We start from the raw sequence: 57,671 nt of genomic DNA, 5'->3' as shown, positions 1-57,671 counted from the left end.
GAGGGCGACCACTTATGCACAGCTTTATAACACTATATATGGGTATTTTTTTTATGATTACCCCTATATGTGGGGTCTATTAGGCACCAAAGCGGTACCCAGTTTCTTGATCCAGAACAGGTTTTGGAAGGAGTGGGGCAGTTCACGACCAGCGCCAAAAGGCGCTCTTTTTGCTCACCCCAGACGGGATGCGGGCTCCCGCCCGGCAAGGGATAAAAAGAGAGGGGCACGCCTTCCGACAACAATTGACCGAGGCGCCAGAGAGCGGGAGAGCACATACTGGGGAACAGTCTGTCCCTTGCGGAAAACACACGTGACCAAGGTCTTGCTCCTGCTCTCCCTTCTCTCCCTCCCGCTGCTGGCCGCCGAGATCCTGGTGATCAGCAGCTATCACCAGAGCAACCAGTGGGATCAAAGCTACAGTGCCGGCCTCGAGCAACACCTCAAGCAGGCGCATCACCTCGGCTATCTCTATCTGGACACCAAGCGCCAGCCCGGCCAGACCCGTGACGAACTGCTCGCCAAGGGAATGGCCGCCTACCGGACCCACCAGCCGGCGCTGGTGATCCTGGGGGATGACAACGCCATCAACGCCCTCGCCCGACCCATCGCCGCCCGGGGAACGCCCGTGGTGTTTCTCGGGATGAACGAGAATCCGCGCCCCAAGGGGCTGGTCGGCCACCCCCTGATCACCGGCGTCCTGGAACGCCCTCTGCTCAAGCGCAGCATCAGCGAGATGAGTCAGTTGATGGGAGGGCTGGAGCGTGCCCTGGTGCTGTTTGACGAAAGCGAGGTGTCCCGCACCGCCGTCGCCCACGAGTTCAAGGGGCGAGGCGAGCTGACGATCGGTCAGACCCGGGTCAGCAGCCGCCAGTTCACCGACTACGGACGCTGGCAGGAGGCAGTGCTCGCCAGCCGGGAAAACGGCTATCAGGCGCTCTTCCTCGGCCTCTACCACACTCTCACCGACGCGCAGGGCCAGCATGTGAGCGAGCAACAGGTGCTGGCATGGACCAGCGCCAACAGCCCGGTGCCACTGTTCTGTTTCTGGGCCTTTGCGGTGGGCAGGGGAGCCGCCATCGGCGGTCTGGTGCTCGATGGCCACAGCCAGGGAGAGAGAGCCGCCGAACTGGCCAATGCCATCCTCTCGGGCACGGCGCCCGGCGCCCTCTCCCCCCGCGCCGCATCCCGCGGGGAATACCTGTTCAGCAAGAGCGAACTGGCACGCTGGCACCTGACGGCTCCCGATGCCTGGCAGGACAAGGTGAGCTACGTCGAGTGAGCCCACCAACGACAAACCCGGCCAGTGGGCCGGGTTTGTCTGCTCAAACGTGCATCCTCAGGGCTGAATGGCCGCCTGCAACTCGGCTTCGGTCCAGATGGTGATCCCCAGCTCCTGGGCCTTGGCGAGCTTGGAGCCTGCCGCCTCCCCCGCCACCAGCACATCGGTCTTGGCCGACACCGAGCCCGCCACCTTGGCCCCCAGGGCCTGCAGCGCCGCCTTGGCGTCGTTGCGGGACAAAGCGGTGAGGGTGCCGGTCAGCACGAAGGTCTTGCCGGCAAAAGGTTGATCGCTTGCCTCCTTCTTCTCGATGGCCGGCCAGTGGATCCCGGCGGCCAGCAGGGCGTCGAGCACCTCGATGTTGTGGGGCTGGCGCAGGAAGTAGTAGACGTGCTTGGCCACTATGTCTCCCACGTCGGCCACTTCCAGCAACTGCTCCACCGAGGCGGCGCGCAGGGCATCCAGAGTGAGGAAGTGGTTGGCGAGGTTCAAGGCGGTCGCCTCCCCTACTTCGCGGATCCCCAGGGCAAACAGGAAGCGGGGCAGGGTGGTGCTGCGGGCGGCATCGATGGCGGCCACCAGGTTGAGGGCCGATTTTTGCCCCATCCGCTCGAGACCGGCCAGCTGGATGGCGTTGAGGCTGAACAGGTCCGCCGGGGTCTTCACCAGCCCCTTGTCCACCAGTTGCTCCACTATCTTGTCGCCAAGGCCATCCACATCCATGGCGCGACGCGCCGCGAAGTGCTTGATGGCGGCCGCCCGCTGGGCCTCGCAGAAGAGACCGCCGGAACAGCGGGCCACGGCCTCCCCTTCCAGCCGCTCCACCGCCGAGCCGCACACCGGGCACTCGGTCGGGAAGAGGATCGCGCGGGCATCCGCCGGGCGCTGCGCCTCCACCACAGCCACGACCTGGGGGATCACGTCCCCGGCACGGCGCACGATCACGGTGTCGCCGATCATGACGCCAAGGCGCGCGATCTCGTCCGCATTATGCAAGGTGGCGTTGGACACGGTGACGCCGCCGACAAACACCGGCTTGAGCTTGGCCACCGGGGTGATGGCACCGGTGCGGCCCACCTGGAACTCAACATTCTCCAGCGCCGTCATCTCCTCTTCGGCCGGGAACTTGTGGGCAGTGGCCCAGCGCGGCGCGCGGGCCACGAAACCGAGCTCCCCTTGCAGGGCGATGTCATCCACCTTGTAGACCACGCCGTCGATCTCGTAGGGGAGATCCCCACGGCGCGCCAGAATGTCGTCGTGAAACGCCTGGCAGCCGGCGGCACCCTCTTTCAGCTTCACCTCGGGACTGAGCGGCAGACCCCAGGCCTTGAGCTGATTGAGGCGACCGAAGTGGGAATCCCCCAGCTCGTCGCCACCGACTCCCACGCCGTAGGCATAGAAGCTGAGGGGGCGGCTGGCGGTGATGCGTGAATCGAGCTGGCGCAGGCTGCCGGCAGCGGCGTTGCGCGGGTTGACGAACACCTTCTCCCCCGCCGCCAGCGCATCGCGGTTCATCGCCTCGAACCCCGCCTTGGGCATGAAGACCTCCCCACGCACCTCCAGCCGCGCAGGCCACCCCTGGCCGCGCAGGGTCAGGGGAATGGCCTTGATGGTGCGCACGTTCTCGGTGATCTCCTCCCCCGTGGTACCGTCCCCGCGAGTGGCGGCCTGTACCAGCTGGCCATCCACGTAGAGCAGGCTCACCGCCAGACCGTCGAGCTTGGGTTCGCAACAGAAGGTGAAAGTCACCTCCCGCTTGAGGCGATCACTCATGCGTTGCTCGAACGCCTGCAACTCCTCGCTGCTGAAGACGTTGTCCAGACTCAGCATGGGGATCTCGTGGCGTACCTGCTTGAAGGCGGTCAGCGGCTGGCCTCCCACCCGCACGCTCGGCGAGGCCGGGGTTTTCAGCTCGGGATGCTCGGCCTCCAGCGCGATCAGCTCGCGCATCAGGCGATCGTATTCAGCGTCCGGCACCGTGGGGTTGTCCAGCACATAGTACTGATGGCCGTACTCGGTCAGCAGCTCACACAGTTGACGGTGGCGGGAGAGGATATCGCTCATGAAAAAGTCTCGAAGTGTGATGGAACATTCAGTCTGGGGCAGAAACAAAAATGCGGCACCGGGGTACCGCACTTTTCATTGTTCAAGCCCCATGGCGCATCAGTCGCGGCTGGCCTCGTAGGCCGCCAGCTCGTGACGGTAGCGGGCGATGTCGTCGTCGCTGAGGGGACTGCGCGAGGCGTCGGTCAGCATGGCATCGAGATCGCTCGCCAGCTGATCCGCGGCCTGCAACATGTGCTCGAAGGCGAAGGCGGCATTGCTGCGAAGGGGCAGTTGCATGAAGAGGGACACACCCGGGGTGCTGAACTGCTCCATGCGATAGGGGTTGAAGGTACCCGGCTTGACCATGTTGATCATGGAGAAGAGCACTTCCCCCTTGCCGCCCAGATCTTCGTGACGGTGGAAGATGTCCATCTCGCCAAACTTGAAGCCCAGCGCCAGCAGGGAAGAGAGCAGGGTCGCCCCTTGCAGATCGTGGCCGGGACGGGCCATCAGGTTGATGACATAGACATCCTGCCAGATCTTCTCGACCGGGGCCGGAGCGGGTTCTGGCTCGGCTGCGTGAACAGGCTCTTCATAGGCTGGCTCGTCATCGTAAGCGGGCTCTTCATAAGCCGGCTGGGCGTAGCGGGGAGCCTGCTGGGCAACCGGTGCCGGCTCGCGTGCACCGAAGGTCGGCGCCTGGGCATAGGCCGGCTCCACCAGCGGCTCTTCGTCCAGCGGCTGCATCATGGGCTCGCGCTGCGGACGGGAACGGTGTACCGGCGTACGGCGGATCACCTGTGCAGGTTTGCGCACCGGCGCGGCAGGGGCCTCTTCAACAGGGGCGGCAACCGGCTCGTCATAGTCCTCTTCTTCCTCATACACAGGCTGAGGGGGGACAGGGCGAGCGGCAGGCTTGCGCACCACGGGAGGCGGCAGATCGGCGTCGTCATCTTCATCATCGAAGGCGGGAACGGGGGCGACACGGCGGGGTTCGGGCTGACGGGCCTCGTCGCTGCGTAGTTTGGGCTCGGCACGACGGCCACCGCTCACCACACGCACCTGACCGATGCCATCGCTGTCGAAGGCGTCGTTGTCACGCTCACGGGACTTGGACTCCATCCGACCCAGGGGTTTCTCCTTGATCGGTGCCTGACGATTCTTTCTGTTGCTCCACAACCCGTGAATGAGCAATGCCGCGATGGCAATACCGCCCAGGGCAACCAAGATGTAACGCAATTCCTGCATTAGCTGCTTCTCTTTCTAGTTTTGCTCAGCCAAAGCGACGGCTTCACCGATATCGACCGACACTATGCGCGAAACCCCGGGCTCTTGCATCGTGACGCCAACCAGCTGCTCGGCCATCTCCATGGAGACCTTATTATGACTGATGTAAACGAACTGTACTGTGCTCGACATCTCTTTGACAAGAGAACAGAAGCGACCGACGTTCACTTCATCGAGCGGTGCATCCACCTCATCCAGCAGACAAAATGGTGCTGGATTGAGTCTGAAGATGGCGAAAACCAGCGCAAGGGCGGTTAGCGCCTTCTCCCCCCCGGAAAGCAGGGCAATGGTAGCATTCTTCTTGCCCGGAGGTCTTGCCATGATGCTCACTCCGGCCTCCAAAAGATCATCCGAGGTCAGCTCAAGCCAGGCACTGCCCCCCCCGAACACTTTTGGGAACAGGGATTTTAAATCTTCATTGACCTTATCGAAAGTGTCGCGGAAGCGTATTTGTGTTTCTTTATCAATTCTTTTAATGGCTTGGCTCAAGGTATCGAGGGCCTGCTCCAGATCCTGGCACTGATTTTCCAGGTAGCTTGAACGGGTTTTCGCCTCCTCATACTCTTCCAGTGCCGCCAGGTTGATGGCGCCAAGCGCCTCCACCTGCGCCTCCAGCGTCTGGATCTCCTGGCGCAGCTTGCCGCGATCAGCGGCAATCAGCACCGCCTGATCGAGGTCCACCAGGCGCACGCCCAGCTCTTCGAACTGCTCGTGCAGTCCCTGCCTGCGCGTCAGGTTGCGCTCGCGCTCGAGCCGCAGGGTCGCCAGCTTCTCCTGAATTTTCACCAGCTGCTTGTGATCGGCGCTTCTGGCCTGCTCCAGCTCGGTCAGCTGACGATCCAGCTCCGCGAGCCGCTGGTGACAGGCCAGTTGCTGCGCCTCAAGATTGCGCTGTTCGACCAGCAGGGGCGACAGATCCTGACTCGGAGCGGCCCCTGGCTCCTTGAGTTCCGCCAGCTCCAGGCCGAGACGGGCCAGCTCCTGCTCGCGCAGCGTGATGAGCTGGCGCTGGTTCTGCTGCTCCAGTTGCAACCGCTGGCAGGCCGCCTGCTGCTGCTCCCGGCGAAGGCGCGCCTCTTCCAGCGCCCGCTCCGCCCCACTCACCTGCTCCTGGGCAAGCAGCAGCGCCTCGGCGAGTACCTCCCCCTGCTCCTGCAGCTCGCCAAGGGCCGCTTCATCCTGCTCAAGCCGCTCCCCGGCCGACGCGAGCCGCTGCGCCTCCTCAGCCTGCTCCTTGTCGAGCCGGGTTAGCTCTTCCCCCAGCTGGCCCAGGCGCTGCAAGCGCTCCTGACGCTGCCCCTCGCGCACACTCCAGGCTTCGCGCAGTTGCTGCCACCGCAGCTCCTGCTCGCGCAGGGTACGCTGAGCCAGCTCATGCGCTCCATGCTGCTGGGCCCGCGCTGCATCGGCGGCGGCAAGCTGCTCGTCGAGTCTGTGCAGCGCCTCCCGACCCGCGGCCAGCTCGGTGTGCAGCCGTTCACGCTCACCGAGCAACGCCAGCGTACCCAGGGCCATGCCCTCCCCCAGATCCGCCCAGTTGGGGCCGAACCAGTCGCCGGCGGGAGTGAGCAGCGACTCACCGGCAGAGAGGCTGTGCAGGCGGGACAGCGCCTCCTCCCTGCTCTCTGCCAGCCAGATGGCATTGAGGAAAGCCGGAATGTGCTCGCCCCCCAGTTGCGCCGCCAGGGTACCGGCCCTGGCTGGCTGGGCCGGGCCAATCCAGAGTCCGGGTTGCGCCAGGTTGCACTCGTCCGCCGGGATTGCGGTGAGCCAGCGGCCGAGCACCTTGTCCAGCCCCCGGGCCCACTCGGGGGGAACCTGCAACCGATCCGCCAGGGTCGCGCCCGCCATCTGCTCCCCCAGGATCTGATCCAGGGTGGCGAGGCGCGCCTCCAGCTCGCGCAGCAGGCCCTGCTGGCGACCCTGCTCTGCCTTGAGCTCTTCATGGCGCGACACACCGGCCTGCCACGCTGCATCGGCTTCCTCATGGCGGGCGCGGGAGAGCGAGAGTTCCGCCGCCAGGGCATCGAGGGCCGGTTGCAGGTTCTCCCCCTCCCCGCCAAGGGGCCCGGCCTGTTCGTCTTCCAGCTTGAGGCGGGCCAGCCGGGTCTTGGCCTGCAGCTCCTGCAGACCGTTCACCTCGGCGCGGGTCTGGTTGAGCCGCCCCTGCAACTGGCCCAGCTGCTGCTGCCACTGCTGCTGACGCTGGCGCGCCTGCTCGAGCCGATCGCCCGCTACCGCACGCACGCTCTGCTGGTCGGTAAGCAACTGCTCACACTGCTCGAGGCGGGCCGACGCCACCTCCCCCTGCAACGTGCTGTCGCTCAGCTGTTCCAGCTGGCCGGCCAGCTGGGCCTTGAGACCGTCGATACGCTCGCCGAGGGCCTGCCGCCTCGCCTGCCAGTCACGACCGAGTTCGTTCTGGTGCAATTGCTGCTGCTCGAGGCGGGCGATGGCTTGCCCGCCGAGAAAAATCTGCTGCTGGCGGCTCGCCTGCTCGGCCTGCGCCTCCTGGCGGGCCACCGACAGAGTGACGTGGCGTCCTTCGTCTGCGGTGCGCTTGGCATCGAGGGCCGCCAGCGCCTGTTCAGTCTGGGCCAGTTCGGTCTTGGCTTCGCCAAGACGCGTCTCCAGCGCCCACAGTTCCGAGCCGATCAGTTCGCTGCGGGCCGCGCGACTGCGACTCTTGAGCTGCTTGTAGCGCTCGGCGGTCTCGGCCTGGGCCTTGAGGTGCTCGAGGCGTGAGCCCAGTTCGCCACGGATATCGCCGAGGCGTTCCAGGTTCTCCTGGGTATGGCGGATGCGCTGCTCGGTCTCCCGGCGCCGCTCCTTGTAGCGGGAGACCCCGGCGGCCTCTTCCATGAACAGCTTGAGATCGGCGGGGCGGGACTCCACCAGCCGGCTGACGGTGCCCTGTTCGATGATGGCGTAACTGCGGGGCCCAAGGCCGGTGCCGAGGAAGAGGTCGGTCACATCCTTGCGGCGGCACTTCTGGCCGTTGATCTGGTAGTGATTGGAGCCGTCGCGCAGCACTTCGCGGCGCACCGAGATCTCGGTAAAGCGGCCAAACTCGCCGGGTACCCGGTTGTGGGGATTGTCGAACACCAGCTCCACCGAGGCGCGGCCATGGGCGCTGCGGTTGATGGAGCCGTTGAAGATGACGTCGGTCATGTTCTCGCCGCGCAGATGGCGGGCGGAGCTCTCCCCCAGCACCCAGCGCACGGCGTCGATGACGTTGGATTTGCCGCAGCCGTTGGGGCCCACCACGGCGGTCATGTCGGCGTTGAGTTCGATGCGGGTCGGCTCGACAAACGACTTGAAACCGGCGAGTTTGATCAATTTCAGACGCATGGCGGCCTATGTGGGTAACGAAATAAAGAGGAGGCGGGCAGGCGACTTTACCAAATCAAAGGCTTGTTTGTAATATGCTGGCACTTTCCCCATTCACTGATGGAGCTCACATGAGCCAATCACCCCACATGGTCAAAGATTCGGTCAGCGGTGCAGACTACTTCCTGCGCGGGTTCTCACTCATCCGCCAGCCCGGCATCCGCACCTTCGTGCTGATCCCCCTGCTGGTCAACTTCGTGCTCTTTGCCGGTGCCTTCTACGCCCTGTTGCTACAACTGGACGGCCTGTTCGCCTGGCTGCACCAGCAGATCCCGAGCTGGCTCTCCTGGCTTGATTACCTGCTCTGGCCCATCGCCCTCATCACCATCCTGGTGGTCTTCTCCTTCATCTTCAGCTCGGTGGCCAACTGGATAGCGGCCCCTTTCAACGGCCTGCTGGCAGAGAAGGTGGAACAGATCCTCACCGGTGAAGCCATGAATGACACCGGCATGCTGGATGTGGTGAAAGATGTGCCCCGTACCTTCGGCCGCGAATGGACCAAGCTGAAATACTATCTGCCCAAGGCCATCGGCTGCCTGATCCTCTTCCTGATACCGGTAGTGGGCCAGACCCTGGCACCCGTGCTCTGGTTCCTGCTCAGCGCCTGGATGATGGCGATCCAGTATGTCGATTATCCGTTCGACAACCACAAGATCGGCTTCATCACCATGCGCGACGCCCTCAAGCAACGTCGTGGAAAGTGCCTGAGCTTCGGCGCCCTGGTGACCCTTTTCTCCGCCATCCCGGTGGTGAATCTCTTCGTGATGCCGGTGGCCATCTGTGGCGCCACCGCCATGTGGGTGGACCAATACCGCAGCGAGCAACTTGGACGCTGAACCGCGTCATCATGATCAAAAGAGGGGGCGAAAGCCCCCTTTTCATTACTTAATCTAATGCATAACCAAGATAGCTTGTCGCCCCAGCGCAGGGTTGTTAGGATGCGGGGCTTTCTCGCACCCTGGGATATCTCATGTTACATGCACTCTTCTTGCTCGGCCTGGTGGCCGAAGGGATGACTGGCGCGCTGGCAGCGGGTCGGCGACGGATGGATCTGTTTGGCGTCGTGATCATCGCCTCGGCGACGGCCATCGGTGGCGGTACCATTCGGGATGTGCTGCTGGGCCACTATCCCCTGCTCTGGGTCGAGCACCCCGAATACGTGCTGCTGGTGGCGGGCGCCGCCATGGCCGGGGTCATCTCGGCCCCGCTGATGCGCTACCTTGGCAAGCTGTTCCTGGCGCTCGATGCCCTGGGGCTCGTGGTCTTCTCCATCTTCGGGGCTGCCCGGGCGCTCGAGATGGGCCACGGGGCCGGCATCGCCTGCATCATGGCCGTGGTGACCGGCGTGTTCGGGGGGGTGCTGCGGGACTTGCTGTGCCAGCGCATCCCGCTGGTGTTCAAGCGCGAGCTCTATGCCGCCGTCTCGCTGATCACCGCAGCGCTCTACTGCTTTGCGCTGCACCATGGGCTGCCCAACGACTGGGCCGCTTTCGGTGCCATCGGCATCGGCTTCGTGCTGCGGCTCCTGGCGGTACGCTTCAAGTGGGGACTGCCCACCTTCAACTATCAGTACGCCACCCATTGATCGCGCCAGTTCCTGGCCATATCGCACGGATAACGAGCATCAAAAAAGCGCCATACGGCGCTTTTTTGTTGGACATCGGCAAGAGAGGAAAGGGTCAGTTGATCCCTTCCGAGCTGAAAAAGGTCGCCTTGTCGGCGATGAAACGCACCTTGATGTTCTTGCCTTCCCCTCCCCAGACACAGCTCGTGGTGCCGAGAGCATCGTCGCAACGCTCGGCCTTGCCGAGGATGGCGCTCGCTTCGGCATAGCTCATCCCGACTTTCAGCTTGTCGTAGCTCTCGCGGTTGAGCTTGCCGCAACCAGTCAACAACAGGGCGATGAGCCCCCCGATCACAATCTGCTTCATCTTTCTCTCCTCTGGTTGGAGTCCAGAGCCTAGCAGCTTGGTCCCCCTCAATGCCAGCGGCAACAAGATACAATCGGAACTCAAGCTTTGAGAAGAACCCGACTTACCAGCTGCGAACGGGGCCCGTGTCCAGGTGCACGAAGTTGTCGGAAGGGTAATAACCCACACCGCCCACCTTGAGGTTCAGGGCGGCCTTGCGCAGGTGTGCCAGTTGCACGCCGGGGATGCGCACATCAACCGCCTGCCCCAGGGTGTGGTAGCTATGCTTGGCGACGCCGCGACTCTTGCGCCGCTTCTGCTGATTGGTGGCCGGGGAGCGATAACCCGAGATGAGCTGGATTTCGCCGTGGCGCCCCAGCTTGTGTTGCAGCAGAAAGAGCTGATCGAACAGCTTTCTGTCGATGTTGAACACTTCGTTGCGACGGTAATCACGGAAAATATGGTTGAGCTCCGCCAGCCCGTCGCTCAGATAGTGGCCATCTTCCCAATAACTGGCGCGTACCCGCTCGCCGGTATTGAGGTTGAAGAAACTCAGTTCCCGTCCCGAAGTGCTGCGGCTCGCCAGCGCAGGGAACGACAGCAGGCTGGTCCCCATCAGGCAACCCGCCCCCAGCAGCAGACGGCGTCGGCTTATCTCTTGTCCCAGCATCCGTTGTCCGTCCATCTCATGGTGAAGTCACACAGGTGAATGAATTTGATACAAGGGCCGAAACTACCTGCCAGAAAAAGCGCTGTCAAACCCCATTCACCCATGAAAAAGCCCGGCACGGGCCGGGCTTTTCACTCTGTGGCGAGGATCACAGCAAGCGGCTTTGATAGCTGACTCTGTCGAATCCGTAGATATCGTTGCGCAGTTGCTGACGTCCCTCTTCATCAATCCAGCTGCTCCAGTAGACGGTAAACACCGGGATAGGGTTGCTCAGGGGCAGCCACTTGGTCTGGGTCTCTTTCAGGATGCTGGCCACCTTGTCCGGCTGATAGCGGGAGTCCGCCAGCAGCAGCTCCGCCAGATCGTCGGCGTGTTCCACCCGGATGCAACCCGAGCTGAAGGCACGGGCCCCCTGCTCGAACAGCGCCTTGCGCGGGGTGGAATGGAGATAGATGGCATCGTTGTTGGGCAGATAGAACTTGTAGCGACCCAGGGCATTGTGATCCCCCGGCTTTTGCCGCAACCGGTAAGGGAAACCGGAGGCCAGCGCATGGTGCCAGCCATCTTCGCTGAACTGCACCGGATTGCCCTCGCCGTCGATCACCTCGAACTGTTCGCGATCCAGGTAGGCAGGATCGCGCCCGAGCTTGGGCAGAATGTCCTTGCTCAGGATGGAGCGCGGCACGTGCCAGGCCGGGTTCAGCACGATGGAGCGGATCTCGCTGGCGAGGATGGGGGTGGCCCGCTGCTCCTTGCCGACGATGACCCGACTGGTGAAGACCTCGCTGCCCGACTCCACCACGCTCAGGCGGTAGTCCGGAATGTTGACCAGCACATAGCGACCGGCAAGGTGATCCACCAGATCACGGCGCCACAGGTTGCGTACCAGCAGGCTGGCGCGCACCTCGGGGCCGGTATTGAGCCAGCTGCGGGTCTGACGGCCGATGATGCCGTCGGCGGTCAGACCGTGGCGGCGCTGGAACTGCTTGATGGCCTGTTCGGTCTCGGGATCGTAGAGGCTGTCCTGGTGAGTCGGGGCACTGTCCCCCAGTTCGTTCAGGATGGAGCGGATCTGGCCGAGCTCGGTCGAGCTCTCCCCGGCCCGCAGGGTCGGCATGGAGAGGGTGGGCCAGTGCTTGGCCATGGGCATGGCCAGCAGCTTGCGCACTTCTTCGCGCACGGCGTCGTATTCCGCCACCTGTGGCCTGAGTTGCCTGACCTGCTCCAGCAGATTGTCTCCCTGGGGGGCATGGGCCAGGGGGCGGTTCAGATCCAGCTTGAGGGTCTGCATCTGTTCGCGCGCGACCAGATCCATCCCTCGCCAGGCCTGCTGGAACCGGGCCAGCTTGCCAAAGGCCTCATCGTAGAGGGCACCGCGCCGATCCGCCGGGGTCTTTTGCAACTGCTGCCAGAGGCGGTAGAAATCCGGATGCAGCTGGGCCAACACCGCTTCCTGCAACTGCTGTTCAAGCTCATGACGAGCCTGCTCGGCCACCTCGTTCTGATACCAGTCATGCTGGATGCTGGGACTGGCCACTACCGCCTGTTCCGTGCTGGCATGAACCATGCTGGCTGGCCAGCAGCCCAGCCAGATGAGATTCGCCAATGCCAACCAATACTTCTTACCCATGCTTCTTACCACGCTTGCCTCAAATCGGTTCATTTCGGCCTGTCAGGCGCGACGGTCAGGACCCCATGATGCGTGAATGCCGACGACTTTGCTAGCGGACGGAGGTGTAACGACGCCAGATGAGTTCCTGCTCCCCGCTGTCGCCGACGGCCACTATCGCCTCGTTGAACCGCGCTACGAATTCCCCGGACAGGGTCTTCTTGCTCAACATGAAAAAGGTGGGCGTCTCATGGATCGCCATGGTGTGGGGGACGACCGCATCCGACAGCCCCTCTCTCTTCAGACCCCAGGGCGTGGCCAGACTATCCCCGAGAAAACCGTCTATCCGCCCAAGCAGCAGCTTGCGATAGTTTTGCACATCGTTGACCTCGCTCACCTGGTTGCGGTATCGCTGCAGAACCTTGGTGATTTCCGGGCCGTAATAGTAGTCCCTGGTCACACCGAGGCGATGCCCGTGGGCCAGCCAGCTCGCCAGATCCGACTCCTCACCGGTACCGGATTTGCGTACCCAGAGCGATGTCCGGCCCGGGTTGTAGGGGATGGAGAACCAGGCATAACGCGCCCTCTCATCAGCAAAATACGCCTCCATCACGATGTCCAGCCGACCCCGCTCAAGATCGTGCAACCCCCGCTTCCAGGGACGCTCCACATAGACCAGACGACACCCCAGCCGATTCGACACGGCATTGAGGTAGTCGACCGCAAATCCACGCAGTTCCCGACGTGCTCCCTCTTGCTGGTAATAGTGGTATGGGGGCCAGTCATCGAAACCGACGCGAAGGGGGGAGGAGCAGAACGATTGCGCCCACAACGGTTGGAGGGGCAGACAGCAGAGCACACACAGAGAGAAGAGTCTCATGGGTCATCCTTGACGACGGGACAGGCCATCTTAATTCTGCCCGGGTGAAATGGCGACAGATCCTGCCACAACAAAGCACAATATCAGCCGTTTGCCTGATGCGCCCCAGGTGGCGGCAGACAGGTTGGCGCCGAAAAAGCCACAATCAAGAAGAGGAAGCAAACGACCCCAAAGCCCCTTGGTAAGCAGGGTGATGGAGGGTTAATATATGAGCAAATATATTTTTGTGATCCACTATGCTTTTTTTGCAATTGGATTAGCATATGCGCGAAATCTGCCTATCAATCTGTCGGGCGTCGAGTGAGTAATATGACCTACAAAAAGTTCGGTTTTCTGGCTGCCATCCTGGCACTGAGCGGTTTCTACCTTTATACCCTCTATCTGGCCGCTCACCCCAACGTGAGCCTGGCTTACAAGCTCTATTACCTGGAAGGCAAGACCCGTTTCTGGGAGCACAACTCCAGCATGACCTACCAGCCCGGCAACGAACTCAACCTGACCAAGCCGAGCCGCTTCCTCTCAAGCGAAGGCTGGGCCAAGAAGCCCAGCGAGCAAGGCACCGAGCTGAGCGGTCAGGGCGGTCTCTATTTCGTGCTGCCCAAGCAGCAGGCCCAGCCGGAGCAGCTCACCATCCAGGCCAGGATCAACAGCCCCCAGGCTGGCGCCCTGCTCAAGGTGGCGCTGGGTCATGATTTCACCACCACGGTCAAGCTGGCCAAGGCGGGCATCAACGAGATCCGCCTCAGCCTGCCGGGCGACTCCCTGACCGCCGATCCCAAGCGTCCCAACTTCCTGGCGCTCTCCGCCCCGACACCGCTCAACGTCCAGTCCGTGCGACTGACCGTGGCTCAGTGAAGCGGAATGCCCCAAGCATCTGTTCCGTAAAATAATTCTTTCAATAAGGAAGTTCCCATGTCCCGTGCCGATTTTCGACTCTCTCTGGTCGTTCCCGTTTACAACGAGGAAGAGAGCATAGACGCCTTCATCAGCGCGATAGATACCGAACTGGCCCCGCTCAAAGACCAGCTTGAAATCGTGTTCGTCAACGATGGCAGCCGTGACCGCACCCGTGAGGTGGTCGAGCAGGCCATCGCCCGGGATCCCCGTGTGACCCTGGTCAACCTGGCCCGCAACTTCGGCAAGGAAGCGGCCATGACCGCCGGCCTGCACCAGGCCAAGGGCGACGCCATCGTCCCCATGGACGTGGACCTGCAGGATCCCCCCTCTCTCATTCTGGAGTTCGTCAAGCTGTGGCAGACCGGCGACTATGACACCGTCTACGGCATCCGGGTGGATCGCAGCGCCGATACCCCGATGAAACGCCTCACCGCCGGTGGCTTCTACCGCTTCTTCAACGCCCTCTCCACCAGCACCAAGCTGCCGGAGAACGCCGGTGACTTCCGCCTCATCGATCGCAAGGTGGTCGAGGCCATCAAGCAGTTGCCGGAGCGCAACCGCTTCATGAAGGGGCTGTTCGCCTGGGCCGGTTTTCGCGCCGTCGGCGTTCCCTACGAGCGCCCGGCCCGCCACGCCGGCGAAACCAAGTTCAACTACTGGAAGCTGTGGAACTTCGCCCTTGACGGCCTGATGAGCTTCTCCAGCTGGCCGCTGCGGGTGTGGAGCTACATCGGGGTCGGTGTCTCCTTCATCGCCTTCCTCTATATCCTCAAGATCATCACCCAGGTGCTCTTCTTCGGCATCGACGTGCCCGGTTACGCCTCCCTGATGTCGGTCATGCTGTTCCTCGGCGGCATCCAGCTGCTGTCGCTGGGCATCATCGGCGAGTACATCAGCCGCATGTTCGTCGAGGTGAAACAGCGCCCCGTCTACCTCATCGAAGGGGTCTACGGCCAGTACGCCAAGCAGGATGAAGAGCAGAAGCAGGAAGTGCCCACCACCAGCAAGAAGGGCGCTGGCAAGAAGGCCGCCGCGAAAGCCGCTGATGATCAGCAGGAGCAGGCGTCTCAATGATCTCCCGCGAGGAATTCTGGCGGCTGGTTCGCTTCGGTTTTGTCGGCGGGGGGGCCACCCTCGTCGATCTGGGTACCTCCATCGCCCTGTTTCATACCTGGCCGGCCATCTCCGAGCACCTGGTCACGACCCTGGCCTTTGCCGTGGCGTTCTGGTTCTCGTTCTTCGGCCATCGCTACATCACCTTCCAGAAACAAGGTGCCGCCAGCAAGTTCCTGCTGGTTGCCCTCTTCTCTCTGGCGGTGCGTAATCTCATCCTGAGCGGTTTGCTGTTTGCCGGTCTCTCCGGCCTGTTGCCGGTGGTGATCGCTACCCTGACCGTCACCGTGCTCACCTACGTTCTCTCCCGTATCTGGGTTTTTGCCTGATGAATGATATGACCAATACCGCCCCGTCAACCGGGGCTGCACTCCCCTATCGCCCGTCACTGCGCATCAGCGGCCGCGACTGGCTGATGATCGTCGCCGCCTTCGTACTGAGCCGGGTGGCGCTCTATGGCATGGGCTATTTCGGCGTCCAGCTCTATGGCGCCACCGACATCGGGCCGCTGCAAGCCTACTGCCAGTTCGACTGCGTCTGGTTCCAGCGCATCATCGAGAATGGCTACGACCTCTATCCACGCTGGCTGAGCAAGGGCAATGCGGCGAACTGGGCCTTCATGCCCCTCTATCCCATGCTGGCCGGCGGTCTCTCCAGCCTGTTTGACATGGAGAGCCTCATCGGTCTGATGCTGGTGGCCAACATCGCCTTCTTCATCAGCCTGCCCCTGATGCTGCTGGTGCTGCGCCAGCTCAAGCTGGGGGACGACACCGCCCGCTTCGGGGTCTGGCTGCTGGCCTTCTCCCCCTTCTCCGCCTATTTCGTCTCCGGCTATACCGAGCCCATGTTCATGGCCTTGATGCTGGGAATGTTCCTGTTCGCCTACCGCGAACAGTGGCTCATGGTCGCCTTCCTCGGCATCTTCATCTCCGCCACCCGCAACCTGGGGGTGATGATGGTGTTCCCGGTGCTGATCCTGGCCCTGCAGGCCTACGGCTGGCGCGAGTTCTTCCGCTTCACCGAGCGGGCCTTCAAGGTGGTGTTCACCCTATGGCTCATTCCCCTCGGCCTCTTCTCCTACATGGTCTATCTCTATCACCTCACCGGGGATGCCCTTGCCTTCAAGCACATCCAGGTGGCCTGGGGCCGCTATATGGACAGCCCCCTGGACTGGTGGCTGAGCGGCTTCGAGCTGGGGGGGCGCAAGGCCTATCTCTCCATCATGGTGATCTTCGGCTGGTGCCTGAATGGCTACCTGTTCAGCCAGAAACGCTGGGCCGAAGCGGCCCTGATGTTCATCTGCTGCACCATCCCCCTGATGACCGGCCTCAACGCCATGCCCCGCTACATGTTCGGCCTCTATCCGACCCTGCTGGCCATCGTGCTGCTGGCCCATCGCTGGCCTGCCATCCGCCCTGCGGTGCTCTGCATCAGCGGCATGGTTGCCTCCTTCATCGCGGTGGCCTTCGTCAACTTCAAGTTCTTCACCGTGTGACGCCACCCCGAATGCCTACAAGCCGGTCAACTGACCGGCTTTTTTCATGGCCGCGACACCCGGTTCACACTTTTCCATTCTTGAAAACGTAACCATTTGAACTGACGTCACAAATCGGTATTTTACCGGTCCAAGCCTGCCCCAGCGCACCCTAGAATGAGTGCCTCAACGGACCCTGCTCCTCACACTCTGCTCAAGGAATGGCTTATGCGTCTCTCTTCGCGCCCCGCTCTTCGCCCATCACCCCTGTGGCTGGCCGTGCTCGCCACACCGCTGTTCATCGGTCAGGCGATGGCCGCCCCCGAGGTCTATCTCCATGTGGATGGCAAACCGGTGGCCGAGGCGCTGACGCTGGACAAGGGCACCGTCACTCTGACCCACAGACTGGACAAGGGGAGCCACCAGATCCGCATCAGCGATGCGGGCAACAGCTGCGGCACCAGCTTCGGGCCAACCGAGGCCAGGCCCCTTCCCTTCGGCACCGCCCAGCCCATGGACAAGTGCAGCAAGGGGACAGACTTCAATCTGAGGGTGATGCTGGCGGGGGACTACGAGTTCACCTTCAACCCCGATACCCCCAGCCTCAAGGTGTTGCGGGCAACCAAAAAGAGCGAGTTCAAACGCCAGCCTCCGGAAGAGCCCTGCATCAGCTGGGATGGCGGCCCGGTCACGACATCACTCAAGGGCGTCTGGCCCGACGGCACCCGGTTGCGGGATGCCTACTCGGGACAGGAAGCCGTGGTCAAGGGCGGCAAGATCACCCTGACACCGAGCAAGGAGAGCGGCGGCCTGCTGCTGCTCGAGCCGGTCAAGGCCGCCAAGCCTGCTCCCTTCAGCTGGGATCAGGCGAGCGTCTATTTTCTGCTGACCGACCGCTTCCACAACGGCGATCCCGCCAATGATCACAGCTTCGGTCGTCAGAAGGATGGTCAGGACGAAGTGGCCACCTGGCATGGCGGTGACTTCAAGGGGCTGACCGAGAAGCTCGACTACATCAAGCAACTCGGCATCAACGCCATCTGGATCACCCCCATGGTGGAACAGGTCCACGGCTTCATCGGCGGTGGCGAACAGGGGAACTTCCCCTTCTACGCCTACCACGGCTACTGGGCGCTCGACTTCACCAAAATCGACCCCAACTACGGCGACGAAGAGAGCCTGAAAACCCTGGTGGACGAGGCCCACAAGCGCGGCATGCGGATCATCCTCGACGTGGTGATGAACCACGCAGGCTACGCCACCCTCGCCGACTTGCAGGATCTGGGGCTCACCGATCTCACCCAGAACACCGGCAAGCTGCCGAGTCGCTGGAACGAATGGCGCCCGAGCGGCGGCCTCAACTGGCATGGCTACAACCAGTTCATCGACTACCAGTCATCCCACTGGGACAAGTGGTGGGGCCCTGACTGGGTGCGGGCCGGCCTGCCCGGCTACCCGCAACCCGGCACCGACGACGTCACCGGCTCGGTGGCGGGACTGCCGGACTTCCTGACCGAATCCACCAGATCGGTGGGGCTGCCACCGCTGCTCGCTGCCAAAAAAGACACCAGGGCCAAGGCCCTGCCCAACGCCACCGTGAGCGATTACCTCATTGCCTGGCACACCGACTGGGTGCGCCGCTTCGGCATCGACGGCTTCCGTGCCGACACCGTCAAGCACCTGGAGCCCGCGGTCTGGGCCAGGCTCAAGCAGGCGGGCACCGACGCGCTCAAGGAGTGGAAGGCCGCCAACCCGGGCAAGGCCCTCGATGACCTTCCCTTCTACATGGTGGGCGAGGTGTGGGATCACGGGGTCGCCAAGGACTTCTGGTACCAGCACGGCTTCGATTCCCTGATCAACTTCGACTACCAACGTGAATTCGCCCTGCCCCAGGCCCAGTGCATGGCGGGGGCAGAACCCACCTATGCGAGCTACGCCAGCCGCATCAACCAGGATCCCGAGTTCAACGTGCTGAGCTACATCAGCTCCCACGACACCAAGCTCTTCTTCGGCGACTACCAGGACGTGGCGCTGCAACGGCGGGTGGCCAACAGCTTCATGCTGCTGCCGGGGGGCATCCAGATCTACTATGGCGACGAGTCCGGCCGGGGGCTGGCCAAGGATGGGGGCGTGTTCGATCAGAGCGTGCGCTCGGACATGAACTGGCAGGAGCTGGCGAGTGGCGAGAAGGCGGAGCTGGTCAAGCACTGGCAACGGCTCGGCCAGTTCCGTGCCGCCCACCCTGCCATCGCGGCGGGCAGCCACAAGAAGATTTCCGATGCCCCCTACGGCTTCGTGCGGGAGAAAGGAGAAGACAAAGTGGTCGTGGTCTTCGCGGGTCGGCAGAAATAGCGACCTGGCCTGAATAAAAAGGGGAGCCGATGGCTCCCTTTTTTGTCTTGCAGACGCCCGCATCAATCAGACTGGCGGGCCGCCTTTGGCCACTGCAACCTCGCCTTGAGCAGGGTTTCCTGCCACAGGGGCCAGGCCAGCAAGGCCTGCTGATAGGCGCCAGCCTGACCGGGCAGCGAAATGCCATAGCTTGCCAGTCGATAGGCCATCACCGCATAGAAGGCATCCAGAATGCTCGCCTCGTCGAAATAGAAGGGCCCCCGCGCCTGGGACCAGAGGGTCTGCAACCGGGCCAGCTCGTCGATGACCTCCACCGGCGGTTCACTCTGGGTGGGCGCCCCCAGGAAGAAGGGCAGCAGGGTGCGGATCTGGCGAAAACCGGCGTGCAGCTCGGCGCACAGGCTGCGGGCCAGGGCCCGTTCGGCCTTGTCCACCGGATAAAGGTGACGCTCCGGGCAGCACTCGTGGAGATATTCGGCGATGGCCAGAGAGTCGTGAATACGCAGCTCACCGTCGTCGAGCCAGGGCACCAGGCCGGCAGGGGCCGTGCGCTTGAGCCGTTGCAGCTCCTTGGCATCTTCCAGATCGAAGACCTGCTCCTGCCACTTGAGCCCGCTCATGGCCAGCACCAGCGCCGTTCTCATTGCCCAGGTGGAGCCCGTGCCCACCGTCAAAACCAGGGATCCCATCGATTGCCTCCTGCATGGGTTGTTTACTGGCCATCCCGCCGGCCCCGTGGCACGACATCCGATGACCACCTCACATTTGCGTACTGGCGGGTTTGACCCACTTGGGTAGCAGTGCTAGTTTGATTTTTCAAAACAATCGGTTAGCAACAATGTGAGCTATGGACAGCCAATTTACCATCGTCATCGCAGATGACCACCCCCTGTTTCGGGGCGCCCTCTATCAAGCGGTGCACATGGCCATCGACGACGCCAGATTGCTGGAGGCTGACTCCATCGACAGCCTGAGCCACCTGCTCGATGAACATCCCGACGTCGACCTGCTGCTGCTGGATCTCAAGATGCCGGGGGCCAACGGCTTCGAGGGGCTGGCCTATCTGCGCGGACATCACCCGGATCTCCCCATCGTCGTGGTCTCGGCCTCCGAGGATCCCGCCATCATCCAGCAGGTGCTGCGCCTGGGCGCGCTCGGCTTCATTCCCAAGTCCGTCCCCATGAAAGAGCTGGTCAGCGCCCTCAATACGGTGATCGGGGGGGACAACTGGGTGCCGGAAGGCATCTCCCTCCATCCCGAGCCCAGCGAAGGGCCCGATTTCGCCACCAAGCTGGCCAGCCTCACCCCCCAGCAATACAAGGTGCTCATCATGTTGCGGGATGGCAGCCTCAACAAACAGATCGCCTGGGAGCTCAACGTCTCCGAGGCGACCATCAAGGCCCATATCACCGCGATTTTCCGCAAACTCGGGGTCAAGAACCGCACCCAGGCGGTCATCGCCCTGCAGCAAATGGGCATCAAGGACGACTGAGCTCGTCCCCGGCTGGCTCGTAACAAGCCAGCCACACCCGCCTCCCAGAAGACTCTCTGGCCCCCCGCGGCAGCCGGAAACGGCCTCCCTGCACCATTTGCGGCTCGACAATTAGCACGGTCGTACTTTATGCTGCCAGCCCAGAGAAAGGAGAGCCGGATGAGCAAGGGACGTCTGACCCGCGACACCATTTTGCAGACTGCATTCGAGCAGGCGAGCCAGCAGGGGCTGGAGAGCCTCACCATAGGCTCCCTCGCAACGGCCTGCGAGATGTCAAAAAGCGGTCTGTTCGCCCACTTCCAGTCCCGCGACAACCTCCAAATCGCCGTGCTCACCCATTCCGCCGAGGTATTTCGGGAGCGGGTGATCCAGCCGGTGCGCCAACAGGGGTACGCCACCCAGCAGGAGAAACTGCTCGCCCTGTTGCAGGCCTGGCTGGCCTGGAACCAGAGTTTTGCCGGCCGCTGCATGTTCCTCGATGCCTGGACCTCCGCCCAGGAGGGTGAGGTCCAGCAGGCGGCACGCGAGCTGGTCCGTTTCTGGCTCGACTACCTGGCACGCCAGGTAGTGCAGGGGCAGGCCAGCGGGGAGTGGCGCAGCGATCTCGATCCCTGGCGCGCCGTCTATCGCCTCTATGGCCTCTATCTCGGGGATCAGGTGTTCCATGCCCTGGCGCTCAGCGAGGATCCGGCCCGCCACTTCTGGCCCGAGGTGGAACAATTGCTGACCAGCTGGCGCTGACCCGACGGGCTCTTCTTTTTAAAAACTCGCAAAAAAGCACGATCGTTCGCACACAAAAGACACAGGATGACCATGAGCAGCAAGATCTACTTCAACACACGCCGCTTCAGCCCAAGCAAGTTGCTGCTGGGCCTCGGCACCCGCCTGCATCACGTGCTCGCGCCCACCCACGCCAAGCGCACCGCCAGCAAGCTGCTGCTCACCCCGCAGCGGGCGACCCGGGGCGTCGCAGCCCCGGCTGGCCTGGTCGAGCAGGCCATCCACACCAGTGAAGGGACCCTGATGAGCTACCGGCTCGGGCAGGGACCGGTCTGGCTGTTGATGCACGGCTGGTCAGGCAGTGCCAGCCAGTTCTATCCGTTGATGAGCCACATCGCCGCCCAGGGCTATACGGCCCTCGCCTACGATCACCCCGCCCACGGCCGGAGCGAAGGGAACAGGGGTCACCTGCCCCGCTTCGTGCGCGCTTTCGACGAGATCCTCGAGCGGGTCGGCCCCGTCCAGGGCGTCATCACCCACAGCATGGGGGGCGCCGTCACCCTCAGCAGCCGTCACCCGGCAATCGATACGCTGCCGCTGCTGCTCATCTCCCCGGTGCTCGACTACGTGCCCCAGCTCTACGGCATGGTGGCGCGCTCCGGCTACTCCATCCGGCTGTTCGATGCGGTGGTCAAGGAGATAGAACACGAATACCAGCACCCGCTCAGCACGGTTGACCCCCTTGGCCGGCTCGCCCGGCGCAGCGGCGCCGCCCTCATCGTTCACGATGAGGAAGACCGCTTCGCCCCCCACCGGGACTCCCTGCGCGCGGCCCAGGATGGCCGCACCCGGCTGGTGAGCACCCGGGGGCTCGGCCATGGCCGTATTCTGGCAAGCCCTCCAGCCTTCGCCGCCTTCGATCAACTGAGCCAGACGCCCTTGGCAAACTGAAAATGAAACGGGCCGCAAAAATTGAGCGTGCGGCCCATTTTTATCCGGTATACAACGTCTTATAGTTGAATTGCGCGGTGGCAACCCGCCCTGGCGATCACGATAAGGCGCACCCTCATGGCCAGACCCAATACTGCTCTTCTGCTGACTGGTGGTGGTGCCCGCGCCGCCTATCAGGTCGGCGCACTCAAGGCGGTGGCCGAACTCTACCCCCGCAACATCGGCATCCCCTTCCCCATTTTGTGCGGCACCTCGGCGGGGGCTCTCAACATCACGGCGCTGGCGTGCTACGCCTCCTGTTTCCATCTGGGGGTGCGCAAGCTGGAGTGGGTCTGGCGACGATTCGAGACCCACCACATCTTCGACTTCCACCCTTGCCAACTGCTGTGGCGCACCCTCTATCAGGGCTCGGCCGGCCTCATCACCCCCCAGAGCAACCGAGCCTTTCACCTGTTTGACAACGCCCCCCTGCGCCGTCTGCTGGATCAGCTCATCGACTATCACCGCATCGATGACAACATTCTCTACGGCAGCCTGGAGGCCATCGCCATCACGGCCTCCGACTACGATGACGGCCTCTCCACCACCTTCTTCCAGGGGCGGGCCGAACATCAGCCCTGGGAGCGCGCCAGACGACGTGGCCTGCGTACCCTGCTCACCTCGGATCATCTGCTGGCCTCGTCGGCGCTGCCCTTTGTCTTTCCCGCCACCCCCATCGGCGATCGCGTCTACGGGGATGGCTCCATCCACCAGCTGAGCCCGCTCAGCCCCGCCATCCACCTGGGGGCGGAGCGGATCCTGCTGGTGACCCTGGACTCCCCTCACAGGGAGAACCCGACTCCCCGCCAGGGGCACCTGACCAGCTCCAACATCGCGAGCCATCTGCTCAACACCGTCTTCTCCGACACCCTCAATTCGGATCTGGAGCGGCTCGGGCGCATCAACCAGACCCTTTCCCTTATTCCGGCACGGGAGCGCAGTCGACTGAAACTGCGCCAGGTGGAGACCTGCGTGATCCGCCCCAGCCAGGATCTCGACCTCATCGCCCTCGAATACCTCCCACGGTTGCCGACCCAGCTGCGCCGTCTGCTGCGAGTGCTCGGGGTCAACGGCGAAGAGAGCAGCAGCCTGGCCAGCTTCCTGATGTTTGACCCCGGCTATTGCCAGCGGCTCATCAAGCTGGGATACCAGGACGCGCTGGATCACCGCCAGCGCATCGAGGCCTTCCTCGACCTGCCGGGCAGCGGGAGGCAGGAGCAGTTTCGCGAAGAGGCCTGAGGGGCCTTATCCCATGGCAAGGAGATCCTAGCGTCCCTCCAGCAGGCGTTGCTCCGCCTGTTCCATGGCCACGGCCGTGCCGAAGAGCACCAGGGTATCTCCCGCCGCCAGCACCAGCTCGCGCCTGGGATCCAGGCTGCGCTCCCCGCGATGAATCGCCTTGATGCGCACCTCTCCCAGGGCGAGATCCCGTACCCTGTGTCCCACCGCCCAGGCCTGGTCGTGCAGCAGCACGGGATGCAGCCGCTCGAGCAGTTGATCCGTCTCCAGATTGCCCGCACTCTTGCCGCCCCAGTAGAAACCGTGCAGAAAGCGATACTGGCTGCTGCGCTCGTGCTCCATGCGCCGGATCACCCGGCCGATGGGAATGTCGCAGTTGAGCAGCAGGTGGGAGACCAGCATCAGGGCTCCCTCCTGGGATTCGGGGATCACCTCGAAGGCGCCGGCCTGCTTGTAGTGTTCAAGGAAGCTGTCATCCCGGGTACGCACCAGCACCTTGATCTCCCCCGCCAGCTCCCGGATCAGCGTCAGCATGGCATCGACCCGCTTGCGATCGTCGAAGGTGATGATCACCAGCCGCGCCCGCAGCAGACCGGCCGCCAGCAGGATGTCGCGCCGACTGGCATCGCCGAACGCCACCTGCTCCCCCGCGAGCTTCGCCTCGCTCACCCGCTCGGGATCGAGATCCAGGGCCAGGAAGGGGATCTCTTCGAGCTTGAGAAAGCGGGCACAGGTTTGGCCGGTGCGTCCGAACCCGGCGATGATGACGTGCTGGTGTTTGCTCAGGCCCGACTGGGCCACCTCGGCGCGAGAGAGCAGGGCACTGTCGGTGAGGGAGTGGGCAAGTCCCAGCGCCCGCAACACCAGCCAGGGGGTGAGGGCGATGGAGATGACACCGATGCCGATGAGCAGAGAGACCAACTGGTGATCCAGCAAGCCGTGATGACTCGCCAGCGCCAGCAGCACAAAACCGAACTCCCCGACCTGGCTCAACATGATGCCGGCGGCCATGGCGTCGCGCTTGCGCTCCCCCATCAGGCGGCCCGCCAGCAATATGATCAGCGACTTGCACAGGATGAGCCCCGTCACACAGGCCAACACCTGCCACCAGGCGCCCGCCACCAGCGCCCAGTCCATGGTCATGCCGATGGTAATGAAGAAGAGCCCCATCAACACGTCGCGAAACGGCTTGATGTCCACTTCGAGCTGATGACGATAGTGGGACTCCCCCAGCATCATGCCCGCCAGAAAGGCACCGAGCGCCATGGAGAGCCCCATCCACTGGGTCAGGGAGGCCGCCAGCAATGCCACCAGCAGGGCACTCAGTACGAAGAGTTCATCTGAACGTGCGCGCGCCACCTCGAAAAACAGCATGGGCAGCAGCCACTTCCCCACCGCCAGCAGCACGGAGAGCGCAAACAACCCCTTGAGGGAGGCCCAGGCGACCTCCGCCAGCAGGGCGCTGCCCTGCACCTCGGGCTGGGCCAGGATGGGGATCATCACCAGCAGGGGCACCACGGCAAGATCCTGGAACAGCAGCACGCTCACCCCGAGCTGGGCTCGCCGGGTATGGAGCTGCTTGAGCTCGCCGAGCTGCTTGATCACCACGGCGGTGGAGGAGAGCGCCAGGGTGCCTGACACCACCAGCGCCTGGGCCAGGCTCAGCCCCCACCACCAGCCGAGCCCGAAAAACAGCAGTGAGGTGAGCAGCACCTGCAGGCTGCCGACCCCCAGCACCAGCTTGCGCATGGCGAGCAGACGCGGCAGGGAGAACTCGAGCCCGAGGGAGAACATCAGGAACACGATGCCAAGCTCCCCTATGGTCTGCATCATGGCCTGACCCGTGACGATGGCCACGCCATGGGGGCCGAGCAGCATGCCGGCAAACAGATAGGCAAGGATCACCGGCTGGCCGAGGCGCCGGAAAATGGCCACCAGCACAACGGCGAAGATCAGCAGGATCAACACATCGGCGTACACCCATCCCTCTCCTTCATCTGCCCGGCGCCCTCTTCCCTGACACAGCAAGCACAGCGCCCGCTCCCCATATGGCACGCCACTCGCTCAGCGGCAGGGATTTCCCCTCCCGTTTCATCCCGTTAAGCCTAGCCAGCCCCCTTGTTTTTCATCGGACATATTTTAGGCACAGGGCTTGCAAGAGCCTGCGCAATGAATGGAGAGGTGTAAGGGCTGTAACGTGGAAAACACATCGTCATTGAACGGCTTCGGACATGGCATAGAGCAGTGGGTACAGCAGATGGAGCGGCTTGCGCCGTTGACCGGGCAGGACCGCTATCAGCAGATAGAGCAGTTGCTGGGGCAACGGGATCTTGACGCCCTGCTGGCAATCTTTGCCGAGCGGGTGGCAAACATTGTCCGGATCCACTCGCTCCAGTTCGACTGTGGCCAGCCCCACCCCCTCATCTCGCACCCGCCCCAGGCCAGGCTGACCCTGCATGCCTATCGCTTCGAGCTGCGGGGACGACACGAGCAGTTGCTCGGCCAGTTGCACTACGAGCTGGAGCACCCTCTGAGCGACGGCCAGAGGCGGTTGCTTGAGCAATATCATCAGCTGTTCAGCCTCCCCCTGCCCCTCTATCTGCGGCTGGATCGGCTGGAGCAGCAGGTGCGGCTCGACCACCTGACCGGGCTTGGCAATCGCGCCTACTTCGACGAGGCCATTGGCCGGGCGGTGGAGCAACACAGCCGGGAACCCCACGGCCTAGTGCTGGTGCTGCTGGATCTCGACAGATTCAAGCAGGTCAATGACACCTGGGGCCACCCGGTGGGCGACCTGGTGCTAAGCCGCTTCGCCCAGTTGCTGCAGGGGTGCATTCGCGGGACGGATCAGGCGTTTCGCCTCGGCGGTGACGAGTTTGCCCTGCTGCTGCAACCCGCGGACCCTGAGGCCTGGCGCCCGGTCTGGCTGCGGTTGCAACATGTGCTCCACAGCCACAAGGAGCTCAGCGCCTTCTCGGTGGGGTGCAGCCTGGGAGCCGCCAGCTGGCAGTCGGGCATGGATGTGCAGCGCCTCTACGAGACGGCCGATACTCATCTTTACGCCCGCAAGAAAGCCGGGGGCTCCGGCCTGCCCGAATAGGGCATCACCCTTCCCCTCCCGGCCCCCTGTCACTCTGCGATGTCAATCCGCATCCGGGGTGACGGGGGGCCGCCACTCCCACGCCACCCCCTCTTCTGGCGCCAGAAATCCGTCGCAGACAAAGAGCCCGGCCACCAGTGCCACCTGTTCACCGTAGTAGAGGATGGGAATGCGCCCCCGCTGCCAGGAGGGCACCCCGTACTCTTGCAGCAGCTTCTTGAGCCGCCGGCTGCCCACCCGCCCCACCGGTTTCAGCATGACGCCGGGGGCGACCTGAAAACGCACCGAGAGCGGCTCGTCCCCCCTCGGTGTCCGCAACCCTTCGCCATCCGTTCTCCAGAGCCTGAACTGCCCGAGCCCGTCCGGCAGGGTGAGCGTCTCTTCCATCCGGATGGGCAGCACCTCCTCGCGGGGGGCGAGATCCGGCGCCACCAGGTACAGGCGCCCCTGATAGCGGCGGCACGCCAACCCTTGCAGGCTCAGCCTGGGGTTGGCGTCATCGCGCGCCAGCGCCACCTCCTGCCACAGCAGGCCCAGCAGCTCGCGGGAGGGCATCTCTCCCCCCTGGCGGCGGATCCAGTGGCGCAGCAGGTTGTTGCGCCGCACGGGGGAGAGGGAGAGGAGTCCGTCAATGCGCAGCCCTTCTCCCTCACCCACCGCCTGCCAGTCCGCCTCGGCCAGCTCGCTGATGAGCGCCTCCTGCTCGGCGCACAGGGCCATGGTGCGCGCCGTCGTCCGGGCCATGGCGGGCCAGCGGTCCTTGAGCAGGGGGATGATCTGCTGGCGCAGGAAGTTGCGGTCATAGCTCGGGTCCTCGTTGCTCTCATCCTCAACCCAGCCATAAGGAAGTGACTGCGCGGCTTCCGCCAGCTCGGCCCGGCTCATGTCGAGCAAGGGGCGCAACAGATGGCCTGCGGCAAAAGGCTGGCTCGCCACCATGCCCGCCAGCCCGCGCAGACCGGCACCCCGCTTGAGCGCCAGCAGCAGGGTCTCCAGCTGATCGTCCTGATGGTGAGCGGTGAGCAGCCACTCCCCCTCCCCCAGGTGGGCGGCGAGTCGCTCATAACGCGCCGCCCGCGCCTGGGCCTCCAGGCTCTCCCCGTTGCCTCGACAGAGCTGCACCCGCTCCACGATGAGGGGCACCGCCAGTTGCCGGCACACCCCTTCGCAGTGAGCCACCCAGTCGTCGGCATGTGGGCTCAGGCCGTGATGAACGTGCAGGGCGTTCAGGGCGAGGCCGTGGGCGCGGGCAAAACGGGCCGCCAGCACCAGCAAGACGGTGGAGTCGAGCCCGCCGCTGAAAGCCACCAGCAGACCGCAGGAACCTTCCGGCGCGGGCAGGGTCTGACAAAAACGAGAATAAATACGAGAAATCATAGGCTTCCCCAATACGACCAGGCCGATCTTAGCAGAGTCGGGCTTATCAAGCGCTAACCCGGCTGCTAGAGTGAATCGCTCCCTGCGTGGGCAAGGAAGCCATATAACCCGAATTGGAATAAAACCATAATGAACAACAAGAAACACATCCTGGCCACCCTCGTCGGGCTGGCCCTGCTGGCCGGTTGCAGTCAGGCACCGAACCAACCGGACAAACACTCCGGCCTTGCGCTGGCCAACATGGACACCAGCGTCAAGCCTGGTGACGACTTCTTCCGCTACGTGAACGGCCACTGGCTCGCCACGGCCAAGATCCCCGATGACAGGCCCGCCGACGGTGCCTTCTACCTGCTGCGGGACAAATCCCTGGCGGACGTGCGGGTGCTGGTAGAGGGACTGGATGGCAAGGCCGCCACCGGCACCCCTGCCCAGCAGATCCACGACCTCTACCAGAGCTATCTGGATCAGGCCGCCCGCAACGCCAAGGGCACCACGCCCCTGCTGCCGATGCTGAGCGAGATAGAGCAGATCAGCACGCCGCAGGATCTCGCCCGCGCCTTCGCCCAGAGCGCCCGCACCGGGGGCGGCTCCCCCTTCAGTTTCTGGATTGACGCCGACGCCAAGGCCCCTGACAGCTATGCCGTCTACCTCTACCAGGCCGGCCTCGGCCTGCCGGATCGGGACTACTACCTCAAGCGCGACCCCAGCAGCCAGGCGCTGCTGCACAAGTACGAGCAGCACATCGCCGCCATGCTGACCCGCTTCGGTGAGACGGATGCCCAGGCCAAAGCGAAACGCATCCTGGCCCTCGAGACCAGGCTCGCCCAGATCCAGTGGGACAACGTGGCCCTGCGAGACAGAGAGAAGAACTACAACAAGGGACCGGTGAGCGAGCTGGGGCGCCTCGCCCCCGCCATCGACTGGGACGCCTACCTGGCCCAGGCCGGCCTTGCGGGGCAGCAGAGCCTGGTCATCGGCCAGCCCACCTATCTCTCGGCCCTGAACGAGGTGATGCAGCAGACCCCGGTCGCTGACTGGCAGGCCTACCTCAAGTGGCAGCTCATCACCGATTACGCCCCCTACCTCGACAGCCAGACCGATGCCCAGAATTTTGCCTTCTTCGGCACCGCTCTTAGCGGCACGCCCAAGCAGCGCGCCCCCTGGGAGCGGGCCCTCGGGGTGCTGGACAACAATCTTGGGGAGGCGGTGGGCAAGCTCTATGTCGAGCGCTACTTCCCGCCAGCGGCCAAGGCCCGTATGGAGCAGCTGGTGGAGAACCTGCGCACCGCCTACGGCCAGAGCATCCAGGAGCTGGACTGGATGTCCCCGGCCACCAAGACCCAGGCCCTCGAGAAGCTCGCCAAGTTCAGACCCAAGATCGGCTACCCGGACAAGTGGAAGGACTACAGCGCCATCACCATTCGCCCCGACGATCTGGTGGGCAACCTGCAGCGGGCCCGCGCCTTCGAATACGCCGACAACCTGGCGCGCCTCGGCAAGCCGGTCGATCGGGACGAGTGGCACATGTCGCCCCAGACTGTGAACGCCTACTACAACCCGAGCAACAACGAGATCGTCTTCCCGGCCGCCATTTTGCAGCCCCCCTTCTTCGACATGACGGCGGACGATGCAGTCAACTACGGCGCCATCGGCGGGGTGATCGGCCACGAGATGGGCCACGGTTTTGATGATCAGGGGGCCAAATCCGACGGTGACGGCGTGATGCGCGACTGGTGGACGCCGGCGGATCTCAAGGAGTTTCGCTTCCGCACCAGCCGGCTGGTGGCCCAGTACAACCGCTTCGAGCCCATCAAGGGCCAGTACGTCAACGGCCAGTTTACCCTGGGGGAGAACATCGGCGATCTCGGCGGCCTCACCATCGCCCACAAGGCCTACCTGCTCTCCCTGGATGGCAAGGAGGCCCCGGTGCTGGACGGTTTTACCGGCGAGCAGCGCTTCTTCCTCGGCTGGGCCCAAGTGTGGAAGGGCATGTATCGCCCCGAGCTGATGCAGATGCTGCTCGCCTCGGATCCCCACTCGCCGCCGGAATACCGGGTCAACGGCGTGGTACCGAACATCCCCGCCTTCTACGAGGCATTCAAGATCCAGCCCGACGACAAGCTCTATCTGGACCCGGCCAAACGGGTCAAGATATGGTGATGACAACCCGGGCAGGGGGCGGCCGACCAGCGGCCCCCTGCCCGCTTCCGACGTGGCAGGGAAGCGTCCCCTGCCCGTCACAGACACACAAGCAGCAACAAGGGTCCTCTCCATGAAAGCCTTATTCCTTACTCTCGGCCTGCTCACCCTGCCCCTCGCCAGCCAGGCGGCGGACGGCTTCTTCAAACAGCTGACACTCCCCTCCGGCCAGGTGGTGACCGTCAGCGAAGGGCGCGGCGAGCCTGCCTCCACCGGCAGCTACGACGTGCGCTTCTACTCCGGTGCCAACCCCCAGTTTCCGCTGGATCAGTTCATCGACGGCAAGGTGCTGCCGCGCGATGGCAGCATCAAGGAGCTCAAGCTGCTGGATCTCAACGGCGACAAGCAGCCTGAAGTCATCGTCGTGGTGGAGAGCGCCGGCAGCGGCAGCTACCTGAGCGCCGACGCCCTCACCATCAATCCCCAGGAGGGGCTGGAGAGCTTCAACCACGTGGAGGGACTGGCCCCCAGTGACGATGTGATTGAGGCCCTCAAGACTCCCCGCGACTGACCCCCCACGCCCCGTATCACGGGGCGTTTTTTACCCCGCACCTCCCGATGCGGTGCCCACGGCCCCCACAGGGCGGATAGACGACTGTTTTTTTCTGTGCCTATAATCGCCGCACCGTGCCATCACGAAACACAAGGAGGTAAAAAATGGTTATCCAAGCGTGTCCGATGTTCTCGGCTCGCCTGTTCGGCACATTCAAGTGCTCTTGCCTGCATACCATCGCGCTGCGATAGCGGGTTCGAGCAAAGCCGACTCCCTTCCATACCGAGACCTTTCTCGACTCTGCCGTTGTCGCCAGCGCTCCTGATGACAGGGATTTCCCATCCCGCGATTTAAGAGAGCAAGAGCATGACAACCCTGATGAGTACCCATTCCCTGCAGATGAGTGCGGGGCACCTTCCCTTATTTGATCACCTCGAACTCGGCATTCGCGCAGGCGACCGACTCGGCCTGATTGGCGCCAACGGCTGCGGCAAGAGCACATTGCTCGCGCTGCTGGCGGGCGAGCGCACGCCCCAGGCCGGCCGGGTCGTGCAGGCCGCCGCCTGCCGCTGCGAGTTCGTGGCCCAGCAACTGCCCGCCGGGCTTTCCACCCTCAGCACCCGCGCCGTGCTGCTGGATGCACTGGGCAACGACCCCGCCGCCGAATGGCAGGTGGACAAGCTGCTGGCCGAACTGCAGCTGGAGGCCCAGGCCACATTGCCGGTCAGTGCACTGAGCGGTGGCCAGCACAGCCGGCTGCAGATAGGGCGCGCCCTGCTGCGTCAACCCAACCTGCTGCTGCTCGATGAGCCCAGCAACCACCTGGACTTGCCCGCCCTGCTCTGGCTCGAGCAGTTTCTGCTGGGCTGGCGCGGCGCCTTCGTGCTGGTTTCCCACGACGCTCGCCTGCTGGACAGCGTCACGGATCAGACCCTGATCCTGCGAGACGGCCAGTTGCACCGCTTCGCCCTGCCCTGCAGCCAGGCCAGGGCGGCGCTGGCTGCCGAGGATGAGCAGGCCCGCCTGCGCCGGGCGGACGAGCAAAAGGAGATAGACCGCCTGAGCGCCAGCAGCAAGCGCCTCGCCATCTGGGGGCGGGAGCATGACAACGAGAAGCTGGTGCGCCAGGCCAAGTCCATGGAAAAACGCATCGCCCGCCTGCAGGAGGAGCAGAGCCAGGTGGCGGCGCTGGCCCCCTGGCGGCTCGAGCTGCGCGGAGTGAGCCTGCCCGCCGACACCCTGCTGCGGCTGGAGGCCCTCGACGTATCGCCGGCACCGGCACTGCCGCCGCTGCTGCGTGCCGAGGGGCTCTGGCTGCGGGCGGGAGACAGGGTCGCCCTGCTCGGTGCCAACGGCACCGGCAAGTCCTCCCTGCTGCGCCAGTGCTGGCGCGAACTGGCCGCGCAGAGCCTGCAGGCGGGCTGGTACTGCCACCCCGGCGCGAGCATCGCCTATTACGATCAGTCCCTGCAGCAGCTGGCTGACGACGCCACCCTGAGCGACGCGCTGTACCCCCTGGCCCCTCTGCCTGAGGTGACGCGGCGACAGGCGCTGATCCGGGCGGGCTTCCCCTATGTCCGCCACGGCCAGCAGGTGCACACCCTGAGCGGGGGCGAGCGGGCACGGTTGCTGTTCCTCGCCCTGTCCCTCGGCAGCCACCACATGATCTGGCTCGACGAACCCACCAATCACCTGGATCTGGCGGGCAAGGAGGAGCTGGCCGACGCCATTGCCGCCTTCCCGGGGGGTGTGCTGCTGGTCTCCCACGACCGGGAGCTGATCGAGCGCAGTTGCAACCGCTTCTGGCTGATAAAGGACGGGCGCATCCAGGAGGCCCACTGTGCCGAACGGGCCTATGCCGAGCTGCTGGGCGATGCCCCCTTGCTGCAGGCGGGCAGCCCGGCTCAATCAGGTGACCCGCAGACTGCGGCCGCCACGGGGGATGACGAAGAGGCGCTGCTGGCGCGCTGGTATGAGCTCGATGCCCTGCTCGCCGCCGATTTGGCCCGCAAGCCCAGGCACCAGACCCCGCGCCTGCAGCAGCAATGGCGTGACGAGCTGGCGCGCCTGGCCGAGCGGCTCGGGTTTGCCTGACGCCAGCCCGGATCATCCATCTCTTGTTACGCAACACACGCGGCCAGCCACGGCTGGCCGCAAGGAGTCATCATGACATCAGCACCACCCCACATCAGGCTGGATCCCGTCACCGACACCGATCTGCCCCATATCTTCCGCGGCCTCTCCGATCCCCGGATCGTCGCCTACTACGGCGTCAGCTACGACAGCCTGGCGGCATGCCGGGCACAGATGAATTGGTATGCCGAGCTGACCCGCACCGGCCGTGGCGCCTGGCATCTCATTCGCGACCGACTCTCGGGCGAGCCGCAGGGGGCCATCGGCTACAACGATGCCGACCCGACTCACCGGTGTGCCGAGCTGGGCTACTGGCTCTATCCCGAACACTGGGGCAAGGGGGTGATGAGCGCGGCGCTGCAACTCTGGCTCCCGCTCACTTACCGCACCACCGACCTGCACCGGCTGCTGGCAGTGGTGGAGGAGCCCAACCGCCCCTCCGCCTGCCTGCTGGAGCGGGCCGGTTTTCACTACGAGGGCACGGCGCGGGAGTGCGAGCGCAAGGGGGATGGCTTCATCTCCCTGCGCCACTACGCCATCTTGCGCAGCGACCTGCCCGCCAGCCTGTGACCCGCAACAACAAGCCCCGCGCTGCGGGGCTTTTTTTCGGGAGTTACTTGATGGCGCAGACACCCTCATCGGACGCCGAGCGGCGGCGTCTGCGCCGCCACAGGGAGAAGCCGCCATACCCCAGGCTCAGCACAAGGGCATAGAGCACCTGGGTGGCGAGGGCCAGCAGCACCAGGGTGCAGAGCAGCACGCTGAGGCCCGCCAACCCCTTGCCGGTCCCCGACAGCAAGCGCCAGCCCGCCGCCATGCAGAGCAGATAGACCAGCACGAAGTTGCCGTTGGCGTAGCGGATCAGCGCATCAAGGGGCAGACGCAGCCAGAGGATCAGGGTGATGGAGACGAAACAGATGGCGAGCACCCAGGCAAGGGCATGCAGGGGAGCGCCCCGGGCCGAGAGGCGAGAGAGGGAGACCGGCAGTTTACCCTCCCGCGCCATGCTCCAGATAAGGCGCGCAAAACCTTGCAGGTAGATGTTGATGCTGGCGAAGCAGGAGAGATAGCCCAGCACCGCCACCAGCCACTTGGCGGTGGGGCCGAACAGCAGGGAGAGCAGGGCCGGAATGGCGATGGCATTGGTCGCCTCGTCCCCGTAGAGGTCATATTTGAGCACCACCAGCGAGTGCACCCAGTAGATGAGCCCCGCCAGCAGCACGCCCCCCAACAGGGCAAGGGGGTAGTCCCGCTCTGGCCGCTTGAACTCCTCCCCCATGTGAGCGAAGGCCTCGAGCCCCACGAAGCACCAGAACATCACCGCCAGCGCCGATCCCATGGCGGGCCACTCGCTCGCCGTTGGCAGAGGCTGGGCGGCATCGCGCCAGCTGAGATCCCCCTTGAACCAGATGAGCAGGGTGAGCCCCAGGATAGCCAGGGCAATGAGCAGTTGCAGATTGCCGGAGGAGCGCGCCCCCCGCAGCCCCAGCAGAAAGACCCCGAGCAGGGTGAGCAGCTGGATGCCCCAGAGGGTCCACTCCCCCATGTCGAACAGGGCGTGCCAGAAACCGGCGGCGATGGTGAGGGCGGCAGGCAGGCCCACCGGCAGCACCGCCAGAAACAGGAAAGCAGAGAAGCGCTCGGCGCCGTTGCCAAAGGCGAGGCCAATCAGATGGGGGGCGCCACCCGCGTGGGGATATCGCCGCCCAAGGCGGGCGAAGGTAAAGGCGATGGGCAGCACCAGAGCAATCAGCAGCAACCAGGCCCACAGCGACGCCCCTCCCGCCAGCGAGGCGGCGGTGGCTGGTACCACGAAGATCCCGGTACCGAGCAGGGAGGTGGCGAGCAGCCCCATCCCCTGCCAGAGCCCGAGATCCTTTTTCAACCCAGACATATCCTGTTGTCCCGTCTAGAAAAACATCCCGCCATGTTAGGCCGCCACCACCGCTTTGTTAAGCATTTGTGCCCATAAAAAAACCGCCCCGGGGGGCGGCTTTCTCACAGGGATGAACGCTGTCATCAGGCAATCAGCTTGTAGATGATGCCGGACATGGCGATGAGGCCGATGAGGGTGACGAAGCCGTTGCTGAGGTTGCCGGCATATTTGCGCATGGCCGGTACCTTGGCGATGGCGTACATCGGCATCAGGAAGAGCAGCATGGCGATGATGGGGCCGCCCAGATCTTCAATCATGCCGAGGATGCTCGGGTTGATGGTGGCCACGGCCCAGGTGGTCAGGATCATGAAGACCGCGGTCACCTTGTTCAGCTGCTTGACGTCGACGTTCTTGCCCTTCTCGCGCAGGGACTTGGCCATCAGGCCGTTCATGCCCTCTTGCGCACCCAGGTAGTGACCCAGGAAGGACTTGCTGATGGCAACCATGGCGATGAGCGGTGCCACGGTGGCGATCACCGGGTTGTCGAAGTGGTTGGCCAGGTAGGAGAGGATGGAGATGTTCTGCTCCTTGGCCGCCGCCAGGTCAGCCGGGGAGAGGCTCAGCACGCAGCTGAACACGAAGAACATTACCGTCATCACCATCATGACGTGGGCGCCCAGCAGGATGTTGCTGCACTTCTTCTCGGCGTTGGCGCCGTAGCGGCCTTTGTTGTCCACCGCGAAGGAGGAGATGATCGGGGAGTGGTTGAAGGAGAACACCATCACCGGGATGGCCAGCCACAGGGTCTTGATGAAGTCGCCATTGAAGGCCTCACCCAGCGCAGGGGCTTCGGTGATGATGGCACCGTTCCAGTGCGGGATCAGGTAGAGCGCCAGGCCCATCAGGGTGATCACGAACGGGAAGACCAGCACGCTCATCGCCTTGACGATGACCTGGCCGCCCAGGCGAACGATCGCCATCAGACCCAGGATCAGCACCAGGGAGAGGATGGCACGGGGAGGTGCCGTCATGCCCAGCTGGTGCACCATCAGGCTCTCGACGGTGTTGGTGATGGCCACGGAGTACATCAGCAGGATGGGGTAGATGGCGAAGAAGTAGAGCAGGGTGATGAACTTGCCTGCGGTCTTGCCGAAGTGCTCTTCCACCACCTCGGTGATGTCGCCGTCACGGGTGGAGCCGGACAGCACGAAGCGGGTCAGGCCACGGTGGGCGAAGAAGGTCAGCGGCAGGGCCAGGATCAGCATGGCGACCAGCGGCCACAGGCCACCGACACCGGCATTGATCGGCAGGAAGAGGACACCGGCGCCGATGGCGGTACCGTACAGACCCAGCATCCAGACCACGTCGGCCTTGTTGATGCCACGGGAGGAGGCTTTGCTCAAGCTGCCTTCAACTGCAATGTTCATGTCAGACATAGGGGTGTTCCTGTCATCAAGGAAAGTGGGATCTTAACTTGTCAGTGGGCCTGGGCCCGGTTCCTTTCCCTGGAACTCCAGCTATTCGTCCTGTTTGTTCCTCCGCCCCGGCCATCCGGCCGCCACTCCCTGTGGCAACCTGATTGCAACAAACACGGGCGGGGAGTCGTAATACAGAGGGGATCGTGCTCGCTCGTTAACAACGGGATAACGCTCACCTCATCCGATGAGATGACTCTAGTTAAAAGGCCCTATTAATCACAGCGTTTTTTTGAATTAATCAACCAAAGTTTGATTGGAATCGCCTTTCCGTCGCTTCAGATCACACTTGAATCGCCATATTGCGATTTTTTTTTAACATATAAACTTTTCAGTGTGACCCACCTCACCCTTGAAATGCGCAACAATTTCGTCACAACCCCCTCATTGCCCCCCGATTGTCTCCCGTCGCCCCATGGCGTACCCTTTGTGTCCGCCCCTTTTCTGCGTACCGACCATGACCCTCTCCCGCACCGATCTCGCCGAGCTGGCCGTGTTTGCCGCCGTCGCCCGTCACCGCAGTTTCAGCAAGGCCGCCCTCGAGCTCGGGGTCTCCGCCTCGGCCCTGAGTCATGCCCTCAAAGGGCTGGAGAGTCGCCTGGCCGTCAGGCTGCTCAATCGCAGCACCCGGGCCGTGGTGCCGACCGAGGCGGGCGAACGGCTGCTGGCCCAGGTGCTGCCAACCCTGGGGCAACTGGAGGCGGCGCTGGCGGAGCTGACGCGCCACGCGGGCGAACCCGTGGGCAGGCTCAGGCTCTGTGCCCCGCGAGCCGCCATCCAGGAGGTGCTGGCCCCGGTGCTCATCGACTATCTGGTGCGCTACCCGCGCATGCAGGTGGAGGTGGAGGAACTGGAGCTGATGCCCCGCCTCATCGAGGATGGCTACGACGCCGCCCTCTTTTACGGCGACCTGCTGCCCCAGGAGATGATCTCGGTTCCCCTGGGCCCGCAGCAGCGCTATCTGGTGGTGGGCTCCCCCGACTATCTGGCACGGCGTGGCACCCCTCGCCACCCCTCGGATCTGCGCCAGCACGACTGCATCGGTTATCGGCTCACGCCCCATCACCACTATCGCTGGGCCTTTGCCGCCGAGGGGGAACTGCTGGAGATCGAAGTGACGGGCCCGCTCACCACCAGCACGCCCGCGCTCTACCTGGGGGCGGCCGAGGCGGGGCTCGGGCTCGCCTACTGCCATGAAGGGGAGGTGTTCGACGCCCTGGCATCGGGGCGGCTGGTGAGCGTACTGGATGACTGGAGCCCCAGCTTTGCCGGGTTCAACCTCTTCTATCCGGGCCGGCACCAGCTGGGGCAAGGGCTGCGAGCCCTGATCGACATGCTGAAGGAGTATCACAGGATCCGTTGATTGATGAGCTGTATTCAGCAATTCATCAAATGAAAGCCTGATTATCAATTAATCCATAAGAAACTAGACTGTCTGCTCGATTCCGGCCCTTTTCCCGAGTACAGATATGTCCGCCTACTTCCGTCTGCGTCAACGGGCCATGGCCCGCCGTTTCTGGGGCTATGCCCTCCCCTCCGTCATGGCCATGCTGGTCTCCGGCGCCTACTACCTGGTGGACGGCATCTTCGTCGGCCACTACGTGGGGGCCGCCGGCCTTGCCGGCATCAACCTGGTCTATCCGGTCATCATGGTGCTCATCGGCCTTGCCGCCATGATCGCCATGGGGGCCGCCACCGCCATCTCCTTCCAGCAGGGCGCCAGGAACCTCGCTCTGGCCCGCCAGGCTCTGGTCAGCGCCCTCTGGCTGCTGCTGATCCTGGGCACGGTAGCGCCGCTGCTGCTGCACCACTGGCACACCGATATCCTGCAGGCCCTGGGAATGGCCCCCGGCACCGACACCTGGCAGCAGGCCAGCGACTACCTCACCTGGATTGGCGGTGGCACCCTGCTGCTCGCCAGCAACCTGGCGGTGCCCTACCTGCTTCGCAACGACGGCCGCCCTCGCCTCGCCATGGTACTGGTGAGCGGCGGCGCCCTCCTCAACATCCTGCTCAACTACATCATGGTGGGCCGGCTCGGGCTCGGCCTCACCGGCACGGCCCAGGCCACCCTCCTCTCGGAGGCCATGGTCAGCCTGCTCGGCCTGGGGTACTTCTTCACCCGCCACGCCCGGTTGCGGCTGACCTGGCGCCAGCTGGTGCCCCGCTTCCCGGCCATGCCCGGCCTGCTCTTCACCGGGCTGCCGAGCCTCATCGCCCAGTTCAATCTGGGGCTGCTGTTGCTGCTGCACAACAGCCAGCTGATGGTGCACGGCACGGTCAAGGATCTGGCGGGCTTCACCGTGGCGGGGTACACGGAGGCGGTCTTCATCGTCATCCTGCAGGGACTGGCATTTGGCATCCAGCCCCTGGTGAGCCAGGCAGCGGGGGCCGGGCGCCATCGCGACCTCCAGTTCCTGATGGCGATGGGTCTCAAGATCACCCTGGTCTATGGCCTGGGGGTCTGGCTGATTGTCCAGCTGCTGCCGCAGCCGGTCGCCATGCTCTACACCGGGGATCAGGATGCAGAGCTGCTCGCCGCCGCCATCAGCAGCCTGACCCTCAACCTCGCTGCCCTGCCCCTGGAGGGAATCGTCATGTTCGGCATCGTGCTGTTGCAGGCCATGGCCCGCACCCGCCAGGCCCTCGTCATCTCCGTGGCCAAGACGGTGCTGCTGCTGCCCCTCATCTTCCTGCTGCCCCTCTGGTGGGGGCGCGACGGGGTCTTGATGGCCCAGCCCGCCACCGTGCTGCTGCTGACGCCCCCCCTGTGCTGGCTGCTGTGGCGGGAGTGGCGGGCCCTGAGCCCTGCCGGAGGGCGTGCTTCCGTCCCCATGCAACGGGCGCTGACCGCCCCCTGAGGCCCGCCCCGGCGTCCCCCACAAACGTCGCCCATAAAAAAAGTCCCCGCATGCGGGGACTTTTTATTGGAAGCGGCAGATCAGCAGTAGCCGTAACCCAGCAGACGCTGGTAGCGCTGCTCCAGCAGTTGCTCGCTGTCGAGGGGGCGCAGGGCATCCAGATCCTGCTTGATGCGCGCTTTCAGGTGCTTGGCCATCTTCTCCACGTCGCGGTGGGCACCGCCGAGGGGCTCCTCGACGATGTTGTCGATGAGCTTTAGCTCCTTCAGGCGCTGGGCGGTGATGCCCATGGCATCCGCCGCCACCGAGGCCTTCTCGGCGCTCTTCCAGAGGATGGAGGCGCACCCTTCCGGGGAGATGACGGAGTAGGTGGAGTACTGCAGCATGTTGACCCGATCACCCACGCCGATGGCGAGAGCGCCGCCGGAGCCGCCTTCACCGATCACGGTGCAGACCACCGGCACGGTCAGGCCGGCCATGACTTTCAGGTTGCGGGCGATGGCTTCGGACTGGCCACGCTCCTCGGCACCCACGCCGGGGTAGGCACCCGGGGTGTCGATGAAGGTGATGATCGGCATCTTGAAGCGCTCGGCCATCTCCATCAGGCGCAGGGCCTTGCGGTACCCTTCCGGGCGCGGCATGCCGAAGTTGCGCTTGATCTTCTCCTTGGTCTCGCGCCCCTTCTGGTGACCGATGATCATCACGGGCTCGCCGTCGAGACGGGCGATGCCGCCGACAATGGCCTTGTCATCGGCATAGGCGCGATCCCCGGCCAGTTCGTCGAAATCGGTGAAGATCTGCTCGATGTAGTCGAGGGTGTAGGGGCGCTGGGGATGACGTGCCATCTGGGATACCTGCCAGGCACCCAGATCGCCGAAGATCTTCTTGGTCAGCTCTTCGTTTTTCTTCTCCAGCCGGCGAATGTCTTCGCTGAGATCCACGGCACTGTTGTGCTCGCTCACATGGCGCAGTTCATCGATCTGTGCCTGCAACTCGGCGATCGGCTGTTCAAAATCCAGAAAAAGACTCATAGGGACAATAGATCCTCTAATCAAAAACCAATTCAACCCGCTCTCGTCCAAGCAGGACTCGCAAGTCATCTATCAGTTGATCGGTGGGCGTCACCCGCCACTCGGTACCGAGCGTCAATCGCACCCGGGAACCGGGGCGACGATAGTTTACCTGAACCGGACAGACTCCGGCACGGGCGGGCTCCAAAATCTCGCACAAACGCGGGAAAAAGCGCTCGTCAATGCGTTGTTCATCGAGGGAGATGCGGATTGCCCTGGCAAAACGCTCCCTCGCATCGTTGATATCCAGCAATTCGCGGGCCGACATTTTAAGGCCACCGGAGAAGTCATCAAAGCTGACCTGTCCAGAAACCACTAAAATACGGTCTTTTTGCATCAATTCTTCGTATTTTTCCAGCGCTTCACTGAAAAGGGTCACATCCAGACGGCCGGATCTGTCGTCCAGAGTGAAGATCCCCATCTTGTTGCCGCGCTTGGTCACCATGCTGCGCGCCGCGATCACCAACCCCGCCGCCGTGGTCACGGTATCGCGGGAGGTGGGATGCAGATCGCACAGTCGGCCCGAGGTGTAGCGCCGCAGCTCGCTGCTGTACTGGTTGATGGGGTGACCGGTGAGGTAGAGCCCCAGGGTCTCGCGCTCCCCTTCCAGCCACACCTTGTCGGGCCAGTGCGGCACGTTGGCGAACGCCTTCTTGACGTCGTCGATCTCCTCCGTGAGCACGCCGAACATGTCGACCTGCCCCACCGCCTGGGCCTTGGCGTGCTGCTCGGCTGCGCGCATCGCCTCCTCCAGGGTCGCCATCAGGGCGGCGCGGTGGGGGCCGAGCCTGTCCATGGCGCCGGAGAGGATGAGCTTCTCCATCACCCGCTTGTTGAGCTTCTTGATGTCCACCCGGTTGCAGAAGTCGAACAGGTCGCGGAACGGACCGTCCCGATCCCGCGCCTCCAGGATCGCCTCGATGGGCCCTTCCCCTACTCCCTTCACCGCGCCGATACCGTAGACGATGTGGCCGTCCTCGTTGACGCTGAAGCGATAGCGACCGGTGTTGACGTCCGGCGGTATCACGGTCAGCCCCATGCGCTGACACTCGTCCACCAGGGTCACTATCTTGTCGGTGTTGTCCATGTCGGCGGTCATGACCGCCGCCATGAACTCCGCCGGGAAGTGGGTCTTGAGCCAGAGGGTCTGGTAGGAGACCAGCGCATAGGCAGCGGAGTGGGACTTGTTGAAGCCGTAGCCCGCAAACTTCTCCACCAGATCGAAGATCTTCATCGCCAGTTCGCCGTCGACGCCGTTCTTGACCGCCCCCTCCTCGAAGCCCGCCCGCTGCTTGGCCATCTCTTCGGGTTTTTTCTTGCCCATGGCCCGGCGCAGCATGTCCGCGCCACCCAGGGTATACCCCGCCAGGGTCTGGGCGATCTGCATCACCTGCTCCTGGTAGAGGATGATGCCGTAGGTGGGCTCGAGTATGGGTTTGAGGCTTTCGTGCTGCCACTTCTCGTCCGGGTAGGAGATGGCCTCCTTGCCGTGCTTGCGCTCGATGAAGTTGTCCACCATGCCCGACTGGAGCGGGCCCGGGCGGAACAGGGCCACCAGCGCGATCATGTCTTCGAAGCAGTCGGGCTGCAGCCGCTTGATAAGGTCCTTCATGCCGCGGGATTCGAGCTGGAACACCGCCGTGGTCTCGAAACGCTGCAAGAGGGCGAACGACTTCTTGTCGTCGATGGGGATGGCGGCGATGTCCACCGGCGGCTTGCCCTCTTTGGCAAGACGGGGGTTTATCATGCCAAGGGCCCAATCGATGATGGTGAGGGTGCGCAGCCCCAGGAAGTCGAACTTCACCAGCCCGGCATACTCCACGTCGTTCTTGTCGAACTGGGTGACCGGGTGATGCCCCTCGTCGTCGCAATAGAGCGGCGCAAAGTCGGTGATCTTGGTAGGCGCGATCACCACGCCACCGGCGTGCTTGCCGGCGTTGCGCACCACCCCTTCCAGGCGGCGGGCCATGTCGATGAGGTCCTTGACCTCCTCGTCCTGCTCGTAGAGCTCCGGCAACTTGGGCTCGGCTTCGAACGCCTTGGCGAGGGTCATGCCGGGGTCGGGCGGGATCAGCTTGGAGATGCGATCGACAAAGCCGTAGGCGTGGCCCAGCACCCGGCCAACGTCCCGCACCACCGCCTTGGCTGCCATGCTGCCGAAGGTGATGATCTGGGATACCGCCTCCCGGCCATACATCTCGGAGACGTGATCGATCACCTCGTCGCGCCTGTCCATGCAGAAGTCGACGTCGAAGTCGGGCATGGAGACCCGCTCGGGGTTCAGGAAACGTTCGAACAGCAGGTCAAATTCCAGCGGATCGAGATCGGTGATCTTGAGGGCATAGGCCACCAGCGACCCCGCCCCCGAGCCCCGGCCCGGACCAACGGGGATGCCGTTGTCCTTGGACCACTGGATAAACTCCATCACGATGAGGAAGTAACCCGGGAAGCCCATCTGGTTGATCACTTTGAGCTCGATGTCGAGACGCTCGTCATACTCGGGACGACGCTCGGCCCGCACCGCCGGATCCGGGAACAGGAATTCGAGCCGCTCCTCCAGCCCTTCCTTCGACTTCATGACCAGGAAGTCCTCGGTGGTCATGTCGCCGGTGGGGAAATTGGGCAGGAAATACTCGCCAAGGCGCACCGTCACGTTGCAACGCTTGGCGATCTCCACCGTGTTTTCCAGGGCTTCCGGGATGTCGGCAAACAGCTCCGCCATCTCCTCCTGACTGCGCAGGTACTGCTGGGGGCTGTAGCGGCGCGGTCGGCGCTTGTCCATCAGGGTGTAGCCGTCGTGGATGGCGACCCGGATCTCGTGGGCATCGAAGTCATCGGCGGTGAGGAACACCACCTCGTTGGTGGCAACCACCGGCAGTTCGAACTCGGTGGCAATGGCCACCGCCATGTGGAGGTAGACCTCCTCGTCCGGGCGGCCGGTACGCAGCAGCTCCAGGTAGTAGGCATCCGGGAAGTGGGTCTGGTAGAAGGCGAGGCAATGCTCCACCATCTGGCGGTTGCCCTTGAGCAGGAACTTGCCCACATCCCCCTCGCGCCCGCCGGAGAGGACGATCACCCCCTTGGCATGTTCGCCAAGCCAGGCCTTGTCGATGACGGGGCGCCCCTGCACATGGCCGCGCTGATAGCCGCGGGAGATGAGCAGGGTGATGTTCTGGTAGCCGTCGTTGTCCATGGCGAGCAGGGTGAGGCGAAACTGCTCGTCCCCAAGCTCGTCGCTCTGCACCCAGAAATCCGCCCCGACCAGGGGCTTGATCCCCTTGCCGTGGGCAGAGCCGTAGAAGCGCACCAGGCCGCACATGTTCATCTGGTCCGTCAGGGCCAGGGCCGGCATGTTGTTGGCGGCGGCTGCGGAGACGATGGGACCGATCTTCTGCAGGCCGTCGACCATGGAGAAGTCGGAATGCACCCTCAGGTGGATGAAACGGGGATCAGCCATGGTCACGCCCTCTCATTGCGCAAGCAGAAATCGTTCAGACAGATCGGCATCGGTTATTCGATCCCCAGGGCGCGGCGCACCGGCTTGAAGCTCTGACGGTATTCGGGCAGCGGGCCCCGTTCGGCCAGAATGGCGAGGTGCTCCGCCGTCGGGTAGCCCTTGTGGCGGGCGAAACCGTACTCGGGATGGCGGCTGTCCAGCTCGGTCATCTCGGCGTCCCGGGTCACCTTGGCGAGGATGGAGGCGGCGCTGATGGCGGCCACCAGGCTGTCCCCCTTGACCACGGCGCGGACCTCCATCGGCAATCTGGGGCAGCGGTTGCCGTCGATGAAGACCAGCTCGGGCGTCACCTTGAGCCCCGCCACGGCGCGCTGCATCGCCAGCATGGTGGCGTGCAGGATGTTGAGCTCGTCGATTTCCGCCGGGCTGGCGCGGCCGATGGCATAGGCCAGCGCCTTCTCTTTGATCTCGCCAAACAGGGCGAGCCGCTTCTTCTCGGAGAGTTTCTTGGAATCGGCGAGGCCAAGGATGGGATTGGCAGGATCCAGGATCACCGCGGCGGTGACCACGTCACCCACCAGGGGGCCGCGACCCACCTCGTCCACCCCGGCAATCAGCTTGTCTTCGGGAATATCGATCGTCATCTCATAGCCTTGAATCAAAACCGGCCCCGCAGGGCCAGTATCAGCACAACATCACGCCTGACACACAGGCAGAGCCCACTAGCGTTCCAGCAGCACGGCAACCGCTTCCGCTGCCTGCACATCCGCATTGCAGCGGATCTTCTCGTGCAACCGGGTGAAGGTGGCGATGAGCTCGCTGTTGTCATGGTCCAGCAGCTTGCTCACCTCTTCCACCAGGTTGGCCGGGGTGCACTCGTGCTGGATGAGCTCGGGCACCAGCATCTTGTCCGCCAGCAAGTTCGGCAGGGAGACATAATCCGTCTTCACCAGCCACTGGGCCAGCAAGTAGCTGAAGGGTTTGAGCTTGTAACCCACCACCATGGGCTTTTTCACCAGCATGGCCTCGAGGGCCGCGGTGCCGGAGGCGAGCATCACCACGTCGGCGGCAATCATGGCCTCGCGGCCCTGACCGTCCAGCAGCACCATGTCTAGCTCCGGGGCCACCTCGGCCTTGATGGCGAGGAACTGCTCGCGCCGTTTCTGGTTGACCAGAGGCACGATGAAACCGAGATCCGGGTTGTGCACCGTCAGGTGCTTGCACGCCTCGAGGAAGACCGGCGCCATGAAGCCCACTTCCGCCGTGCGACTCCCCGGCAGTACCGCCAGCCAGCGACGGGCGGGATCGATGCCGAGGGCCTCGCGCACCGCCCCTTGATCCGGCACCAGCGGAATGTCGTCCGCCATGGTGTGGCCGACGAAGCGACAGGGGGCATCGAAACGGTCGTAGAAGGCTTTCTCGAACGGCAGGAAGGCGAGCACCATGTCGGTGGCGGCCTTGATCTTGTGAATGCGGCCCTGACGCCAGGCCCAGACGGAGGGGCTGACATAGTGGACCGTCTTGATACCGGCGCGGCGCAGTTTCAGCTCCACCCCGATATTGAAATCCGGTGCATCCACACCGACGAAGATGTCGGGGGGATTGGCGATGAAGTGGCGCAGCAGTTCGCGGCGTACCTGGAGGATGCGGGGCAGACGGCCCAGCACCTCGGTGATGCCCATGACGGAGAGCTCCTCCATCTCGAACAGCGCCTTCACGCCGAGAGCCTGCATCCGCGGCCCGGCGATCCCTTCGAACTGCGCATCCGGGTAGCGGGCTTGCAGTTCGCGCACCAGCCCTGCGGCCAGGATGTCGCCGGAGGTCTCTCCGGCGACGATGCCGATGCGAATGGGATCAGGCACGGATGATCCCGCGCTCGTTGTCCTTGAGGAAATCCACATAGAGCTGGATGGCAGGTTCGCTCTGGGCCATCTCGCTCAGCACGGGCAACACCTCTTCAATGGTCTTGCCGGAGCGGAAGATCTCCTTGTAGGCGCGCTTGACGGCGGAGATCGCCTCGGCGCTGAAGCCACGACGACGCAGGCCTTCGGAGTTGACCCCGAACGGCTTGGCGTAGTTGCCGGCGGCCATCACGTAGGGCGGCACGTCCTTGTTCAGGGCAGCGCAGCCACCGACGAAGGCGTGGGAGCCGACGCGGCCGAACTGGTGAATGGCAGACAGACCGCCGAAGATCACGAAGTCACCGATGTGCACATGGCCCGCCAGGGTGGCGTTGTTGGCGAAGATGCAGTTGTCACCGATGATGCAGTCGTGGGCCACGTGAACGTTGACCATGAACAGGTTGCCGCTACCCACCTTGGTCAGGCTCTGGTCCTGGGTGGTGCCGCGGTGCACGGTGCAGTTCTCGCGAAACACGTTGTTGTCGCCGATCTCGAGGAAGGTGCGCTCGCCGGCGTACTTCTTGTCCTGGCAATCCTCACCGATGGAGGTGTGCTGGAAGATCTTGTTGCCGCGACCGATCTTGGTCGGGCCCTTGATCACCACGTGGGAGCTCACCCAGGTGTTGTCACCGATTTCGACCTCGGCGCCGATGACGGTGAAGGGGCCGATTTCAACCCCTTTGCCGATGACGGCAGACTCATGGACGATGGCGGTGTCGTGGATGATGGCAGTCTGATCGATCACGGTTATACCTCGCGCTTGGCGCACATCAGTTCGGCAGTACAGACCACTTCACCGTCGACGGTGGCGACACCGGTGAACTTGGCGATGCCGCGACGCTCCTTCAGGAACTCCACATCCAGCACCAGCTGATCGCCGGGACCCACCGGGCGCTTGAAGCGGGCATTGTCGATGGAGGCAAAGTAATAGAGCTCGTTGGGGGACGGCTTGCCCACCATGGTGAAGGCCAGGATACCGGTGGCCTGGGCCATGGCTTCCAGGATCAGCACGCCGGGGAAGACCGGCTTGGCCGGGAAGTGGCCCTGAAAGATCGGCTCGTTGAACGAGACGTTCTTGATGGCGCGCAGGGTCTTGCGCTCATCGCTGATCTCGTAGTTTTCCACCTTGTCCACCATCAGGAACGGATAACGGTGGGGCAGCAGATCCATGATTTCCTGGATGCCCAGGCTCTTCTTTTCAGTAGTCAAAACAGTACCCTATACCAATCGTGATTATTCTTGATCCAGCTTTTTCTCAAGCTTGCTCAACCGCTTGTGCATCTCTTCGATACGCATCACCCGGGCGGCGGTCTTGCGCCACTCTTTATTGGTTTGCAGGGGGATGCCGGAAGAGTAGATACCGGGCTCGGTGATGGGACGCATCACCATGGCCATGCCGGTGACGGTGGCCTGGTCGCAGATCTCCATGTGCCCGTTAAAGACGGAGGCACCACCAATGATACAGTATTTGCCGACCTTGAGACTACCGGCCATCACGGTGGAGCCCGCCACGGCAGTGCCGTAGCCGATCTCGACGTTGTGGGCGATCTGGCACTGGTTGTCGATGATGACGTTGTCAGCGATGCGGGTATCTTCCAGCGCACCGCGGTCGATGGTGGTGCAGGCACCGATCTCGACCCGGTTGCCGATGGTCACGCCACCGAGCTGGGGGATCTTGATCCACTCGCCGCGCTCGTTGGCATAACCGAAACCGTCTGCCCCGATCACGGTGCCGGCCTGTACCAGACAGTCCGTGCCCAGGGTCACGTTGTGATAGAGGGTGACGTTGGCCCACAACCGGGAGCGCGCTCCCAGTCGGGTATCCTTGCCAACGAAACAGCCCGGGCCGATGCGCACATCGTCACCCAGCACGACGCCGGATTCGATCACCGCATTGGCACCGATGGCCACTCTCTCGCCCAGTTGCACGTCCGCCGCGATGACGGCGCTCGGATGGATATCCATGGCCGGCTGCGGAGTGGTGTCCAGCAGTTGGGCAACCCGGGCAAAGCCCACGTAGGGGTCCTTGAGCACCAGGGCATTGGTGGGGCAAAACGGCAGGTCTGCCTCGGTGATGAGCACGGCAGTGGCCTTGCTCTGCTCCAGAAAATGCCGGTACTTCTTGTTGGACAGGAAGGCTATCTCCCCCTCCCCGGCTTTTTCCAGTGTCGCGACCTTGCGAATTTCCCGGGTCCCATCCCCATGGACCTCGGCCCCCAGTTGCTGGGCCAGCTGTGCGAGAGTGAATGCCATCAATTAGTTGCTCTTGCTAACCTGAGAAATAACCTGGCCGGAGATGTCCAGCTTGCTGGCTGCATACGGGGCGGCGTTGCGCTCCAGCACCAGATCGTAGCCATTGCTCTTGGCGATGGCGTCAATGGCAGCCTGCACCTTGGTCAGGATCTTGTTGCGCTCTTCGGACTGACGGCGACCGTTGTCCTGTTCAAACGCCTGACGCTTCTGGTTGAATTCCATCTGCAGCTTGGCCAGCTTCTCCTGGCTCTGCTTCTTCTGCTCGGCGCTCATGAAGGCTTCGTCCTTCTTGAACTTCTCGACCAGTGCCTGACCGTCGGACTCCAGCTTCTGCAGTTCACGCATGCGCGGCTCGAACTCGCCCTTCAGCTTCTTGGCAACGGCTTCACGCTGGGGCAGCTTTTGGAAGACTTCGCCCATGTCGACCACGGCAATCTTGGTCTCAGCGAAGGCAGAACCCATGCCGGCAGCCATCAGTGCAAAGCTCAAACCAGCTACTTTCAACGCTTTATTCACACTTACTCCTTGGTCCCTCGGTCGAGGGCTACCTGATTTACCTGATTGTGCAAGCGATCCACGAGATCGTCTTGTTACCTGGTGAGGCACGCAAACGCGCGACCCATCATGCTTCCCCCGCCATGGCGGGGGGGCGTCCGCTCCCCTTAGAAGGTACGGCCGATGTTGAAGGAGAAGACTTCGGTGTCGTCCCCTTCGTATTTCTTGATTGGTCTTGCCAGCACGAACACCAGCGGGCCCATGGGAGAGAGCCACTGCAGCGACAGACCGGTCGACATCCGGATGTTGCTCGGGTCGGAGTAGTCCATCAGATAGTTGCAACCACTGAAGCAACGGTTCTGATACTGGCTGTAGTCGAAGTGGGTATCCCACACGGAACCGGCGTCGATGAAGAAACTGGTCCGCAGCTGGGGCTGATAGGTCTCGGAGGCAAAGGGCGTCGGCACGATCATTTCCAGCGAGGCCACCGCCAGGGCGTTGCCCCCGACCGAGCTGTCAGTGCCCTGGATGACGTCGTTACCACTCAAGTTGTAGTAGTAGAGCGCCTTCGGACCGACTGTGTTGCTCTTGAAACCGCGCAGGGTATCGAAACCACCGGCGTAGTAGTTCTCGAAGAACGGCAGGACGTGCTCGTAATCGCCATTGGTGCCGTAGCCATCGCCGTAGGAGGCACGGGCCTTGGCCAGCATGACCCATTTGTGATCGGCATCAAACGGGAAGTAGTGGGCATCTTCTGCGTTGAGCTTGAAGTACTGCAGATCCATGCCGGGCACCGTCACCTTGGCGTTCACCCGCTGGCGGTCACCGGAGGTCGGGAACTGACCCTTGTTGAGGGTGGAGCGGGTCCAGCCGGCGGTGACGTCCACGGTGTTGAACACCATGCGGTTGTCGCCATCCAGATTGCCGTTGTAGACCTTCCAGAACTCGTCCACCTGTACATAGGGGTTGGGCTGGGACAGTTTGTTGTTTTCGTAGCCCAGGCTGAAGTCGAGACGGTTGTTCTCGTTGACCGGGAAGCCGCTGGAGAGACGGAAACCGACGGTGGTGTTCTCGTAGTCCACGATGTTGGCGTCGGCCGCACTGAACTTGTTGTAGTAGAGACGGCCGCCCAGGCTCACCCCGTCCACGGTGAAGTAGGGGTCGTTATAGCTCAGGTCGACGCTCTTGGAGTAGTCGTTGGTGCTGGCGTTGATGCCGATCTTCTTGCCGGTCCCCATGAAGTTGTCCTGCTGCAGACCCGCCTGCAGGCTCAGACCCGACTCGGTGCCGTAGCCGATCCCGGCGTTGATGGACCCCGCCGGCTGCTCCTTGACCTTGAAGTCCAGATCGACCTGGTCATCGCTGCCCGGCACCCGCTTGGTGTCCACTTCCGCGGTCTCGAAGAAGCCGAGGCGGTTGAGACGGGTCTTGGACTGCTCGACGTTGTCGGAGGAGAGCCAGGTGCCCTCCATCTGGCGCATCTCGCGACGCAGCACTTCGTCCTTGGTGGTGACGTTGCCGCTGAAGTTGATGTTGCGCACATAGACCCGGGGACCCGGCTCCACGTTGACGATGAGCTCCACTTCCTTGGTCTGGTCGTTGATCTGGGGGAAGGTGACCACTTTCGGATAGGCGTAGCCGTAACGGCCGAGGAACTTGGAGAGCACCTCTTCGGTATGGGTCACCTGGCTGGCCGAGTAGACGCTGCCCGCCTCGATGGGGATGAGGCCCTTCATCTCGCCGCCGCGGTCGATGAGGTCGCCCTTGAGCTGGATGCCGGAAACCTTGTACTGCTCCCCTTCCTTGACGTTGAGGGTGACATAGACCCCCTTCTTGTCCGGGGTCATGGAGACCTGGGTGGACTCCTGGGTGAAGCGGATGTAGCCGCGGTCCATGTAGTAGGAGCGCAGCACTTCGATGTCACCGGCCAGCTTCTGCTTCTGGTAGCGCTGATCGCCGGTGAAGTTCCACCAGGGCACGTCGTCCTTGAGGGAGAGCTGGGCCAGCAGCTTCTCTTCCGGGAAGACGTTGTTGCCGACGATGTTGATCTGCTGGATCTTGGCCGCTTCCCCTTCCACGAAGGTGAACTTGAGGTCGACCCGGTTGCGCGGCAGCGGGGTGACGATGGCCTTGACCTTGGCGGAGTACTTGCCCACGCCGTAGTAGAAATCTTCCAGCCCTTTCTCGAGGGAGCTCAGCACGGTGCGATCCAGCGGATCACCCACGCGGATCCCGGAGGATTCCAGGCTCTGGGTCAGTTGCTCTTCCTTGATGTCCTTGTTGCCGGAGAACTCGATGCTGGAGATGGTCGGGCGCTCCTTGACCACCACTTGCAGCACCTGACCGTCGCGATAGACCTTGACGTCCTCGAAGTTGCCGGAGGCATAGAGCTTCTTGATGGCGTTCGCCAGGGACACGGAGTCGACGGAATCACCGACCCGCACCGGCAGATTCAACAGGGCGGCACCCAGGGTCACCCGCTGCAGGCCCTCGACCTGAATGTCTTGCACCACAAAAGAGGCCGGGGCAGCCTGAGCCAGGAAGCTGGCCCCCAGCAGGCAACTCAACACCAATGCTTTTTTAACAGCCATTTTGTTCTTATGTGTCCTTGTTGATGCTCTGGCCTCAGAGGCGAGCGAAATCATTAAACAGCGCAATGCCCATCAGTAACATCAGAATGGCGGCGCCTATCCTGAACCCAACTTCCTGAATTTTTTCCGATACCGGCTTGCCGGTGATCGCCTCGATGAGGAAATAGACCAGATGGCCACCATCGAGCACCGGCAGGGGGAACAGGTTGATGATCCCCAGGTTGACGCTGATGAGCGCCAGGAATCCGAGGAAATAGACCAACCCGTAATCGGCGCTGCTGCCGGCCCCCTTGGCGATGGAGATGGGGCCGCTCAGGTTGTCCAAAGAGACGATGCCACCGATCAGCTTGCCTATCATGTCGAAGGTCAGGGTGATCAGGCTCCAGGTCTTCTGGACCCCATGCCACAGGGCTTGCAAAGGCCCATACTGTAACAGAGTTCGATACTCATCCGGTAATGGAACCAGTTGCGGCGACAAGCCCACAAAACCGACCAGCTGGCCCTTCACTTTCTTCCCGTCCGGGGTCAGGGTCAGGGTCATCTCGCTGCCCCCGCGCTCCACCGTCACCTGCAGCGGCTGTGCCGGTGACTGCTGGACACGCTCGACAAACTGGGCCCATTCGGTGATGGCCTCTCCATCGACCCCCTTGATGCGATCCCCTATCTGAAGGCCGGCCTTCTCGCTGGCGCTCGACGGCACCACGGCCTCCACCACGGGCAACACCTTGCCACCGAGGGGCACTATCCCGAGGCTCCCGATGGGTGACTCTTTGTCCGGATCGAATTTCCAGCCTGCCAGCTGCAGGGTCTTGTCCACTGCATAGCTGGTGTTAGCCGCCTTGAGCTTGAGCTGGACCGAATCATCACCAAGGTGGCTGATGAGGGCGTAGGTGACGCTCTCCCAGTCACCGGTCTCCTCGCCGCCGACGCCGACGATCTCCATGCCTGGCAGGATGCCGGCCTCTGCCACGATGGAGGCGGGACGCACCTCGCCCACCACGGGTTTGACGCTCGGCACCCCTATCATGAACATCAGCCAGAAGGCGAACAGGGCGAACACGAAGTTTGCCATGGGGCCGGCCGCGACGATGGCCATCCGGGCCCAGACGCTCTTGTGGTTGAAGGCCTGCGCCTCCTCCCCCGGTTTGAGTTCGTCGACCCGGCCATCCAGCATCTTGACGTAACCGCCAAGGGGGATCAGGGCCAGCACGTATTCGGTGCCATCCTTGCCAAGGCGACGCCAGATGGCCTTGCCAAAGCCGATGGAGAAGCGCTCCACCTTGACGCCGCAACGACGAGCCACCCAGAAGTGGCCAAATTCATGCACCGCCACCAGCAGCCCGAGAGCCACGATGAAGGCGCCGATATTCCACAGAACCCCGCCCATCAGCCGCGTACCTCGCGGTCATGTCCAGTCCTGCGCTCGAGAGCATGGAGAGGGGCTGGCTGCCACCACAGTCCGTTCATACGGCAAGCTCCTTTATCAGTTGCTGGGCACGGGCTCGGGCCGTACCGTCCAGGGCGATGAGATCCGCCAGAGAGCCGGCAGCACTGCTGCCCAGCTCGGCCATGACGGATTCGTTGACTCTGGCAATATCCATAAATCCGATCCGCTCTGCAAGAAAAGCCGCGACGGCCTCCTCGTTGGCGGCATTGAGGGAGGTGGTCGCCCCCTGCCCCTGCTGGCACGCGCTCATGGCCAGCGCCAGACAGGGATAGCGCTCATAGTCGGGCCGGATAAAGCTGAACTCTCCGACACTGAAGAAATCCAAAGGTTCCACACCGGACTCGATCCGTTCCGGATAGGCCAGAGCGTGGGCAATGGGGGTGCACATGTCCGGGTTGCCGAGCTGGGCCAGCACGGAGCCATCCTTGTACTGCACCATGGAGTGAATGACGGACTGGGGGTGGATCACCACCTGGATCTGCTCGGGGGCCGCATTGAACAGCCAGCGCGCCTCGATGTACTCCAGCCCCTTGTTCATCATGGTGGCGGAGTCCACCGAGATCTTGGCCCCCATGGACCAGTTGGGATGGGCAATGGCTTGCGCCGGGGTGACATGGTGCAGTTCACCCACATCGGCATAGCGGAAAGGTCCGCCGGAGCCGGTCAGCAGGATCTTGCTGATCCCCGCCCCGGCCAGATCGCAGAAACCGGGCTGGCGCTGCACGTCGACCGGCAGGCACTGGAAGATGGCGTTGTGTTCGCTGTCGATGGGCAGCAGCTCGGCGCCGTGCTCGCGCACCGCCTCCATGAAGAAGGCGCCGGACATCACCAGCGCCTCCTTGTTGGCCAGCAGAATGCGCTTGCCGGCGCGCACGGCAGCCATGGTGGGTGCCAGACCCGCCGCACCGACAATGGCCGCCATCACGCTGTGGGCCTCGGGGTGAGCAGCCACGTCGCACAGGGCTGCCTGACCGGACAACACCCGAGTGGTGCTGCCGTGAGCCTTGAGCCGACCCGCCAGCTCGCTGGCGGCGCCTTCGTCCACCATGACGGCGAACCGGGGGGAGAATTCGAGACAGTCGCGCAGCATGGCGTCCACGCTGCGTGCAGCGGTCAGCGCCAGCACCTGCCAGCGCCCGGGGTTGTGGCGCAGTACCTTGAGGGTGCTCTGACCGATGGAGCCTGACGCTCCCAGGATCACCAGGTTTTGCATCAAGACTCCTGATTGGGTAACAGACTGATGGAGCGGGACGCTCCCGGGATCATCAGTGCGCGAAACATCAAAACTCCGGACCGAGCAACAGGTAGCTGAGCAGGAAGACGGGCAGCGCCGCCGTCAGGCTGTCGATGCGATCGAGAATGCCCCCATGGCCCGGCAACAGGGTGCCGGAATCCTTGATGCCGGCTTCCCGCTTGAACATGCTCTCGGCCAGATCGCCGAGCACGGAGGCCAGCACCGCCAGCAGAGAACAGAGCAGCACGGTGCCCATCTTGGCAGGCACGAAGCCCATGAACCAGGTCACGCCGATGGCCAGCAGGCTGGCGGTAAACAGCCCACCCAGCATGCCTTCGATGGTTTTACCCGGGCTCACGGCCGGTGCCAGCTTGTGTTTGCCGAACGCCTTGCCGAAAAAATACGCGCCAGAATCTGCCGCCCAGACCAGTCCCATCACGAACAGCAGGATCCAGGCTCCCATCATGGGGTCGTGGTAGAAGTTGTAACCGCGAATGGCCACCAGGGACCAGAAGAAGGGAACCAGGGTCACCAGACCGAACAGGGATTTGAGCCAGATGGATTCACGCCACAGCCTGGCGCTTTGCGGGTAGCGCAGCACCAGCACCAGCCCCAGCAGCCACCAGCTGACAGCGGTCCAGAGCACGCCCATCACCAGCGGATGCAGTTGGGGGATCCAGAGTTGCTCCACGGGCACCCAAAACAGGCTGGCCCCCAGCAGCAGACAGAACACCAGCGGCAACCACTGTTGCGGCTGGGCAGTGACGAAGGCACTCCACTCACGGCTGGCCAGCAGAAAGACCAGGGCGGCGAGCAGGGCAAAGAATTTCAACGGCAGAAAAAACAGCGCCCCCAACACTAGGGGTACTAACAGTAATGCGGTAATAATTCGTTGTTTTAGCAAAAGAAACCTCTCTCTTGGGAGCGGGGTTTAGCCGGTCTGTTGCGCGGCGATCAATTCCCGGATCTGTTCACCCGTACACCCGAAGCGACGCTCGCGAGCAACGAAGGAGGCAACTGCCCCACTGAACTCGGCCTCGTCAAAATCGGGCCACAGGACCGGGGTAAAATAGAGTTCGGCATAGGCGAGCTGCCACAGGACAAAGTTGCTGATGCGATGATCCCCGCCAGTGCGGATCAACAGATCCACGGGGGGCAGATCAGCCATGCAGACATGACGACCCAATGCCGCCTCATCGACCGCCTCGGCATCCAGTTCACCCGCCGCCACGGCCCGTGCCAGGGTCCGGGCCGCCTGGGCGATGTCCCACTGACCGCCATAGTTGGCGGCGATATTGAGGGTCAATCCCTGATTGTTGGCGGTCAGGGCCTCGGCCTTGGCGATCTTGGCCTGCAGCCGCTCGCTGAAGCGGGCAGTGTCGCCAATCACCCGAAGGCGAATGCCGTTGCTGTGCAACTTGCTCACCTCGCGACCCAGCACCGTCATGAACAACTCCATCAGGGCGTTGACTTCCCCTTCCGGACGGCGCCAGTTCTCGCTGGAAAACGCAAACAGGGTCAGCGCCTCCATCTTGGCACGGGCGGCAAAGGCCACGGCCTCACGCACGGATTTCACGCCCGCCTTGTGCCCGGAAACCCGCATCTTGCCGCGGTTCTGGGCCCAGCGACCATTGCCATCCATGATGATGGCGACGTGACGGGGCAAGGACGAGCTGGCGCTATCGCCTAGCGCTGCCAAAAGCGACATTCATTTCTCCCACAAAGACAAAAGCGCCGTGCAGGGGCACTACACGGCGCTCGTAATATACCTGTCGGAGGCTTAGATTTCCATTAGCTCCTTTTCCTTCACAACCAGGGCGTCATCCACCAGCTTGATGAAGGTATCGGTCAGCTTCTGGATCTCTTCCTGGGCGCGACGGTCGTCGTCTTCGGAGATCTCTTTCTCTTTCAGCAGGGCTTTCAGATCGGCGTTGGCATCGCGACGGATGTTGCGAATGGCAACCCGGGCACCTTCGGCTTCGGCACGGACGATCTTGGTCAGATCACGGCGACGCTCTTCGGTCAGCGGCGGCAGCGGCACGCGCAGAGTCTGGCCGTTGCTGGACGGGTTCAGGCCCAGATCGGAGGTCAGGATGGCTTTTTCCACCGCCTGGATCATGGAGCGATCGAAGATGGAGATGGAGAGAGTACGGGCATCTTCTGCCACCACGTTGGCCAACTGCTTCAGAGGAGTGGCAGCACCGTAATACTCCACCTGGATGCCGTCGAGCAGGCTCGGGTGAGCACGGCCGGTACGGATCTTGGACATCTGGGTCTTCAGCGACTCTACGCTTTTGCCCATGCGGTCCTTGGCGTCGTTTTTAATCTCGTTGATCACAGTGGTTTTCCTTTTGGCGAACGAGCCGACGGGCGGCTCGTATCTATCTTGTTGACTGGCGTAATGGACAAGCGAGCCTGGGGCTCACACTTGCCTTACTTGCTGGCCTGGTGGATCAGGGTACCTTCCGGCTCACCCATGATCACGCGGCGCAGCGCGCCCGGTTTGTTCATGTTGAACACCCGGATCGGCAGATCGTGGTCGCGGGCCAGGGTAAAAGCAGCAAGATCCATCACTTTGAGTTCTTTTTCAAGAACTTCATCATAACTCAGTTCCTGATAGAGCACGGCATCCGGGTTCTTGACCGGGTCATCGGTGAACACGCCATCGACCTTGGTGGCTTTCAGCACGACGTCGGCTTCGATCTCGATACCGCGCAGGCAGGCTGCCGAGTCGGTGGTAAAGAAGGGGTTGCCGGTACCGGCAGAGAAGATCACCACCTTGCCGGCGCGCAGCTGGCTGATGGCTTCGGCCCAGCTGTAGGAGTCGCAGACCCCTTGCAGGGAGATGGCCGACATCAGGCGGGCATTCACATAAGCACGATGCAGGGCATCACGCATGGCCAAGCCGTTCATGACGGTCGCCAGCATGCCCATGTGGTCACCCACCACGCGATTCATGCCTGCCTTGGCAAGGCCGGCACCACGGAACAGGTTGCCGCCACCGATGACCAGACCGACCTGAACACCCAGCTCAACCAGCTCTTTGATCTCTTGGGCCATCCGTTCCAGCACCGCCGGATCAATGCCGAAACCCTCGGATCCTTGCAGGGCTTCACCACTCAACTTCAGAAGAACACGTCTGTATGCAGGCTTGGGATTGGTACTCATGTCACTGATTCCTGGTCATATAAAGACCGCGACATAAGTCGCGGTCTGGGGAAACGGAAAAACCGGTTCGATTAGGCCTTCTGAGCGGCCGCGATCTGGGCTGCTACTTCAGCAGCGAAGTCGGTCTCTTGCTTCTCGATGCCTTCGCCCACTTCGAAACGGGTGAAGGAAACAACGTCAGCGCCTTCTTTCTTCAGCAGCTCGGCAACGGTCATGGAAGGATCTTTCACGAACGGTTGACCAGTCAGGGAAACCTCACCGGTGAACTTCTTCATGCGGCCTTCAACCATCTTCTCGGCGATCTCTTTCGGCTTGCCGGAGTTGATGGCGATGTCGATCTGGATTTCGCGCTCTTTGGCAACGACTTCGGCAGACACGTCTTCCGGTTTGACGAATTGCGGGCTGTTGGCAGCAACGTGCATGGCCAGATCTTTGGCCAGCTCGTCGGTACCGCCAACCAGCTTGGTGATAACACCGATGCGGGAGCCGTGAACGTAGGTGCCCAGGTTGTCACCTTCAACCAGCATCACGCGACGCAGGTTCATGTTCTCACCGATCTTGGCGATCAGGTTGGTGATGGTCAGCTCGACGGACTCGCCGTTGCCGAAGTCGGCGGCTTTCAGCGCATCAACGTCAGCGATTTTCTGGGTAGCAGCGATCTCGACGATCTTCTGACCCATGGCCAGGAAACCGGCATCCTTGGAAACGAAGTCAGTCTCGCAGTTCAGCTCGATCATGACGGCAACGTTGCCTTCGGTACGGGCGAAGATCACACCTTCAGCGGCGATACGGCCAGCTTTCTTGGCGGCCTTGGCCTGACCGGATTTACGCATGTTCTCGATAGCCAGCTCGATATCACCGTTGGCTTCTTCCAGCGCTTTTTTGCAATCCATCATGCCAGCGGCGGTGCGCTCGCGCAGTTCTTTTACCAGGGCGGCAGAAATGTTTGCCATGTCCAGTATCCTCGGTCTTGAATTGACAAGAAACAGGGGCCACAAGGGCCCCTGCTAACCAATTACATCAGCTTGGTTAATAAGGGCTTTTCAGTCCTTATCAATTACTCAGCTTCAACGAAGCCATCTTGTTCGGCTTGAACAACGATGTCCTGCTCACGGGCTTCCAGAACGGTGTCAGCAGCAGCGTTCAGGTACAGCTGTACGGCACGGATAGCGTCGTCGTTACCCGGGATG

At 63.0% G+C, this 57,671-nt stretch carries 48 protein-coding genes (1 of these 48 cut by a window edge); 19 read left to right on the top strand and 29 right to left on the bottom strand.

Annotated features, from left to right (window positions below; translation table 11 throughout):
• The first annotated feature begins 313 nt into the window (after nt 1–313).
• Complete coding sequence (locus AB5Y47_RS15185) at nt 314–1,282, top strand: ABC transporter substrate-binding protein (RefSeq protein ID WP_201901443.1); 969 nt, start codon at nt 314–316, stop codon at nt 1,280–1,282.
• Nucleotides 1,283–1,339: 57 nt separating this feature from the next.
• Here AB5Y47_RS15185 and ligA read toward each other — a convergent pair whose 3' ends face one another.
• The 3 genes from ligA to AB5Y47_RS15170 form a co-directional block, all read right to left on the bottom strand.
• Nucleotides 1,340–3,346, bottom strand: coding sequence for an NAD-dependent DNA ligase LigA (ligA, locus tag AB5Y47_RS15180; protein WP_244060572.1), 2,007 nt, complete (start codon nt 3,344–3,346; stop codon nt 1,340–1,342).
• A 99-nt stretch (nt 3,347–3,445) separates the two neighbouring features.
• A complete protein-coding gene (gene zipA / locus AB5Y47_RS15175) occupies nt 3,446–4,576 on the bottom strand; it encodes a cell division protein ZipA (RefSeq protein ID WP_039039273.1) in 1,131 nt (376 codons plus the stop codon).
• 15 nt (nt 4,577–4,591) lie between these two features.
• Nucleotides 4,592–7,966: an AAA family ATPase gene (locus AB5Y47_RS15170; RefSeq protein WP_368220355.1), complete on the bottom strand. Its 3,375-nt coding sequence runs from the start codon at nt 7,964–7,966 to the stop codon at nt 4,592–4,594.
• 110 nt (nt 7,967–8,076) lie between these two features.
• On the opposite strand from AB5Y47_RS15170, the gene cysZ reads away from it, so the two are divergent.
• On the top strand, nt 8,077–8,841 hold the full coding sequence (gene cysZ / locus AB5Y47_RS15165; RefSeq protein WP_010673447.1) for a sulfate transporter CysZ: 765 nt from the start codon (nt 8,077–8,079) through the stop codon (nt 8,839–8,841).
• 134 nt (nt 8,842–8,975) lie between these two features.
• Nucleotides 8,976–9,590: a trimeric intracellular cation channel family protein gene (locus tag AB5Y47_RS15160; protein ID WP_010673446.1), complete on the top strand. Its 615-nt coding sequence runs from the start codon at nt 8,976–8,978 to the stop codon at nt 9,588–9,590.
• A gap of 94 nt (nt 9,591–9,684) precedes the next feature.
• On the opposite strand, the gene AB5Y47_RS15155 is transcribed toward AB5Y47_RS15160, so the two are convergent.
• The 4 genes from AB5Y47_RS15155 to AB5Y47_RS15140 form a co-directional block, all read right to left on the bottom strand.
• Nucleotides 9,685–9,936 (bottom strand): hypothetical protein, encoded by a 252-nt coding sequence (locus AB5Y47_RS15155; RefSeq protein WP_010673445.1) that lies wholly within the window; start codon nt 9,934–9,936, stop codon nt 9,685–9,687.
• A gap of 103 nt (nt 9,937–10,039) precedes the next feature.
• A complete protein-coding gene (locus AB5Y47_RS15150) occupies nt 10,040–10,585 on the bottom strand; it encodes a DUF882 domain-containing protein (RefSeq protein ID WP_039039271.1) in 546 nt (181 codons plus the stop codon).
• Nucleotides 10,586–10,733: 148 nt separating this feature from the next.
• Nucleotides 10,734–12,215, bottom strand: a complete 1,482-nt coding sequence (locus tag AB5Y47_RS15145) for a murein L,D-transpeptidase (protein ID WP_045523555.1) — start codon at nt 12,213–12,215, stop codon at nt 10,734–10,736.
• 91 nt (nt 12,216–12,306) lie between these two features.
• The gene (locus tag AB5Y47_RS15140; RefSeq protein WP_069651724.1) at nt 12,307–13,074 is read right to left on the bottom strand and encodes an ABC transporter substrate-binding protein; all 768 of its coding nucleotides are present in this window, start codon (nt 13,072–13,074) and stop codon (nt 12,307–12,309) included.
• Between the two features lie 309 nt (nt 13,075–13,383).
• Between AB5Y47_RS15140 and AB5Y47_RS15135 the strand changes: the two genes are divergently transcribed.
• From AB5Y47_RS15135 to AB5Y47_RS15115, 5 genes are all read left to right on the top strand, one after another.
• Nucleotides 13,384–13,929 carry a hypothetical protein gene (locus tag AB5Y47_RS15135; RefSeq protein ID WP_010673441.1) on the top strand — a complete coding sequence of 182 codons (546 nt, stop codon included), beginning with the start codon at nt 13,384–13,386 and terminating at the stop codon, nt 13,927–13,929.
• Between the two features lie 57 nt (nt 13,930–13,986).
• On the top strand, nt 13,987–15,045 hold the full coding sequence (locus tag AB5Y47_RS15130) for a glycosyltransferase family 2 protein (protein WP_045523559.1): 1,059 nt from the start codon (nt 13,987–13,989) through the stop codon (nt 15,043–15,045).
• A complete protein-coding gene (locus tag AB5Y47_RS15125; RefSeq protein WP_010673439.1) occupies nt 15,042–15,413 on the top strand; it encodes a GtrA family protein in 372 nt (123 codons plus the stop codon). The genes AB5Y47_RS15130 and AB5Y47_RS15125 overlap by 4 nt, the downstream gene beginning before the upstream one ends.
• A complete protein-coding gene (locus tag AB5Y47_RS15120) occupies nt 15,413–16,579 on the top strand; it encodes a hypothetical protein (RefSeq protein WP_202042148.1) in 1,167 nt (388 codons plus the stop codon). The genes AB5Y47_RS15125 and AB5Y47_RS15120 overlap by 1 nt, the downstream gene beginning before the upstream one ends.
• 207 nt (nt 16,580–16,786) lie before the next feature.
• Nucleotides 16,787–18,910, top strand: coding sequence for an alpha-amylase (locus tag AB5Y47_RS15115; RefSeq protein WP_128296889.1), 2,124 nt, complete (start codon nt 16,787–16,789; stop codon nt 18,908–18,910).
• 62 nt (nt 18,911–18,972) lie between these two features.
• Here the strand turns inward: AB5Y47_RS15115 and AB5Y47_RS15110 are convergent, their stop codons facing one another.
• Nucleotides 18,973–19,599, bottom strand: a complete 627-nt coding sequence (locus tag AB5Y47_RS15110) for a glutathione S-transferase (RefSeq protein WP_151028455.1) — start codon at nt 19,597–19,599, stop codon at nt 18,973–18,975.
• A 158-nt stretch (nt 19,600–19,757) separates the two neighbouring features.
• On the opposite strand from AB5Y47_RS15110, the gene AB5Y47_RS15105 reads away from it, so the two are divergent.
• From AB5Y47_RS15105 to AB5Y47_RS15090, 4 genes are all read left to right on the top strand, one after another.
• On the top strand, nt 19,758–20,402 hold the full coding sequence (locus AB5Y47_RS15105; RefSeq protein WP_045523565.1) for a response regulator transcription factor: 645 nt from the start codon (nt 19,758–19,760) through the stop codon (nt 20,400–20,402).
• Nucleotides 20,403–20,561: 159 nt separating this feature from the next.
• A complete protein-coding gene (locus AB5Y47_RS15100) occupies nt 20,562–21,143 on the top strand; it encodes a TetR/AcrR family transcriptional regulator (protein WP_201888666.1) in 582 nt (193 codons plus the stop codon).
• A 72-nt stretch (nt 21,144–21,215) separates the two neighbouring features.
• Complete coding sequence (locus AB5Y47_RS15095) at nt 21,216–22,073, top strand: alpha/beta hydrolase (protein WP_069785620.1); 858 nt, start codon at nt 21,216–21,218, stop codon at nt 22,071–22,073.
• Nucleotides 22,074–22,190: 117 nt separating this feature from the next.
• A complete protein-coding gene (locus AB5Y47_RS15090; protein WP_042864253.1) occupies nt 22,191–23,351 on the top strand; it encodes a patatin-like phospholipase family protein in 1,161 nt (386 codons plus the stop codon).
• 27 nt (nt 23,352–23,378) lie between these two features.
• Here the strand turns inward: AB5Y47_RS15090 and AB5Y47_RS15085 are convergent, their stop codons facing one another.
• Nucleotides 23,379–25,331 (bottom strand): cation:proton antiporter, encoded by a 1,953-nt coding sequence (locus AB5Y47_RS15085; RefSeq protein WP_368220354.1) that lies wholly within the window; start codon nt 25,329–25,331, stop codon nt 23,379–23,381.
• A gap of 193 nt (nt 25,332–25,524) precedes the next feature.
• Here AB5Y47_RS15085 and AB5Y47_RS15080 point away from each other — a divergent pair, with 193 nt between their 5' ends.
• Entirely contained in the window at nt 25,525–26,451 is a 927-nt protein-coding gene (locus AB5Y47_RS15080) for a GGDEF domain-containing protein (protein ID WP_039039444.1), read from the top strand.
• Nucleotides 26,452–26,493: 42 nt separating this feature from the next.
• On the opposite strand, the gene tilS is transcribed toward AB5Y47_RS15080, so the two are convergent.
• A complete protein-coding gene (gene tilS / locus AB5Y47_RS15075; RefSeq protein WP_368220352.1) occupies nt 26,494–27,828 on the bottom strand; it encodes a tRNA lysidine(34) synthetase TilS in 1,335 nt (444 codons plus the stop codon).
• Between the two features lie 129 nt (nt 27,829–27,957).
• On the opposite strand from tilS, the gene AB5Y47_RS15070 reads away from it, so the two are divergent.
• From AB5Y47_RS15070 to AB5Y47_RS15055, 4 genes are all read left to right on the top strand, one after another.
• On the top strand, nt 27,958–29,988 hold the full coding sequence (locus AB5Y47_RS15070) for a M13 family metallopeptidase (protein ID WP_324036870.1): 2,031 nt from the start codon (nt 27,958–27,960) through the stop codon (nt 29,986–29,988).
• 112 nt (nt 29,989–30,100) lie between these two features.
• Nucleotides 30,101–30,538 (top strand): PliI family lysozyme inhibitor of I-type lysozyme, encoded by a 438-nt coding sequence (locus tag AB5Y47_RS15065; protein WP_216987997.1) that lies wholly within the window; start codon nt 30,101–30,103, stop codon nt 30,536–30,538.
• A gap of 348 nt (nt 30,539–30,886) precedes the next feature.
• Entirely contained in the window at nt 30,887–32,614 is a 1,728-nt protein-coding gene (locus tag AB5Y47_RS15060; protein ID WP_216987996.1) for an ABC-F family ATP-binding cassette domain-containing protein, read from the top strand.
• A gap of 72 nt (nt 32,615–32,686) precedes the next feature.
• Nucleotides 32,687–33,223, top strand: a complete 537-nt coding sequence (locus AB5Y47_RS15055) for a GNAT family N-acetyltransferase (RefSeq protein WP_010673425.1) — start codon at nt 32,687–32,689, stop codon at nt 33,221–33,223.
• A 43-nt stretch (nt 33,224–33,266) separates the two neighbouring features.
• Here the strand turns inward: AB5Y47_RS15055 and yjeH are convergent, their stop codons facing one another.
• Together yjeH and AB5Y47_RS15045 are read right to left on the bottom strand one after the other, a co-directional pair.
• The gene (gene yjeH, locus AB5Y47_RS15050) at nt 33,267–34,547 is read right to left on the bottom strand and encodes an L-methionine/branched-chain amino acid transporter (RefSeq protein ID WP_029313946.1); all 1,281 of its coding nucleotides are present in this window, start codon (nt 34,545–34,547) and stop codon (nt 33,267–33,269) included.
• A gap of 125 nt (nt 34,548–34,672) precedes the next feature.
• Nucleotides 34,673–35,965, bottom strand: a complete 1,293-nt coding sequence (locus tag AB5Y47_RS15045; protein WP_042864259.1) for an HAAAP family serine/threonine permease — start codon at nt 35,963–35,965, stop codon at nt 34,673–34,675.
• Nucleotides 35,966–36,461: 496 nt separating this feature from the next.
• On the opposite strand from AB5Y47_RS15045, the gene AB5Y47_RS15040 reads away from it, so the two are divergent.
• Together AB5Y47_RS15040 and AB5Y47_RS15035 are read left to right on the top strand one after the other, a co-directional pair.
• Nucleotides 36,462–37,367, top strand: coding sequence for a LysR family transcriptional regulator (locus AB5Y47_RS15040; RefSeq protein WP_039039436.1), 906 nt, complete (start codon nt 36,462–36,464; stop codon nt 37,365–37,367).
• A 106-nt stretch (nt 37,368–37,473) separates the two neighbouring features.
• Entirely contained in the window at nt 37,474–38,865 is a 1,392-nt protein-coding gene (locus AB5Y47_RS15035) for an MATE family efflux transporter (RefSeq protein ID WP_113977720.1), read from the top strand.
• Between the two features lie 80 nt (nt 38,866–38,945).
• Here the strand turns inward: AB5Y47_RS15035 and accA are convergent, their stop codons facing one another.
• The 17 genes from accA to rpsB form a co-directional block, all read right to left on the bottom strand.
• Nucleotides 38,946–39,896 (bottom strand): acetyl-CoA carboxylase carboxyl transferase subunit alpha, encoded by a 951-nt coding sequence (gene accA, locus AB5Y47_RS15030; RefSeq protein ID WP_010673419.1) that lies wholly within the window; start codon nt 39,894–39,896, stop codon nt 38,946–38,948.
• A 16-nt stretch (nt 39,897–39,912) separates the two neighbouring features.
• The gene (gene dnaE / locus AB5Y47_RS15025) at nt 39,913–43,392 is read right to left on the bottom strand and encodes a DNA polymerase III subunit alpha (RefSeq protein ID WP_010673418.1); all 3,480 of its coding nucleotides are present in this window, start codon (nt 43,390–43,392) and stop codon (nt 39,913–39,915) included.
• Between the two features lie 53 nt (nt 43,393–43,445).
• Nucleotides 43,446–44,036, bottom strand: a complete 591-nt coding sequence (rnhB, locus tag AB5Y47_RS15020) for a ribonuclease HII (protein ID WP_010673417.1) — start codon at nt 44,034–44,036, stop codon at nt 43,446–43,448.
• Between the two features lie 78 nt (nt 44,037–44,114).
• Nucleotides 44,115–45,254, bottom strand: a complete 1,140-nt coding sequence (lpxB, locus tag AB5Y47_RS15015; RefSeq protein WP_104451737.1) for a lipid-A-disaccharide synthase — start codon at nt 45,252–45,254, stop codon at nt 44,115–44,117.
• Entirely contained in the window at nt 45,247–46,038 is a 792-nt protein-coding gene (lpxA, locus tag AB5Y47_RS15010) for an acyl-ACP--UDP-N-acetylglucosamine O-acyltransferase (RefSeq protein WP_010673415.1), read from the bottom strand. Before lpxA ends, lpxB begins: the two co-directional genes overlap by 8 nt.
• A gap of 2 nt (nt 46,039–46,040) precedes the next feature.
• The gene (gene fabZ, locus AB5Y47_RS15005; RefSeq protein ID WP_010673414.1) at nt 46,041–46,502 is read right to left on the bottom strand and encodes a 3-hydroxyacyl-ACP dehydratase FabZ; all 462 of its coding nucleotides are present in this window, start codon (nt 46,500–46,502) and stop codon (nt 46,041–46,043) included.
• A gap of 24 nt (nt 46,503–46,526) precedes the next feature.
• Nucleotides 46,527–47,546, bottom strand: coding sequence for a UDP-3-O-(3-hydroxymyristoyl)glucosamine N-acyltransferase (gene lpxD, locus AB5Y47_RS15000; protein ID WP_039039449.1), 1,020 nt, complete (start codon nt 47,544–47,546; stop codon nt 46,527–46,529).
• 3 nt (nt 47,547–47,549) lie between these two features.
• The gene (locus AB5Y47_RS14995) at nt 47,550–48,062 is read right to left on the bottom strand and encodes an OmpH family outer membrane protein (RefSeq protein ID WP_029313943.1); all 513 of its coding nucleotides are present in this window, start codon (nt 48,060–48,062) and stop codon (nt 47,550–47,552) included.
• 146 nt (nt 48,063–48,208) lie between these two features.
• A complete protein-coding gene (gene bamA / locus AB5Y47_RS14990) occupies nt 48,209–50,632 on the bottom strand; it encodes an outer membrane protein assembly factor BamA (protein ID WP_029313941.1) in 2,424 nt (807 codons plus the stop codon).
• A gap of 34 nt (nt 50,633–50,666) precedes the next feature.
• Nucleotides 50,667–52,019, bottom strand: coding sequence for a sigma E protease regulator RseP (rseP, locus tag AB5Y47_RS14985; protein ID WP_069651739.1), 1,353 nt, complete (start codon nt 52,017–52,019; stop codon nt 50,667–50,669).
• A gap of 76 nt (nt 52,020–52,095) precedes the next feature.
• Nucleotides 52,096–53,292, bottom strand: a complete 1,197-nt coding sequence (gene ispC, locus AB5Y47_RS14980; protein WP_323929751.1) for a 1-deoxy-D-xylulose-5-phosphate reductoisomerase — start codon at nt 53,290–53,292, stop codon at nt 52,096–52,098.
• 67 nt (nt 53,293–53,359) lie between these two features.
• Complete coding sequence (locus tag AB5Y47_RS14975; RefSeq protein WP_029313939.1) at nt 53,360–54,217, bottom strand: phosphatidate cytidylyltransferase; 858 nt, start codon at nt 54,215–54,217, stop codon at nt 53,360–53,362.
• A 27-nt stretch (nt 54,218–54,244) separates the two neighbouring features.
• A complete protein-coding gene (gene uppS / locus AB5Y47_RS14970; protein ID WP_039039427.1) occupies nt 54,245–55,021 on the bottom strand; it encodes a polyprenyl diphosphate synthase in 777 nt (258 codons plus the stop codon).
• Between the two features lie 72 nt (nt 55,022–55,093).
• On the bottom strand, nt 55,094–55,651 hold the full coding sequence (gene frr, locus AB5Y47_RS14965) for a ribosome recycling factor (RefSeq protein ID WP_010673406.1): 558 nt from the start codon (nt 55,649–55,651) through the stop codon (nt 55,094–55,096).
• A gap of 95 nt (nt 55,652–55,746) precedes the next feature.
• The gene (gene pyrH, locus AB5Y47_RS14960; RefSeq protein ID WP_010673405.1) at nt 55,747–56,481 is read right to left on the bottom strand and encodes a UMP kinase; all 735 of its coding nucleotides are present in this window, start codon (nt 56,479–56,481) and stop codon (nt 55,747–55,749) included.
• A gap of 71 nt (nt 56,482–56,552) precedes the next feature.
• A complete protein-coding gene (gene tsf / locus AB5Y47_RS14955) occupies nt 56,553–57,434 on the bottom strand; it encodes a translation elongation factor Ts (protein ID WP_010673404.1) in 882 nt (293 codons plus the stop codon).
• Between the two features lie 104 nt (nt 57,435–57,538).
• On the bottom strand, nt 57,539–57,671 hold the 3' portion of the coding sequence (rpsB, locus tag AB5Y47_RS14950) for a 30S ribosomal protein S2 (RefSeq protein ID WP_010673403.1). The gene runs 596 nt beyond the window's last position; the window shows 133 of its 729 coding nt (coding positions 597–729); the start codon falls outside the window, past its right edge; it ends in the stop codon at nt 57,539–57,541.

It is taken from the genome of Aeromonas sp. R7-2, from assembly GCF_040908105.1.
Lineage (GTDB): Bacteria > Pseudomonadota > Gammaproteobacteria > Enterobacterales > Aeromonadaceae > Aeromonas > Aeromonas caviae.
The sequence above is the reverse complement of the archived record's forward strand: the minus strand, read 5'-3'. Positions and strand labels throughout refer to the sequence as shown.

Excerpts from the sequence above, each read along its gene's own strand:
- AB5Y47_RS15125 (WP_010673439.1), top strand. The coding sequence starts at position 15,042 with ATGATCTCCCGCGAGGAATTCTGGCGGCTGGTTCGCTTCGGTTTTGTC.
- rnhB (WP_010673417.1), bottom strand. The coding sequence starts at position 44,036 with ATGACGATCGATATTCCCGAAGACAAGCTGATTGCCGGGGTGGACGAG.
- AB5Y47_RS15070 (WP_324036870.1), top strand. The coding sequence starts at position 27,958 with ATGAACAACAAGAAACACATCCTGGCCACCCTCGTCGGGCTGGCCCTG.
- AB5Y47_RS15055 (WP_010673425.1), top strand. The coding sequence starts at position 32,687 with ATGACATCAGCACCACCCCACATCAGGCTGGATCCCGTCACCGACACC.
- uppS (WP_039039427.1), bottom strand. The coding sequence starts at position 55,021 with ATGTCGCTTTTGGCAGCGCTAGGCGATAGCGCCAGCTCGTCCTTGCCC.
- AB5Y47_RS15065 (WP_216987997.1), top strand. The coding sequence starts at position 30,101 with ATGAAAGCCTTATTCCTTACTCTCGGCCTGCTCACCCTGCCCCTCGCC.
- AB5Y47_RS15110 (WP_151028455.1), bottom strand. The coding sequence starts at position 19,599 with ATGGGATCCCTGGTTTTGACGGTGGGCACGGGCTCCACCTGGGCAATG.
- zipA (WP_039039273.1), bottom strand. The coding sequence starts at position 4,576 with ATGCAGGAATTGCGTTACATCTTGGTTGCCCTGGGCGGTATTGCCATC.
- cysZ (WP_010673447.1), top strand. The coding sequence starts at position 8,077 with ATGAGCCAATCACCCCACATGGTCAAAGATTCGGTCAGCGGTGCAGAC.
- AB5Y47_RS15045 (WP_042864259.1), bottom strand. The coding sequence starts at position 35,965 with ATGTCTGACATGAACATTGCAGTTGAAGGCAGCTTGAGCAAAGCCTCC.
- AB5Y47_RS15120 (WP_202042148.1), top strand. The coding sequence starts at position 15,413 with ATGAATGATATGACCAATACCGCCCCGTCAACCGGGGCTGCACTCCCC.
- AB5Y47_RS15170 (WP_368220355.1), bottom strand. The coding sequence starts at position 7,966 with ATGCGTCTGAAATTGATCAAACTCGCCGGTTTCAAGTCGTTTGTCGAG.
- rseP (WP_069651739.1), bottom strand. The coding sequence starts at position 52,019 with ATGGGCGGGGTTCTGTGGAATATCGGCGCCTTCATCGTGGCTCTCGGG.
- AB5Y47_RS15150 (WP_039039271.1), bottom strand. The coding sequence starts at position 10,585 with ATGCTGGGACAAGAGATAAGCCGACGCCGTCTGCTGCTGGGGGCGGGT.
- AB5Y47_RS15090 (WP_042864253.1), top strand. The coding sequence starts at position 22,191 with ATGGCCAGACCCAATACTGCTCTTCTGCTGACTGGTGGTGGTGCCCGC.
- tsf (WP_010673404.1), bottom strand. The coding sequence starts at position 57,434 with ATGGCAAACATTTCTGCCGCCCTGGTAAAAGAACTGCGCGAGCGCACC.
- AB5Y47_RS15115 (WP_128296889.1), top strand. The coding sequence starts at position 16,787 with ATGCGTCTCTCTTCGCGCCCCGCTCTTCGCCCATCACCCCTGTGGCTG.
- yjeH (WP_029313946.1), bottom strand. The coding sequence starts at position 34,547 with ATGTCTGGGTTGAAAAAGGATCTCGGGCTCTGGCAGGGGATGGGGCTG.
- pyrH (WP_010673405.1), bottom strand. The coding sequence starts at position 56,481 with ATGAGTACCAATCCCAAGCCTGCATACAGACGTGTTCTTCTGAAGTTG.
- AB5Y47_RS15135 (WP_010673441.1), top strand. The coding sequence starts at position 13,384 with ATGACCTACAAAAAGTTCGGTTTTCTGGCTGCCATCCTGGCACTGAGC.
- accA (WP_010673419.1), bottom strand. The coding sequence starts at position 39,896 with ATGAGTCTTTTTCTGGATTTTGAACAGCCGATCGCCGAGTTGCAGGCA.
- AB5Y47_RS15155 (WP_010673445.1), bottom strand. The coding sequence starts at position 9,936 with ATGAAGCAGATTGTGATCGGGGGGCTCATCGCCCTGTTGTTGACTGGT.
- bamA (WP_029313941.1), bottom strand. The coding sequence starts at position 50,632 with ATGGCTGTTAAAAAAGCATTGGTGTTGAGTTGCCTGCTGGGGGCCAGC.
- AB5Y47_RS15060 (WP_216987996.1), top strand. The coding sequence starts at position 30,887 with ATGACAACCCTGATGAGTACCCATTCCCTGCAGATGAGTGCGGGGCAC.
- AB5Y47_RS15140 (WP_069651724.1), bottom strand. The coding sequence starts at position 13,074 with ATGAGACTCTTCTCTCTGTGTGTGCTCTGCTGTCTGCCCCTCCAACCG.
- AB5Y47_RS15035 (WP_113977720.1), top strand. The coding sequence starts at position 37,474 with ATGTCCGCCTACTTCCGTCTGCGTCAACGGGCCATGGCCCGCCGTTTC.
- AB5Y47_RS15130 (WP_045523559.1), top strand. The coding sequence starts at position 13,987 with ATGTCCCGTGCCGATTTTCGACTCTCTCTGGTCGTTCCCGTTTACAAC.
- ligA (WP_244060572.1), bottom strand. The coding sequence starts at position 3,346 with ATGAGCGATATCCTCTCCCGCCACCGTCAACTGTGTGAGCTGCTGACC.
- tilS (WP_368220352.1), bottom strand. The coding sequence starts at position 27,828 with ATGATTTCTCGTATTTATTCTCGTTTTTGTCAGACCCTGCCCGCGCCG.
- lpxD (WP_039039449.1), bottom strand. The coding sequence starts at position 47,546 with ATGGCATTCACTCTCGCACAGCTGGCCCAGCAACTGGGGGCCGAGGTC.
- ispC (WP_323929751.1), bottom strand. The coding sequence starts at position 53,292 with ATGCAAAACCTGGTGATCCTGGGAGCGTCAGGCTCCATCGGTCAGAGC.
- dnaE (WP_010673418.1), bottom strand. The coding sequence starts at position 43,392 with ATGGCTGATCCCCGTTTCATCCACCTGAGGGTGCATTCCGACTTCTCC.
- AB5Y47_RS15145 (WP_045523555.1), bottom strand. The coding sequence starts at position 12,215 with ATGGGTAAGAAGTATTGGTTGGCATTGGCGAATCTCATCTGGCTGGGC.
- AB5Y47_RS15040 (WP_039039436.1), top strand. The coding sequence starts at position 36,462 with ATGACCCTCTCCCGCACCGATCTCGCCGAGCTGGCCGTGTTTGCCGCC.
- AB5Y47_RS15100 (WP_201888666.1), top strand. The coding sequence starts at position 20,562 with ATGAGCAAGGGACGTCTGACCCGCGACACCATTTTGCAGACTGCATTC.
- AB5Y47_RS15080 (WP_039039444.1), top strand. The coding sequence starts at position 25,525 with ATGGAGAGGTGTAAGGGCTGTAACGTGGAAAACACATCGTCATTGAAC.
- AB5Y47_RS15160 (WP_010673446.1), top strand. The coding sequence starts at position 8,976 with ATGTTACATGCACTCTTCTTGCTCGGCCTGGTGGCCGAAGGGATGACT.
- AB5Y47_RS15105 (WP_045523565.1), top strand. The coding sequence starts at position 19,758 with ATGGACAGCCAATTTACCATCGTCATCGCAGATGACCACCCCCTGTTT.
- AB5Y47_RS15095 (WP_069785620.1), top strand. The coding sequence starts at position 21,216 with ATGAGCAGCAAGATCTACTTCAACACACGCCGCTTCAGCCCAAGCAAG.